Source organism: Embleya sp. NPDC050154 (genome assembly GCF_044460165.1).
Taxonomy (GTDB): Bacteria; Actinomycetota; Actinomycetes; order Streptomycetales; family Streptomycetaceae; genus Embleya.
In genome coordinates, this window is the sequence record NZ_JBITJP010000012.1 from 56,325 (window position 1) to 113,481 (window position 57,157).

Annotated in this window: 49 protein-coding genes and 1 tRNA gene (2 of these 50 only partly in view); 28 read left to right on the plus strand and 22 right to left on the minus strand. The window is 71.6% G+C overall.

Going from position 1 to position 57,157, the window contains the following annotated elements:
- Window positions 1-583, minus strand: partial view of a plasmid pRiA4b ORF-3 family protein gene (locus ACIBSV_RS25025; protein ID WP_395866622.1) — the 5' end (the start) only. Its footprint begins 1,589 nt before the window's first position; 583 of the gene's 2,172 nt are visible here — the first part of the coding sequence; it begins with the start codon at window positions 581-583; the stop codon falls past the left edge of the window.
- A 213-nt stretch (window positions 584-796) separates the two neighbouring features.
- Between ACIBSV_RS25025 and ACIBSV_RS25030 the strand changes: the two genes are divergently transcribed.
- The 4 genes from ACIBSV_RS25030 to ACIBSV_RS25045 all read left to right on the plus strand — a co-directional run bounded on the left by ACIBSV_RS25030 (window position 797) and on the right by ACIBSV_RS25045 (window position 5,800).
- Window positions 797-3,748, plus strand: a complete 2,952-nt coding sequence (locus ACIBSV_RS25030; protein WP_395866624.1) for a DEAD/DEAH box helicase — start codon at window positions 797-799, stop codon at window positions 3,746-3,748.
- 58 nt (window positions 3,749-3,806) lie between these two features.
- Window positions 3,807-5,114 carry an SWIM zinc finger family protein gene (locus ACIBSV_RS25035; RefSeq protein WP_395866626.1) on the plus strand — a complete coding sequence of 436 codons (1,308 nt, stop codon included), beginning with the start codon at window positions 3,807-3,809 and terminating at the stop codon, window positions 5,112-5,114.
- A gap of 154 nt (window positions 5,115-5,268) precedes the next feature.
- Window positions 5,269-5,526, plus strand: coding sequence for a type II toxin-antitoxin system Phd/YefM family antitoxin (locus ACIBSV_RS25040; protein WP_395866628.1), 258 nt, complete (start codon window positions 5,269-5,271; stop codon window positions 5,524-5,526).
- A gap of 13 nt (window positions 5,527-5,539) precedes the next feature.
- Complete coding sequence (locus tag ACIBSV_RS25045) at window positions 5,540-5,800, plus strand: Txe/YoeB family addiction module toxin (RefSeq protein ID WP_395866630.1); 261 nt, start codon at window positions 5,540-5,542, stop codon at window positions 5,798-5,800.
- A 148-nt stretch (window positions 5,801-5,948) separates the two neighbouring features.
- Here ACIBSV_RS25045 and ACIBSV_RS25050 read toward each other — a convergent pair whose 3' ends face one another.
- From ACIBSV_RS25050 to ACIBSV_RS25080, 7 genes are all read right to left on the minus strand, one after another.
- Window positions 5,949-7,325 carry a carotenoid oxygenase family protein gene (locus ACIBSV_RS25050; protein WP_395866632.1) on the minus strand — a complete coding sequence of 459 codons (1,377 nt, stop codon included), beginning with the start codon at window positions 7,323-7,325 and terminating at the stop codon, window positions 5,949-5,951.
- A 109-nt stretch (window positions 7,326-7,434) separates the two neighbouring features.
- Window positions 7,435-8,892, minus strand: a complete 1,458-nt coding sequence (locus ACIBSV_RS25055) for an MFS transporter (protein ID WP_395866634.1) — start codon at window positions 8,890-8,892, stop codon at window positions 7,435-7,437.
- Window positions 8,893-8,999: 107 nt separating this feature from the next.
- Window positions 9,000-9,515 carry an SRPBCC family protein gene (locus ACIBSV_RS25060; protein WP_395866635.1) on the minus strand — a complete coding sequence of 172 codons (516 nt, stop codon included), beginning with the start codon at window positions 9,513-9,515 and terminating at the stop codon, window positions 9,000-9,002.
- Window positions 9,516-9,656: 141 nt separating this feature from the next.
- Window positions 9,657-10,223 carry a TetR/AcrR family transcriptional regulator gene (locus ACIBSV_RS25065; protein WP_395866637.1) on the minus strand — a complete coding sequence of 189 codons (567 nt, stop codon included), beginning with the start codon at window positions 10,221-10,223 and terminating at the stop codon, window positions 9,657-9,659.
- Between the two features lie 50 nt (window positions 10,224-10,273).
- Entirely contained in the window at window positions 10,274-10,681 is a 408-nt protein-coding gene (locus ACIBSV_RS25070; RefSeq protein WP_395866639.1) for a RidA family protein, read from the minus strand.
- A 437-nt stretch (window positions 10,682-11,118) separates the two neighbouring features.
- Window positions 11,119-11,192, minus strand: a tRNA-Pro gene (locus ACIBSV_RS25075).
- Between the two features lie 49 nt (window positions 11,193-11,241).
- Complete coding sequence (locus ACIBSV_RS25080) at window positions 11,242-12,174, minus strand: metallophosphoesterase (RefSeq protein WP_395866641.1); 933 nt, start codon at window positions 12,172-12,174, stop codon at window positions 11,242-11,244.
- Between the two features lie 168 nt (window positions 12,175-12,342).
- On the opposite strand from ACIBSV_RS25080, the gene ACIBSV_RS25085 reads away from it, so the two are divergent.
- Entirely contained in the window at window positions 12,343-12,801 is a 459-nt protein-coding gene (locus tag ACIBSV_RS25085) for a GatB/YqeY domain-containing protein (protein WP_395866643.1), read from the plus strand.
- A gap of 330 nt (window positions 12,802-13,131) precedes the next feature.
- On the opposite strand, the gene ACIBSV_RS25090 is transcribed toward ACIBSV_RS25085, so the two are convergent.
- Window positions 13,132-15,504 (minus strand): transglycosylase domain-containing protein, encoded by a 2,373-nt coding sequence (locus ACIBSV_RS25090; RefSeq protein ID WP_395866645.1) that lies wholly within the window; start codon window positions 15,502-15,504, stop codon window positions 13,132-13,134.
- A gap of 369 nt (window positions 15,505-15,873) precedes the next feature.
- Between ACIBSV_RS25090 and ACIBSV_RS25095 the strand changes: the two genes are divergently transcribed.
- Window positions 15,874-16,188: a WhiB family transcriptional regulator gene (locus tag ACIBSV_RS25095; RefSeq protein ID WP_020554910.1), complete on the plus strand. Its 315-nt coding sequence runs from the start codon at window positions 15,874-15,876 to the stop codon at window positions 16,186-16,188.
- A gap of 221 nt (window positions 16,189-16,409) precedes the next feature.
- Here the strand turns inward: ACIBSV_RS25095 and ACIBSV_RS25100 are convergent, their stop codons facing one another.
- The 4 genes from ACIBSV_RS25100 to ACIBSV_RS25115 form a co-directional block, all read right to left on the minus strand.
- Window positions 16,410-17,615 (minus strand): ArsA family ATPase, encoded by a 1,206-nt coding sequence (locus ACIBSV_RS25100; RefSeq protein ID WP_395866647.1) that lies wholly within the window; start codon window positions 17,613-17,615, stop codon window positions 16,410-16,412.
- The gene (locus ACIBSV_RS25105) at window positions 17,612-18,685 is read right to left on the minus strand and encodes an ArsA-related P-loop ATPase (protein ID WP_395866649.1); all 1,074 of its coding nucleotides are present in this window, start codon (window positions 18,683-18,685) and stop codon (window positions 17,612-17,614) included. The genes ACIBSV_RS25100 and ACIBSV_RS25105 overlap by 4 nt, the downstream gene beginning before the upstream one ends.
- A 148-nt stretch (window positions 18,686-18,833) precedes the next feature.
- Complete coding sequence (kynU, locus tag ACIBSV_RS25110) at window positions 18,834-20,129, minus strand: kynureninase (protein WP_395866651.1); 1,296 nt, start codon at window positions 20,127-20,129, stop codon at window positions 18,834-18,836.
- A gap of 22 nt (window positions 20,130-20,151) precedes the next feature.
- Window positions 20,152-21,027: a tryptophan 2,3-dioxygenase gene (locus ACIBSV_RS25115; RefSeq protein WP_395866653.1), complete on the minus strand. Its 876-nt coding sequence runs from the start codon at window positions 21,025-21,027 to the stop codon at window positions 20,152-20,154.
- 180 nt (window positions 21,028-21,207) lie between these two features.
- Here ACIBSV_RS25115 and ACIBSV_RS25120 point away from each other — a divergent pair, with 180 nt between their 5' ends.
- The 5 genes from ACIBSV_RS25120 (at window position 21,208) to ACIBSV_RS25140 (ending at window position 24,196) form a co-directional block, all read left to right on the plus strand.
- Entirely contained in the window at window positions 21,208-21,660 is a 453-nt protein-coding gene (locus ACIBSV_RS25120; RefSeq protein ID WP_395866655.1) for an Lrp/AsnC family transcriptional regulator, read from the plus strand.
- 11 nt (window positions 21,661-21,671) lie between these two features.
- On the plus strand, window positions 21,672-21,839 hold the full coding sequence (locus ACIBSV_RS25125) for a hypothetical protein (protein ID WP_395866657.1): 168 nt from the start codon (window positions 21,672-21,674) through the stop codon (window positions 21,837-21,839).
- On the plus strand, window positions 21,836-22,303 hold the full coding sequence (locus ACIBSV_RS25130; RefSeq protein ID WP_395866659.1) for a RidA family protein: 468 nt from the start codon (window positions 21,836-21,838) through the stop codon (window positions 22,301-22,303). Before ACIBSV_RS25125 ends, ACIBSV_RS25130 begins: the two co-directional genes overlap by 4 nt.
- Window positions 22,304-22,417: 114 nt before the next feature.
- The gene (locus ACIBSV_RS25135; RefSeq protein WP_395866660.1) at window positions 22,418-23,293 is read left to right on the plus strand and encodes an NUDIX hydrolase; all 876 of its coding nucleotides are present in this window, start codon (window positions 22,418-22,420) and stop codon (window positions 23,291-23,293) included.
- Between the two features lie 78 nt (window positions 23,294-23,371).
- On the plus strand, window positions 23,372-24,196 hold the full coding sequence (locus ACIBSV_RS25140) for an MBL fold metallo-hydrolase (RefSeq protein WP_395866662.1): 825 nt from the start codon (window positions 23,372-23,374) through the stop codon (window positions 24,194-24,196).
- Window positions 24,197-24,251: 55 nt separating this feature from the next.
- On the opposite strand, the gene ACIBSV_RS25145 is transcribed toward ACIBSV_RS25140, so the two are convergent.
- Window positions 24,252-24,926 (minus strand): Crp/Fnr family transcriptional regulator, encoded by a 675-nt coding sequence (locus ACIBSV_RS25145; protein WP_020554920.1) that lies wholly within the window; start codon window positions 24,924-24,926, stop codon window positions 24,252-24,254.
- A gap of 167 nt (window positions 24,927-25,093) precedes the next feature.
- Between ACIBSV_RS25145 and nth the strand changes: the two genes are divergently transcribed.
- The 4 genes from nth to ACIBSV_RS25165 all read left to right on the plus strand — a co-directional run bounded on the left by nth (window position 25,094) and on the right by ACIBSV_RS25165 (window position 28,904).
- The gene (gene nth, locus ACIBSV_RS25150) at window positions 25,094-26,077 is read left to right on the plus strand and encodes an endonuclease III (RefSeq protein WP_395866664.1); all 984 of its coding nucleotides are present in this window, start codon (window positions 25,094-25,096) and stop codon (window positions 26,075-26,077) included.
- Complete coding sequence (locus ACIBSV_RS25155; protein ID WP_395866665.1) at window positions 26,074-26,808, plus strand: NUDIX hydrolase; 735 nt, start codon at window positions 26,074-26,076, stop codon at window positions 26,806-26,808. Before nth ends, ACIBSV_RS25155 begins: the two co-directional genes overlap by 4 nt.
- Before the next feature lie 138 nt (window positions 26,809-26,946).
- Entirely contained in the window at window positions 26,947-28,131 is a 1,185-nt protein-coding gene (locus ACIBSV_RS25160; RefSeq protein WP_395866667.1) for a MarP family serine protease, read from the plus strand.
- Window positions 28,132-28,217: 86 nt separating this feature from the next.
- Window positions 28,218-28,904, plus strand: a complete 687-nt coding sequence (locus ACIBSV_RS25165; protein WP_395866669.1) for a metal-dependent hydrolase — start codon at window positions 28,218-28,220, stop codon at window positions 28,902-28,904.
- A gap of 495 nt (window positions 28,905-29,399) precedes the next feature.
- On the opposite strand, the gene ACIBSV_RS25170 is transcribed toward ACIBSV_RS25165, so the two are convergent.
- From ACIBSV_RS25170 to ACIBSV_RS25190, 5 genes are all read right to left on the minus strand, one after another.
- The gene (locus ACIBSV_RS25170) at window positions 29,400-30,320 is read right to left on the minus strand and encodes an alpha/beta fold hydrolase (protein ID WP_395866671.1); all 921 of its coding nucleotides are present in this window, start codon (window positions 30,318-30,320) and stop codon (window positions 29,400-29,402) included.
- 76 nt (window positions 30,321-30,396) lie between these two features.
- Complete coding sequence (locus ACIBSV_RS25175; RefSeq protein ID WP_395866673.1) at window positions 30,397-30,816, minus strand: phage holin family protein; 420 nt, start codon at window positions 30,814-30,816, stop codon at window positions 30,397-30,399.
- Window positions 30,817-30,926: 110 nt separating this feature from the next.
- Window positions 30,927-32,249, minus strand: coding sequence for a Na+/H+ antiporter NhaA (gene nhaA, locus ACIBSV_RS25180; RefSeq protein ID WP_395866675.1), 1,323 nt, complete (start codon window positions 32,247-32,249; stop codon window positions 30,927-30,929).
- A gap of 310 nt (window positions 32,250-32,559) precedes the next feature.
- Window positions 32,560-33,897, minus strand: coding sequence for a hypothetical protein (locus ACIBSV_RS25185; RefSeq protein WP_395866677.1), 1,338 nt, complete (start codon window positions 33,895-33,897; stop codon window positions 32,560-32,562).
- A gap of 210 nt (window positions 33,898-34,107) precedes the next feature.
- On the minus strand, window positions 34,108-35,094 hold the full coding sequence (locus ACIBSV_RS25190) for a sulfite exporter TauE/SafE family protein (RefSeq protein WP_395866679.1): 987 nt from the start codon (window positions 35,092-35,094) through the stop codon (window positions 34,108-34,110).
- A gap of 258 nt (window positions 35,095-35,352) precedes the next feature.
- Here ACIBSV_RS25190 and ACIBSV_RS25195 point away from each other — a divergent pair, with 258 nt between their 5' ends.
- Complete coding sequence (locus ACIBSV_RS25195; RefSeq protein ID WP_395866681.1) at window positions 35,353-37,701, plus strand: SulP family inorganic anion transporter; 2,349 nt, start codon at window positions 35,353-35,355, stop codon at window positions 37,699-37,701.
- Window positions 37,702-37,849: 148 nt separating this feature from the next.
- Window positions 37,850-39,835: an acetate--CoA ligase gene (gene acs / locus ACIBSV_RS25200; protein ID WP_395866683.1), complete on the plus strand. Its 1,986-nt coding sequence runs from the start codon at window positions 37,850-37,852 to the stop codon at window positions 39,833-39,835.
- 78 nt (window positions 39,836-39,913) lie between these two features.
- Here the strand turns inward: acs and ACIBSV_RS25205 are convergent, their stop codons facing one another.
- Entirely contained in the window at window positions 39,914-40,894 is a 981-nt protein-coding gene (locus tag ACIBSV_RS25205) for an ATP-binding protein (protein ID WP_395866685.1), read from the minus strand.
- Between the two features lie 270 nt (window positions 40,895-41,164).
- On the opposite strand from ACIBSV_RS25205, the gene ACIBSV_RS25210 reads away from it, so the two are divergent.
- A complete protein-coding gene (locus ACIBSV_RS25210; protein ID WP_395866687.1) occupies window positions 41,165-41,971 on the plus strand; it encodes an oxidoreductase in 807 nt (268 codons plus the stop codon).
- A 458-nt stretch (window positions 41,972-42,429) separates the two neighbouring features.
- On the opposite strand, the gene ACIBSV_RS25215 is transcribed toward ACIBSV_RS25210, so the two are convergent.
- Entirely contained in the window at window positions 42,430-43,236 is an 807-nt protein-coding gene (locus ACIBSV_RS25215) for an HAD family hydrolase (RefSeq protein ID WP_395866689.1), read from the minus strand.
- Window positions 43,237-43,926: 690 nt separating this feature from the next.
- Between ACIBSV_RS25215 and ssd the strand changes: the two genes are divergently transcribed.
- From ssd to ACIBSV_RS25250, 7 genes are all read left to right on the plus strand, one after another.
- Entirely contained in the window at window positions 43,927-44,979 is a 1,053-nt protein-coding gene (gene ssd, locus ACIBSV_RS25220; RefSeq protein WP_395867028.1) for a septum site-determining protein Ssd, read from the plus strand.
- On the plus strand, window positions 44,976-46,382 hold the full coding sequence (locus ACIBSV_RS25225; RefSeq protein WP_395866691.1) for a TadA family conjugal transfer-associated ATPase: 1,407 nt from the start codon (window positions 44,976-44,978) through the stop codon (window positions 46,380-46,382). Before ssd ends, ACIBSV_RS25225 begins: the two co-directional genes overlap by 4 nt.
- 926 nt (window positions 46,383-47,308) lie before the next feature.
- Window positions 47,309-48,151 carry a type II secretion system F family protein gene (locus ACIBSV_RS25230; protein WP_395866693.1) on the plus strand — a complete coding sequence of 281 codons (843 nt, stop codon included), beginning with the start codon at window positions 47,309-47,311 and terminating at the stop codon, window positions 48,149-48,151.
- A 688-nt stretch (window positions 48,152-48,839) separates the two neighbouring features.
- Complete coding sequence (locus ACIBSV_RS25235; RefSeq protein WP_395866695.1) at window positions 48,840-49,424, plus strand: type II secretion system F family protein; 585 nt, start codon at window positions 48,840-48,842, stop codon at window positions 49,422-49,424.
- A gap of 46 nt (window positions 49,425-49,470) precedes the next feature.
- On the plus strand, window positions 49,471-49,680 hold the full coding sequence (locus tag ACIBSV_RS25240) for a DUF4244 domain-containing protein (RefSeq protein WP_395866697.1): 210 nt from the start codon (window positions 49,471-49,473) through the stop codon (window positions 49,678-49,680).
- Window positions 49,667-50,071: a TadE family type IV pilus minor pilin gene (locus tag ACIBSV_RS25245; protein ID WP_395866699.1), complete on the plus strand. Its 405-nt coding sequence runs from the start codon at window positions 49,667-49,669 to the stop codon at window positions 50,069-50,071. Before ACIBSV_RS25240 ends, ACIBSV_RS25245 begins: the two co-directional genes overlap by 14 nt.
- The gene (locus ACIBSV_RS25250; RefSeq protein WP_395866701.1) at window positions 50,068-50,442 is read left to right on the plus strand and encodes an Rv3654c family TadE-like protein; all 375 of its coding nucleotides are present in this window, start codon (window positions 50,068-50,070) and stop codon (window positions 50,440-50,442) included. The genes ACIBSV_RS25245 and ACIBSV_RS25250 overlap by 4 nt, the downstream gene beginning before the upstream one ends.
- A 970-nt stretch (window positions 50,443-51,412) precedes the next feature.
- On the opposite strand, the gene ACIBSV_RS25255 is transcribed toward ACIBSV_RS25250, so the two are convergent.
- The gene (locus ACIBSV_RS25255) at window positions 51,413-53,830 is read right to left on the minus strand and encodes a DEAD/DEAH box helicase (RefSeq protein ID WP_395866703.1); all 2,418 of its coding nucleotides are present in this window, start codon (window positions 53,828-53,830) and stop codon (window positions 51,413-51,415) included.
- A 126-nt stretch (window positions 53,831-53,956) separates the two neighbouring features.
- Between ACIBSV_RS25255 and ACIBSV_RS25260 the strand changes: the two genes are divergently transcribed.
- The 3 genes from ACIBSV_RS25260 to ACIBSV_RS25270 form a co-directional block, all read left to right on the plus strand.
- Window positions 53,957-54,298, plus strand: a complete 342-nt coding sequence (locus ACIBSV_RS25260; protein WP_020549531.1) for an STAS domain-containing protein — start codon at window positions 53,957-53,959, stop codon at window positions 54,296-54,298.
- Between the two features lie 74 nt (window positions 54,299-54,372).
- Window positions 54,373-54,840: an ATP-binding protein gene (locus ACIBSV_RS25265; RefSeq protein ID WP_395866705.1), complete on the plus strand. Its 468-nt coding sequence runs from the start codon at window positions 54,373-54,375 to the stop codon at window positions 54,838-54,840.
- Between the two features lie 255 nt (window positions 54,841-55,095).
- Window positions 55,096-57,157 carry the 5' portion of a sodium-translocating pyrophosphatase gene (locus ACIBSV_RS25270; protein ID WP_395866707.1) on the plus strand. The gene runs 293 nt beyond the window's last position, so only the first 2,062 of its 2,355 coding nucleotides appear in the window; it begins with the start codon at window positions 55,096-55,098; the stop codon falls past the right edge of the window.

Consider the following 57,157-nt stretch of genomic DNA (forward strand, 5'->3'; position numbering starts at 1 on the left):
CCAGGGCGGCCAGTTGCCGGTCCAGGGCCGTGCGGTCGAAGGCAGCGGGGTCGAATCCCTCCTCGCGCAGGGATTCGACCCGGTCCGTCCACGGCTCGGGAGTCGGTGCCGGGCGGTTCTCGACGGCGTCGAGTACGCCCTGTAGCGCCCAGGCGCCGCCGGTGTCCTCGGCGGAGGGCATGGCGCGGCGTCCACCGGTGCAGTGGACGCGCCGGCTGCCGGAGGACGCGGGGAGGATCTTCTCCAGGGTGATCAGGTGCCGCCAGTTGTCACCGAAGTCGTAGGTGTACTCCAACCGCCTGCCCACGAAGGGCAGGAGTTCGGCCACGGACGCGGATTCCTCGTCGAAGTCGCGGCTCGGGTCGCGGTCCAACGGTGCGTCGAAGTCGACGAAACCGACGTCTGTGTCGGGTTCGGCGAAGCAGTGCAGGTGGGAGTCGTCCCAGCCGAAGCAGACCTGGACGATGTCGTGCAGGGAGCCGAGCGAGGTGTCGGCGGGCAAGGTGATCCGGCGCCAGATCGGCGGACTGGTGTTTCGCAGTGCGATCTTGAGCTGGTAGGTGGGCACGGGCTCGGCGGTCACGGCGAAGGTTCCCTCGAAGCGGAGGCGGAGGCGGATTCCGGCACCGGAGTGGGGGCTGCGTCGAAAATGCACAGCAGCCGCAAGGCGATGCTGACGGCGTCATCTTCTCGCATTGCGCCGAGTGGGCGTAGTCGCATTTGACACATGCTGTCCACCTGTGTGGATAGCCTTGACCTGCCGAGGGTTCGCGCGGGTTCCGCGCCTAGCTGTGGAGTGGGTGTGGTGGCGAAGATCTACCCGTCGGCGGAGTCCGCGAGCGTACGCACGGCCGAGTCCGGAGGGTCGGCCGCGTCCGGGGCGGCCCCTGCGGACCGGGAGCGACTGCTCGCTCTGCTGTCCGAACTCGCCGCGGGCGAGGCGGTGTTTCTTCCCGCGGACCCGCCCCGGTCGGGCCGGGTGGCCTTCTGGACATCCGGCGGCCGGCCGCCGGATCTCGGGGTGGAAGCCGAGCAACTCACCGTGGTGCGCCCGCGCGGCTCGTCCGTGAGCCGAGCCCGGGTGGGCGCCGTGCTGCTGCCGGTGGAGCAGGCGCTGCCGCTGCTGACCCGCTGCCGGGCGCTCGGTGTGGACGGCGGCGGGCGGGTGTCGGCCGGCACCGCGTTCTGGGGCGCGGCGGCCCTGCACGGTCTGGACCTGGTGGCCCGGGGCCGGGTGCTGCCCGGGGTGTCACCGGAGGGCTTCGACGCGTGGCGGGTCGGCCCGCTGGACGTCGACGACCACGAGCGGCTGGGTGCCCTGGCCGCGGCCATGCCTCCCGAGGCCCGCGCGGTCGCGGTCCCCGGGCTTTCCCCGCTTGCCCTGCCGCCCGCCGAGCCGCTGCTACGGGCCTTCCTGGATGCGGTGGCCGATTCCCTCACGCGGCCTCCCGCTGCCCGCCAGGTGGCCGGCGGAACGGCGTTCGCGGTTCGAGCGCCGCAGTCCGTACCCGGGCAGCGCGCTTGGGCGGCGGAGGTCGCCGCCGGCCGCGACGCCGGTCTGGCGGTGTCGTTGCGGCTGGAACTGGGCCGTGCGGACTCCTTCCGAGCCGTGGTCCAACTACGCAGCCTGAGCGATCCCACCGTGCTCGCCGACGCCGCGGACCTGTGGTCCGGCCGGGCCTTCGCCCCGGAACTGTTCGGCCCACGGGCTCGGGTGGACACCTTGCTGACGCTGCGCCGGGCCGCGCGCGCCTGGCCCCCGGCCGCGCGGCTGCTGGAGGCGGCCGCCCCGACCGGCCTGGAGCTGTCCGACGAGGAGGCCAGGGCCTTGCTCAGTGACGCGGCCGAGAGCCTTGCCGCGGCCGGGGTCGCCGTGCACTGGCCCAAGGAGCTGGTCCGCGAGTTGACCGCCGCCGGGGTCCTGGAACCCGCTCGCCGCAAGGGGACACGGTCCTCGGCCGAGTCTTTCCTGTCCTCCGGCGGGCTGTCGGAGTTCCGCTGGCGGGTGGCGCTCGGCGACCGGGAACTCACCGAGGAGGAGCTGGAACGGCTGGTCCAGGCACACCGGCCGATCGTGCGGCTGCGCGACCAGTGGGTGGTCGTGGACCCGGAGTTGGTCCGCCGCCTGCGCCGGGCCGCGCAGTCCGGGGCACCGTCGCTGACCGCGATCGACGCGCTGGGCGCCGCGCTGACCGGCGACGTCGAGGTGGACGGCGAACGGGTGGCGGTCACCGCGAGCGGTGCGCTGGAGGAGCTGCGGTCCCGGATCGCCGACCCCGAGGCCCGCGCCGCGCGCGAGCCTCAAGGGCCCCCGAAGGCTCTGCTCGCGACCCTGCGTGACTACCAACTGCGCGGCCTGAACTGGCTGCACCGGATGACCTCACTCGGGCTCGGCGGCTGCCTCGCCGACGACATGGGCCTGGGCAAGACCGTCACCCTCATCGCACTCCACCTGCGGCGCCAGGAACGAAAGGCCACCGCAGGCCCCACCCTCGTGGTGTGTCCCGCCTCCCTGCTCGGCAACTGGGAGCGCGAGATCCTCCGCTTCGCACCGGCCACCCCGGTACGCCGCTTCCACGGCCCCGGCCGCGACCTGGACGGGCTTGAGAGGGGAGCCGAGGGCGGCTTCGTCCTGACCACCTACGGCACCATGCGCCGCGACGCCGAACGCCTCGCGGACCACCCCTGGGGTCTGCTCGTCGCCGACGAGGCCCAGCATGTCAAGAACCCGTACGCGCACACCGCTCGAGCGCTGCGCGAGATCCCCTCGCGGGGTCGGGTCGCGCTGACCGGCACCCCGGTGGAGAACAACCTGTCCGAGCTGTGGGCACTGCTCGACTGGACCACCCCCGGCCTGCTCGGCACGCTCACCTCCTTCCGCGAGCGCTATGCCAAGGCCGTCGAGGGCGACCGCGACGAGCAGGCCGCCCGGCGGCTGGCCGCGCTCGTTCGCCCCTTCCTGCTGCGCCGGCGCAAAGCCGACCCGGGCATCGCGCCCGAACTACCACCCAAGACCGAGACCGATCAGCCGGTGTCGCTGACGAAGGAACAGGTCTCGCTGTACGAGGCACTGGTACGCGAGCTCATGGCCGAGATCGAGGGGAAACAGGGCATCACCCGACGCGGTCTGGTGCTGAAACTGCTCACCGGCCTCAAGCAGGTCTGCAACCACCCGGCGCAGTTCCTGAAGGAGCCGGCCGGCGCGAAGCTGCCGGGCCGCTCCGGGAAACTGGAACTCCTGGACGAACTCCTGGACACCGTCCTGGCGGAGGAGGGATCGGCCCTGGTTTTCACCCAGTACGTGGCCATGGGCAGGCTGATCGAGCGTCACCTGGCCGAGCGCGGTGTGGACACGCTCTTCCTGCACGGAGGCACCACGGTCAAGCGCCGTGAGGAGATGGTCGACGCCTTTCAGGCCGGCGAGAAAAAGGTGTTCCTGCTGTCCCTCAAAGCCGCCGGGACCGGCCTGAACCTGACTCGGGCCGGACACGTCATCCACTACGACCGCTGGTGGAACCCGGCGGTGGAGGACCAAGCCACCGACCGCGCCTATCGGATCGGACAGACCCAGCCGGTGCAGGTGCACAAACTGATCGCCGAGGGGACCGTGGAGGACCGGGTCGCGGAGATGCTGCGGCAGAAGCGCGAACTGGCCGACTCGGTGCTGGACTCGGGCGAGGCGGCCTTCAGCGAACTCGGCGACGACGAACTGGCCGAACTGGTCGCGCTGCGAAGGACGGGACGATGACCAGGCGTGCCGGGTCGGACCGGGGAACCAAGCCCGTGACGCCGCGAAGGACGGGACGATGACCAGGCGCACCCCGTCGGACCAGGAAGCCGTCCGCACCTTCGAGGCGTTCCCGTCCACCAAGGGCAGTCGAGCGCCGTTCGCCGAGTCCTGGTGGGGCCGCGAATGGCTGCGCGCGCTGGAGGAGTCCTCCCTGGACTCCGGGCGCCTCCAGCGCGGCCGGACCTATGCGCGCGGCGGTGCGGTGGGCCGGGTCACCATCAGCCGCGGTACGGCCGCCGCCCCGGTGCACGGTAGCCGCCGCACCCCGTATCGCTCCACGATCCGGGTCGAGCGGCTGACGGACCGACAGTGGGACCGACTGCTCGACATGATCGCCGAGCGGGCCGCCAACATCGCCGCTCTCCTCGACGGCGAGATGCCCGCCGGACTCGCCGACGACGCCGTGGCCGCCGGCGTCCCGCTGCTGCCCGGTCCCCGCGACCTCGACCCAGAGTGCAGTTGCCCCGACTGGGGTTACCCCTGCAAACACGCCGCCGCGCTGTGCTACCAGGTCGCCCGACTGCTGGACCGCGACCCCTTCGTGCTGCTGCTCCTGCGGGGGCGCGGCGAGCGGGAACTGATGGACGAACTCGGCCGTCGCAACACCGCGCGAGCGGCGGCCGAAGCCGCGGCGGACGCGGTGGGCGCGGGCCCGGCCGTACCTCCGGCCCGGGCCGGCGACCCGGCCGGTCTCGCCTTCGCCGCCCGAACCGAACTGCCGCCCCTGCCCGCGCCGCCTGCATTGCCCGAACGGCCCGGTCGAGGCCCCGCACTGGTGGACTCGGCGGTCCCGGAGCCCGGTGTGGACCCCGCCGCGCTCGAACTGCTCGCCGCCGACGCCGCGACGCGCGCCCATCACCTGCTGGCCGCAGCCCTCGGCGAGCGGCACGCCGACACGGCCCCACCCCTCCCGCTCACCGAATGGCAGGACGCCGTCCGCCTGGCGGCCGCCCACCCAACGCCGGAGGTCCTCACCCGGATCTCCTCGAACTGCGGCCGTACCCCCGGCGAACTCGCCCTCGCCACCCGCGCGTGGCGGCACGGCGGCACGGCATCCCTGGAAGTGCTGGAAAACCACTGGACGCCACCCGCCACCCGCCTGGAACGCGACCGCGAGGCGCTGCGGGCGAACTGGCCCGACGGCAAACCACCCCGACTCCGCTCCTGGCGCAACCGCTGGACCGTCGAGGGCCGAGCCGCCCAACTCCGCCTGGGCCGGGACGGCCTGTGGTACCCGTACACCAAGGACCGAGGCACCTGGTGCCCCGCCGGCCCACCCGACGCCGACCCCGCCATCGTCCTGACCACCCTCCTCGACCCCTGACGCCGCCCTCGGGCCGCTCAGGGGTCCTGGTCACGGCGGAGTTGCCCGGCGTGCGCGGTCATGCGTCCGGGGCGCCCGGCCGAGGGTGTCGCCCGGAGACTTGCCGCCCCACCAAAGGCGACGTACAGTTTCTTGTACTTAAGGAGGGTGGGCCATGAAGACCATGACGTACTCCGAGTCTCGCGCGCGCTATGCCGAGGTGCTCAACTCCGTCAACGACGACCGCGAAGAGGTTGTCATCACCCGAGCCGGACACGACCCGGTCGTGATCGTCTCCCTGGAGGACTACGAGTCCTTGAAGGAGACCGCCTACCTGTTGCGAAGCCCTGCGAACGCCCGGCGTCTGCTCGCCTCCATCGACGAGTTGGAAAACGGCGGCGGCACCGTACGCGAACTGACGGCCGACGAGTGAGGGTCGGCGGCGTATGAAGATCACGTTCTCTTCCCGCGCCTGGGAGGACTACCTGTGGTGGCAGCTTCAGGACCGGAAGGTCCTGAAGCGCATCAATACGCTCATCGCGGATATCTCCCGAACGGGCAACGAGGGGATCGGCAAACCCGAACCGCTCAAGCACGGGTTCCAGGGCTACTGGTCGCGCCGCATCAACGACGAGCACCGACTGATCTACAAGGCCACCGAGGACACGGTTCTGATCGCGCAGTGCCGCTACCACTACGAGAGCTGACCCGACCCGAGCGGATCAAGCTCATGGACGGCGTACGCGTCCAGGGGTCGTTGCTCGGTGACGACTCGGGGCGAGCTGTTTCGTGTGGTGGGTACGTGCGCGGCCCCGCACTTGGTGTGCGGGGCCGCGGGGGAGTCGGAGGGGCGGGTCAGCGGGCGTCCGGGATCCAGGAGCCGTGGATCATCGCGGGGACCCGGCGGGGGAGGTGGACGGTGGCGACCGGGGGCGCGGTCAGGTCGCGGGCATCGAGGACCAGGAGCCGGGAGCTGTCGGTGTTGAGGTCGCCGACGACGCTGAGGAGGTATCCGTGGTCCTCGGCGGCGGCGTGCGCGGCGGGGACGAAGACGGCCTCGCTGGGGAGTTGGCCGACGCCGATGGGGCGCAGCTGCCGGGCGCCGGTGGCGCGGTCGTACTTGACGAAGGTGTGGTTGCCGACGCCGTCGTCGTCCGGGAAGGCCAGTGCGTACTGGTAGCGGTGCGGGCGGCCGAGCAGGGTCTCGTTGATGGTCGGGAACTCGACGATCAGGTCGTCGGTCTGCTCCTCGCGTGCCACGCCCGCGGCCAGGTCGATCGTCCACCGGCGGCTACGGGAACCGGAGGTGGGCTCGGCACCACGACCCGGTGCGCCGACCCACCAGTTCCAGGAGCGCTGCCAGCCGGTGCGGTCCACGGTCGCGCCCTCGACGATGATGCGGCCCAGTGCGTCCTGGTACGCGTTGGCGAAGTGCATACCGAACCCGGCGCCGACGTCGAACCAGCGGATGTTCGCCGCGCCGCCGGGACCCATCGGCATGACGCCGACGCGGCAGGGCTGCGCGTCGCTCCAGCTGTACGGGATGCCGGAGGCCTCGGTGTGGTCGAAGGTGACCGATCCTTCGAGGAACACGACATGGTGCTCGGTGATCGCGAAATCGTGCTTGAGCGCGGCAGATGCGCCGGGGACGTCCTGGCTGAGCGTCAGGTCGCCCTGCGGGGAGACCACGTAGTGGGTGAGGAACGGCGGGAACGGCGACGATGCGAAGAAGTGCAGTTCGCCGGTGGCCGGGTCCTCCTTGGGGTGCGCGGTCATGAAGGACTTCAGCTTGCCGCCGAAGTCGTAGGCGCCGACGGTGTCCAGCTCGGGGGTGAGCTCGTACGGCAGCGCCGACTCGCACAGGGCGAGCAGCCGGCCGCCGTGCTCGATGACGTGGGTTCCGGCGGTGCTGACGGTGAAGTCCGGGCCGTGCTCGGTCATGTACGGCGCGCCGTCCAGGGCCGGCGTGCGCACCCAGCGGTTGCGGTACCACTCGGCGCGGCCGTCGCGGAGCCGAATGCCGTGGACCATGCCGCTGCCCTTGAACCAGTGGCTGGGGATGACGCCGGGCTTGGGGTTGTGGCCGGCGCGGAGCAGGCTGCCGGTGAGTTCGGGCGGGAGGGTGCCTTCGACGGTCAGGTCGGTGGCGGTGATCTCGTCGGCGACGGGGGCGTAGTGGCCGGTGAGGTAGGGCTTGCGGGCGGCGGGCCGGCCTGCGGCGGTGGTGTTCATGTCGGGTTCCTTCCGGTCTGCGGCTCTCGGGTTTGGGGCTCTCGGCTCTGCGGTTCTCGGGTCTGCGGGTCGGGCGAGGTGCGGGGGCGTGCTTCGGTTGCGGCGGAGTTCAGGGGGTCGGCGTGGTTCGCCGGGTGAGCAGGGGAGTCAGCAGGGCGCCGACGGCGGCGATGCCCGCGGAGACCAGGAAGGCGGTGCGGTAGCCGTCGGTGAGCGCGACCTCGTGGGGGACCGCCGATCCGGCGGCATCGGTGCGCGCGGTGGCGAGGGTGCCGAGTACGGCCAGCCCCAGCGCACCGCCGATCTGCCGTGTGGTGTTGACCAGTCCGCCGGCCGACCCCGCGTCGGCGGTCGGGACTCCGGCGACGGCCGCGCCGGTGAGTTGGACGAAGGCGGCGCCGAGGCCGAGGCCGACGACGACGGTCGGGCCGAGGAGGTCGCCGAGGAAGCCGCCGTCCGCCGATATCCGGGAGAGCCACAGGAAGCCGCCGGCGATGGTGGCCATACCGGCCGCGAGCACGGAGCCCGCTCCGAACCGCCGGGCGAGCCGTGGTGCGACGGCCGCGCCGAGCATGTTGGCCACGGCAAGCGGGAGTTGTGTGAGCCCGGCCCGCAAGGCGGTGTATCCGAGGGCTTGTTGCTGGTAGAGCGGGAGGAAGAAGAACAGGCCCACCCACACGCCGCCCAGCAGCGTCATCACGAGGTTCGCCGGAGCGACCGCGCCGGACCTGAGCAGGCGCGGCGGCAACAGCGGTGCGCTGTGGCGCCGTTCCAGCACCGCGAACAGGCCGAGCAGGGGTACGGCTACGGAGATCGCGGTCAGGACCCGGGGGTCGGTCCAGCCGTTGCGGCCCGCGGTGGTCAGGCCGTAGACGAGGGCGACCAGTCCGAGTGTCACCGTCGCGGTGCCGCCGAGGTCGAAGGAGCGGGTGCCGTGGTCCCCGGCCGGCCGTGTGCCCGGCAGCAGCCGGGAGGAGGCGGCCAGCACGGCGCCGCCGAGCACCGCGACCGCCACGAACACCGCACGCCAGCCGAAGGCTTCGGTGAGCACGCCGCCCAAGAGGACGCCCGCTGCGCCGCCCGCCCCCGATACCGCGCCCCACACGCCGAGCGCCTTGCCGCGCGCCGGTCCCGGTGCGAAGGTCCGCATGACGAGCGCCAGCGCGGCCGGTGCGATCGCGGCGGCGCCCAGCCCTTGGGTGGCCCGGGCCGCGATCAGCAACCACGGTGCGGTGGACGATGCCGCCGCGACCGACGCGGCGGTGAAGACGGCGAGTCCCGCGAGCAGGACTCGGCGCTGTCCCAGCAGATCGGCGAGCCGCCCGCCGGGCAACAGCAGCGCGCCGAAGGCGAGGCCGTACGCGTTGACCACCCACGCCATCCCGTCACCCGACAGGCCGATCCCGTCGCGGACCTGCGGCAGGGCGACGTTCACGATCGACGTGCTCAGCACCACCGCGAACTGCGCTGCCGCGAGGACGGCCAGCACCCGACCGGCCGGGCCGGCGGCCGGGTCCGCTGCGGTGGAGGGCGGGTCCGCCGGTTGGGCGAGGGGTGCCGAGGACATGGGGGACTCCTGTTCCGAGGTCGTCTCGATGTGGCGTCAGTGTGTGATTGATCAATCATTCTTTGCCGTAAAAAAGAACGCCCCGGAGGGCCGCGCACGAGCGCGCGTCAGTCGCAGCGTTCCGCGCGCTGCTTGAGGTTGTTCAGCCAATGGCCGAGCGAGCCGTCGAGCGCCTGCTGCAGGAACTCCTTGTTCGCCTCGACGGGTTCGCCGGTCCAGGACTCCTCGGTGTGGACGCGCACACCTTCCTTGGTCTTGGTGAACGTCCACACGTGGACCGCCGTGATGCCCTGGGCCGGCCCGCCCCACACGATGCGCCGCTTCGGGTCGACCTGCTTGACCGTGGACGTGATGTCCTCCAAGCCCTCGGTCGACCAGACCCACGACGATCCCGGACGCAGCGGCCCCGGCGTCTGCTTGACCACCGAGCTCACGCCGGGCTGCCAGGCGGGCCATGCCTCGACGTCGGTCTGGATCCGCCACACCCGGTCCAGTGGCGCGTGGATGGTGATGTGGTCGCGGGTGATGACCGGGGCGTTTTCGTCGATGCCGATCGAGCCGTGTCCGCCGGGCGAGAAGGCGAGCGGGAGGGCGGTGGCGATGGCGATGGCGGCGGCGAACATGGGGGACTCCTCGGGGGTGGGGTGGATTGAGGTGCGGCGAGGTCGTGACTTGAATGAGTGATCAACCACTCACTATGAGGTCCGGCGAAAGGCGCTCCCGGGCGGTGGTGTGGTGCGACGTGGGGATGTGGCTCGGACGGGTCAGTAGTGCCGGATGCCGGTCGCGAGTGTGCGCGTCCACGGCGCGTCCACCTCGGCGGCGCCGATCGCCGACACCAGGTGGCACAACATCCCGCGGGCGAAGAACTGCTGGACCTGCGCGTCGTCGCCCCCGGAGGCGCCGCGCACGTACTCGACGAGTCGGGCGTACCCGGTGCGCACCACATCGCGCACGGCGGGCTCGGAAGCCGCCGCGGCCTGGGCGTGGATCTGCACCAGGAGCAGGTCGTTGTCGGTGATCAGGCGGGCGTACGCCTCACCCATCGCGGACAGCACCGCCTCGGGCGAACTGCCCTCGGCCGCCGCCGCGCCGCGCTCCAGGCTCTCCCGGACGCGGAGGAAGCAGTACTCGACCACGGCGACGAACAGGCTCTCCTTGTTCGGGAAGAGCCGGAACACGTAGGCCTGCGAGATGCCCGCGGCCTTGCCCACCTCGGTGGTCGTCGTGCCGTAGTACCCCTTCGCCGCGAACGCCCCGATGGCGGTGCGCAGCACCGTCTCGCGGCGTTCGTCGGCGGTGGAGAGTGTTCGGCGTGGTTCCGTATTCATGTGAGTACTCAATCACTCACACCCTGCGGCGTCAACCCCGGCGTGCTGGTTCAGTCGATGACAGCGATCGCCTCGACCTCGACCAGGTGCTCGGGGACGTCCAGCGCCGCGACGCCCAGCAGAGTGCCCGGCGCTACCGGCGTGACGCCCAGCTTCCCGGCCGCCCGCGACAGCCCGTCCAGGAACAGGGGCATCTTGTCGGGCGTCCAGTCGACGACGTAGACGGTCAGCTTCGCCACGTCGTCGAAGGACGCGCCCGCCCCGGCCAGGGCGGTGGCGACGTTGAGGTAGCACTGTTCGACCTGCGCGGCGAGATCGCCCGGGGCGGCCGTGACGCCGTCGGCGTCCCAGGCGACCTGCCCGGCAACGAAGACCAGCTTCGACCCGGTCGCGATCGACACCTGCCGGTACACGTCGATCTCCGGCAGTCCGCCGGGGTTCACCAGGGTGATGGCCATGCTGTTCGCCTCCTCGTCCTGCGGGCCGCAGCCCGTTCCCACCGAATCGAGGCGATCGCTCTCTTTCGGTTACTCGGAAACCGTAGGAGAGTCTGCGCTGACGTGGAAGAACGCACTTTTCGGTGAGAGGGGAACCAGATGGTGACCATGCAGTTCACGGCCCATCGACGAGCCGGATCCGATGTCGCCAACAAATGGGCTCTCCGCCATTGACACAAAGGAGTACCCGGCGGCCGAACCGACCTGGGTCGGGTCCGCGACCCCGGGCGCGAAGAGCAGGAAGTCCGGTTTCTCGAAGAAGAACAGAAAGCCCCGCGACCGCGTCGGCAAGGCGGCGGCCTACTCGGGCCTCGGCGTGCTGGTCCTGGTGGAGCCGTGGCCGCCGCTACGCAAAAAAGAGACCCTTCCGGAATTTCCGGAAGGGTCTCCAATCCGAGTCGGGGTGGCGGGATTTGAACCCACGGCCTCTTCGTCCCGAACGAAGCGCGCTACCAAGCTGCGCCACACCCCGATGCTGCGCGTTCAGCTTAGCGGGTCGGGGGCCTGAGGCGAAATCCGGTTTAGCGGGGGGCCGGGGGGAGGGAGCCGGCGGTGGATTGACGGGGTGTCAGGGTGAGGAGGGTGGCCTCGGGGGGGCAGGCGAAGCGGAAGCGGGCGTAGCGGGAGGTGCCGCAGCCGGCGGAGACGTGGAGGTAGGCCTCGCGGTCGGCGGAGGTGTGTTTGGACAGGCCCTTGGCGCGCTTGCGGTCGAGGTCGCAGTTCGTGGTGAGCGCGCCGTAGAAGGGGACGCAGACCTGGCCGCCGTGGGTGTGGCCGGCGATCACGAGGGGGTAGCCCTCGGCGGTGAAGGCGTCCAGGGCGCGCAGGTACGGGGCGTGCACGACGGCGAGCGAGATGTCCGCTGCCGGGTCGGGGCCGCCGGCCACCTGTTCGTAGCGGTCCCGGTCTATGTGCGGGTCGTCCAGGCCGACCAACTCGATCTCCAGGCCGTCCACCTTGACGCGGCCGCGCGCGTTGTTGAGGTTCTCCCAGCCCGCCGCGTCGAAGCCGTCGCGCAGGTCGGTCCACGGGTTTTCGCGGCCGAGCCGGCGGGTGCCGTCGTCGCGGCGCAGGTAGCCGGTGGGGTCCTTGGGGCGCGGGCCGTAGTAGTCGTTGGAGCCGAATACGTACGCTCCCGGCCGGCCGAGCAGCGGGCCGAGCGCGTCGAGCGTCTCGGGCACCGCGTCCGGGTCGGACAGGTTGTCGCCGGTGTTCAGCACGAAGTCGGGGTGCAGCGCGTCGAGCCGGCGCAGCCACTCCTGCTTGCGGCGCTGGCCGGAGACCATGTGGATGTCGGACACCTGCAGGATCCGTACCGGCCGCGCCCCGCGTGGCAACACCGGCACCTCGACCCGGCGCAGACGGAACGAACGGGCCTCGTAGGCCGCCGCATAGGTGAGGCAGGCGGCCCCGGTGACGGCAACGGCTAGGGGGAAGGCTGAACGCGGTCGCATCCCTCCATGCTGGCAGAGCCGGCCGGTCGTCGGCAGTCTCGATGGCGTTGTGCCGCTCCGCCGACCACAACGCGGCAGGTCGGCACGACGCCCTCGACAGGTCCGCCTCGGGCCGCACCCGGGTAATTGGGTGGGGCACCCACGCCCACGGCTGCGACACTTGACCCCATGAGCCCCTTCAAGAGCCGTTTGCAGAGCGACCTCACCGAGGCCATCCGGTCCCGTGACGAACTGGTCTCCTCGACGCTGCGCCTCACCCTGACCGCGATCACCAACGAGGAGGTCGCGGGCAAGACGGCCCGCGAGCTGTCCGACGACGAGGTCCTCAAGGTCATCGTGCGCGAGGCGAAGAAGCGTCGCGAGGCCGCCGAGGCCTTCGAGAACGGTGGCCGGACCGAGTCCGCCGCCCGCGAGCGCGCCGAGGGCGAGGTCCTCGCGGCCTACCTGCCGGCGCAACTGTCCGACGACGAGCTCAAGGTGATCGTCGCCGACGCCATCGCGGAGACCGGGGCGAGTGGTCCGCAGGCGATGGGTCAGGTCATGAAGGTGGTCCGTCCCAAGGTCGGCGACAAGGCCGAGGGCGGCCGGATCGCCGCCGAGATCAAGAGCCAGCTCGGCACCACCTGACCCGACGCGGCCCCGGCCCACACCGGCCCACCCGGGCCCGATTCCGGCCGACCGCACCCGACACGACGACGATGGCGGTGCCCCCCCAGAAACAGGGGAGCACCGCCATCGTCGTTCACGTGGAGCCGAGGGAGCCGACGGAGCCGAGAGAGCCGACGTGGCCGCGGAGCCCACGGGCCCGCAGAGCCCCGGAGTCACGAACCCGCAGACTCACGAATCCGCAGAGTCACGAACTCAAAGACTCACGAACCCACGGACCCCGCCCGACACCGGATTCACCAAGGAGCCCGGCCGACACCGGCCCCCTCGGTCGTCACCCGTCGGCGCCCCTCACCCGTCGTCACCAAACCCGCCACCCCCGGGCCCGCCCCCGATCGGCGGCCACGAGTGCCCCGGCGGTCGCGTCGACTCCGGCGGCTTGGTGTTGCCGCCTCCGCCACCACTGTTGCCCCCGTTACCCCCGCCGGGCGGCGTGGTGTTGGTCGGCGTGGTCGGCGGAGTCCACGGCGGCCGCGTGTTCGTACCGCCCGTCGGCGGCCGGTTCTGATCCCGCGGCTTGCCGTCGGTCGGCTTCTTGTTCGGGTCCGGCTTCGCCGGGATCGTCCCCGAGGGGGGATCGACGAAGCCGGGCGCTTCCACGCCCTTGAGCGCACCGGACATCGCGGACTTCCAGATCGGTCCGGGGACCTGTCCGCCGTAGACCTTGTCGTGGCGGACGCCGGCGATGGTGATGTCGACCATCTCGACGTCGTCCTTGGCGCCACCGATCCAGACCGCGGTGGACAGGTTCGGCGTGTAGCCGACGAACCAGGCCGCCTTGCGCTCGTTGGTGGTACCGGTCTTGCCCGCGTTGTCCCGGTCCTTCAGGCCGGCCTGGGTGCCGGTGCCGTCCTCGACCACGCCCTTGAGCAGCGCGTTGATCGTGTCCGCCGTCGACTGCTTCATCACCTGCTTGCAACCCGCCTGGGGGACGGGCAGCTTGGTGCCGTCGAGCTTGGCCACCTCGGTGACCGCGATCGGCGAGCAGTAGACCCCACGGCTGGCGAACGCGGCGTACGCGGCGGCCATGTTCATCGGCGCGACCGTGTTGGCGCCCAGCGTCATGCTCGGCACCTGCTCCAGCGCCTTGCCGTTGCCCTGGTGCACACCGAGCTGGTCGGAGAGCGTCGCGATCGGACACAGCCCCACGTCCTTGGACAACAGGACGAAGTACGTGTTGATCGACTTCTCCAGCGCGGTCTGCATGTTCCAGGTGCCGGTCTCGCTGCGGCTCTCGTTCTGCGGCTGGTACTGCGGGTCCCGGGCCGCGTCACCGCAGGTGCGGAACTTCTCTTTCCGCATGTCGATGTCGTAGCCCGTGGAGTACTCCTGGTCGACCTTCATCCCGCTCTCCAGCGCCGCCGCGGCGGTGATCGGCTTGAACGTCGAGCCGGTCTGGAAGCCGTACGTCGAGCCGCCCATGGAGTGGTCGACCGAGTAGTTGAGCGTGGTCTCGTAGTCGCCGAACCCGTACGGCCGACTCTGCGCCATCGCCTTGATTTTGCCGCTGCCCGGCTCGACCATGACGACCGCGTCGGCGACCGGGTCCTTTTGGAGTACGCCCTTGGTTGCGGCGGTGTAGGCCGACTTCTGGGCCTTTCGGTCCAACGTGGTGGTGATCCGCAGACCGCCCTCGCGCCACAACCGGTCGCGGTCGCCCTTGTTCGCGCCGAACGCCGGGTCGTTCTTGACCACCCGTTCGACGTAGTCGCAGAAGAACGCGGCACCGTCGATCTGGTCGGCGGTGATGCAGCCGTTGGGCAGCGGCTGGGTCTTCAGGTTCAGTTCGGTGGCCTTGGCCGCGTCGGCCTCGACCTGCGAGATGACCTTCACCTCGGCCATGCGCTGCAACACTATGTTGCGTCGTTCCCGGGCGGCGTTCGGGTAGCCGATCGGGTCGTACGCCGAGGGCGCCTGCACCACGCCGGCCAGGGTGGCCGCCTCGGTCAGGGTCAGGTCCTTGGCGTGCTTGCTGAAGTAGCGCTGCGACGCGGCCTCGACGCCGTACGCCTGGCGGCCGAAGAAGGTGATGTTGAGATACCTGGTGAGGATCTCGTCCTTGGACAGCCGTTGTTCCAGGCCGATCGCGTACTTCAGTTCCTTGACCTTGCGGGAGACCTCCTGGGCCTGAGCCTTGGCCACCTTGGCCGGGTCGTTGCCGGCCTCCTCCACGAAGATGTTCTTCACGTACTGCTGGGTGAGACTGGAACCGCCCTGCTTGGATCCCGTGCCACCCGACTGCTGATTGCGCATCAGGGCGCGCAGGGTGCCCTTGAGGTCGATCGGACCGTGCTCGTAGAAGCGCGAGTCCTCGATCGCCACGATCGCCTGACGCATGATCGGTGAGATCTGGTCGAAGTTCACCAGGATGCGATACCGGTCGTAGACCATCGCGAGCTGGTTGCCCTCGGAGTCGAGGATGTACGACGGCTGCGACAGGAACGGTTGATCCAGATCACTGGGCAGATCGTCGAAGTTTTCCGACGCCGCCTTCGCGGTCAGGCCGAAGCCTCCCACGAAGGGCAGCGCGATTCCCGCGACCAGGGCGCCGGCGAGGATGCTCGCACCCACGAAGGCGGCGAACCGTCCCACGAAGCCCAACGGGGATCGTGAGCGGGACGAGCCGCGTTTCGGGCGGGCCGAGCCGGAGGAAGTTCGGGCCATGGGCGACAGCCTACGTGTCGAAACACCCTACGCGGTGAAGGGACTTCGCCTAAGCTGGCGGAGCAGCCGGGGGATCCGTGTCAGTAGCCATTTCACTCTTTAGAGTGAATGCGGCCGGATGTCGGATCTCGCTGCCGTGCTCTGTGCCGCGGACGTGCCTCCTTCTGAGTGAAGCCGTGACCGGAAACGCAAGAGCATTCACCCGGACGGGTGGGTCCATATTTGCGCATAGTCCTTCCGGGCCATCGATGACTGCCCGCACAGGGGCTGTTGCGCGTGCCCAGGGTTTCGTACCGTCCTGCTTGGCGTCGGGAATTCCCTTCGCCGCCGTTGGGGGAGCCTCGAAAATCGGGAGAGGACGGCACCAGCATGAGCTGGGTTACCGACTGGAGCACGCAGGCCGCCTGCCGGAGTACCGATCCGGATGAGCTGTTCGTGCAGGGGGCGGCGCAGAACCGCGCCAAGGCAGTGTGCACCGGGTGTCCGGTCCGCACCGAGTGCCTGGCGGACGCGCTGGACAATCGAGTGGAGTTCGGCGTCTGGGGTGGCATGACCGAGCGGGAGCGGCGCGCGCTGCTGCGCCGCCGGCCGATGATCACCTCGTGGCGTCGGCTGCTGGAGACCGCGCGCGAGGAGTACGAGCGCGACATCCACGGAGACGAGGAGTTTCGGGTCGCCGGCTGAGCACGTGTCGACGGCCGAACGCCACCTCGTTCGCACGTGAGAACCCGCCGGGGCCGGGAGTCAGGCCCGGGTCCCGGCGGGTACGGACGAACCCCGTGGCACGGTGGGTCGATACGGACGACAGCCGCGGCGTGGCGCGCGGGTGCGGATGAAACCGGGTGAAACCGATCGACAGCGATCGCGGGTCGCCGAGCGGATTCGGGCTGCCGGCGGACCCGGGCTCAGCCCGTGCCCAGGCTCTCGCCGATCACCCGCAGCCCGTCCAGGTCGTGCACGTCACCGGGCAGCGCCGGAACCTCGGCCACCCGCACCTCGGGGTGGATCGAGGTGAAGCGCGTGCGCATGCGCTCCTCCCGGTCGATCACCCGCAACCGCTCGGCGTGCAGCGTCAGCAGTCCCGCGACCAGGCGCAGGTCGGCGGGCCGCGACGGGTGCTCACCGTCGAGCGGTTCGACCTCCTCGACCTCCTCGGCCTGCGCGAGCTGTTCGGCCTGCTCCGCCTGCTCGGTCAGCGCCTCGGCCGCGGCCACGCTGCGTTCCGCGGACAGCCGACCGGCGCGCGTGGCGTGCACGCGGTTGAGCACGAGGCCGGCCAGCGGCATGCGCTCGGTGCCCAGCCGGTCGACGAAGTACGCGGCCTCGCGCAGCGCGTCCTTCTCCGGCGCGGCGACCACCAGGAACGAGGTGCCGCGCGCCTGGAGCAGTTTGTAGGTCGCGTCGGCCCGCTTGCGGAAGCCGCCGAAGGTGGTGTCCAGCGCGGCCACGAAGGTCTGGATGTCGGTCAGCAGGTGGGTGCCGACCACCTTGCTGAGCGCGCCGGTCATCAGGCCCATGCCCGCGGACAGGAACTTGAGCGCGCCGCGCCCGCCGACCTTGGCGGGAGCGGAGAGTATCCGGATCAGCCGGCCGTCCAGGAACGAGCCCAGGCGCTGGGGGGCGTCGAGGAAGTCGAGCGCGGACCGGCTCGGCGGGGTGTCCACCACGATCAGGTCCCACTCGCCGGTCGCGTGCAACTGGCCCAGCTTCTCCATCGCCATGTACTCCTGCGTACCGGCGAAGCTGGAGGACAACGATTGGTAGAACGGGTTGTCCAGGATCTGCTGCGCGCGCTCGGGGTCGGCGTGTTGTTCGACGATCTCGTCGAACGTGCGCTTCATGTCGAGCATCATCGCGTGCAGGCTGCCGCCCTTGGTCTCGTCGACGTCGACGACCCGGCGCGGCGTGTTGTCCAACTCGGTCAGGCCCATCGACTGGGCGAGCCGGCGTGCGGGGTCGATGGTCAGCACCACCACGTCCCGACCGCGTTCGGCCGCGCGCAGCCCGAGCGCCGCGGCGGTGGTGGTCTTGCCGACGCCGCCGGAGCCGCAGCACACCAGGATGCGGGTGCCCGGGTCGTCGATCAGCTCGTCGATCTCCAGCCTGTTCATGCCATCCCCTGCTCGCGCAGCGCTTCGGCGAGGCGGTACAGACCGCCCAGGTCCATTCCGTCGGCCAGCAGCGGCAGTTCGTACACCGGCAGGTCCAGCCCGCGGACCAGGGCGCGGCCGGTGCTCTCCAACTCGATCCGGCTCGCGTGCTCGTCGGCCTCGGCCAGCAGCGAGGTGACCAGCGGCCGGGTGGGCTTGATGCCGCCCGCGACCAGGCCGGCCTCGAGCAGCTCGGCGGTGAGCCGCTGTCCGGTGTCGCTCTCGTCCTCGGCCTGGAGCGGCGGCCGGGCCATGTTGATCACCACGCCGCCGGTGGGCAGGCCCGAGTCGCGCAGTTCGGTGACGCCGTCCACGGTCTCCTGGACCGGCATCTCCTCCAGCAGGGTGACCAGGTGGACCGCGGTCTGCGGTGAGCGGATCACCCCCATCACCGCCTCGGCCTGGGTGTGGATCGGGCCGAATCTGGCCAGCCCCGCGACCTCGGTGTTGACGTTGAGGAAGCGTGCGATCCGGCCGGTGGGCGGCGCGTCCATGACCACCGCGTCGTAGGCGAACTTCCCCTGCGTGCGGCGCCGGGCCGACTCGCACGCCTTGCCGGTCAGCAGCACGTCGCGCAGCCCCGGCGCGATGGTGGTCGCGAAGTCGATCGCCCCGAGCTTCTTCAGGCCCTTACCGGCCCGACCCAGGTGGTAGAACATGTCGAGATATTCGAGCAGCGCCTCTTCCGGGTCGATCGCGAGCGCGTACACCTCGCCGCCACCCGGGGCGACCGCGATCTTGCGGTCCTCGTAGGGCAGATGCGGGCAGTCGAAGAGCTGCGCGATGCCCTGTCGCCCCTCCACCTCGACCAGCAGCGTGCGCCGCCCGCCCGAGGCCAGCGCCAGTGCCAGCGCGGCGGCCACGGTGGTCTTGCCGGTGCCGCCCTTGCCGCTGACCACGTGCAGGCGCACGCCCTCCCAGTCGGCGTTGCCGTCGGTCGTGCGTGCGCCCGCCGTCGAGGTGCTCACGGCGTCCGTCCAGCGGGTACGGCCGGGGCGGCCGGCGCGACGGTCGTCTCGGGTACGTGGCATGCCCGGATCCCTGCCCTCGAAGGCTTGCGCCATTCGGCCGCAGCCGAGGCGTTACCGGACCCGTGTGACCGCGCACCCAAACTCACGAGTCGAGCCTAACCACCCCGTCCCCGCCCGGTCGGAGGTGATCCCCCTGTGGTGACCCGCGTCACGTCACCGTCGCCCGAACGGCGTAGCGCGCGTCCTTGTACGCCCCCGTCTCCAGGATGTCCCCGAGGACGCGCGCGGCCTCGACCACGTCGGCGTGGCCGATGTAGAGCGGGTTGAACCCGAAGCGCAGCACATCCGGCGGCCGGACGTCGCCGATCACGCCCCGGTCGATCAGCGCCGCCATCACCGCGTGCGGTTCCGGGTGGCGCACCGCGACCTGGCTGCCGCGCCGCGCGTGCTCGAGCGGGGTCAGCGTCTCCAGGCCCAGATCGGTGACGCAGGCGATGAACAGGTCGGTCAGCGCCAGGCCCTTGGCCCGCACGGCCGTCATGGACACGTCGTCGTAGGCGCCGAGCGCGGCTTCGAGCGCGAGCATCGACAACAGCGGCGGGGTGCCTATCCGGGCCCGCTCGATGCCCGGCGCGGGCGCGTATCCCGGCTCCATGCCGAACGGGTTCGCGTGCCCGTGCCAGCCGGTCAGGGCGGGCGCGAAGTCCGCGATGTGCCGCTCGGCCACGTAGACGAACGCCGGCGCGCCGGGGCCGCCGGACAGGTACTTGTAGCCGCAGCCGACGGCGAGGTCGACGTCGTGCGCGTCCAGGTCGATCGGGAACGCGCCGGCGGAGTGGCACAGGTCCCACAGCGCCAACGCGCCGACCGCGTGCGCCGCGGCGGTCAATCCGGGCAGGTCGCGCAGTTCGCCGCTGCGGTAGTCGACGTGGTTGTAGGCGATCACCGCGACCGTGTCGCCGTCCGCGCGCAGCACCTCGGCGAGTTCGCCGACCGGGACCCGGCGCACCTGGGCGCCGAGCAGGCCGGCCATCGAGTCGGCCAGGTAGAGGTCGGTGGGGAAGCTGTCCGGGTCGGCCAGCACCACGGTGCGTCCCGGGCGCAGCCGCAGGGCACCGGCGATCGCGTTGAAGATCTGCACCGACGTCGAGTCGCCGCACACCACCCGACCGGGCGCGGCGCCGATCAGCGCGCCGATCCGGTCGCCGATCCGCGCGGGCGCCCCCCACCAGTCGTTGGCGTTCCAGGAGCGGATCAGGTCGGTGCCCCACTGGCGGTGCACCGCGTCGTTCAGCGCCTCGGGCACCGCGGCGGGCAGCGCGCCCAGCGAGTTGCCGTCGAGGTAGATCACGCCTGCCGGCAGCAGGAACCGCTCGCGCACGTGCGCCAGCGGGTCGGCCGCGTCCAGTTCGGCGGCTTCGGCCACCCGTCCGGCCGCTAGGCGACCGTTGGAGAGTCGGACCGACGCGTCGTCGGCGGCCGTGTTCGGCAAGGAATCGGACATGCTTCACCCATCTTTCGATGAATCAGACCTTCGATGGTTCGACCAAGGTGCGCATGGTCCACAATTCGGGAAAAACGCGCACACGTACGGTCTGCTCCAACCAAGACGCTCCGGCCGAGCCACCCGTGCCCGGCCGGTTTCCCAGCGCTCGCAGTGTGGCGGCCAGATGTCGCTCGCGCCAGCGGGTCCAGCGCTCGGAGATGTCGGTGAGCACCTCGCCGAGCTCGACCAAGTCGACCACGCCGTCCGTGTACACGCCCGCCCACGCGCGTTCGACGTCCTGGGACGGCTCGTACGGCCGACTCGGATCCGCGCCGGGAGTCGGGGTGTGTCGACCCCGGCGGGCGAGCAGGGCGAGCGCGTGGTCGTACAGGCTCGGCGCGCGCAACGAGCGCTCCAGCTCGGCGTGCACCTCCGGACTGCCCGTGTAGGGCCGCAGCACGCCCGCGCGTTTGACGCCGAGCAGGAATTCGAGATGCCGGTACAGGTGCGACTGGAAGCCGGACGCGTCGCCGAGCGCGTCCCGGAAGCCGCCGAACTCGCCGGGGGTGAGCGTCGCGAGCAGGTCCCACGTGGACACCAGCACGTCCAGCTCGCGGATGCTGCGCCGCAGCGTGCCGATCGCGCCGGGCACGTCGTGTGCGTCGAGCCGTTCGCCCGCGATCGTCCATTCGTGCCGCAGCAGCGCGAACAGCAGCTCCATCACCTGGGAGGAGATCAGGAACGACAGCTCGGCGGGCACGTCGGTGCGGGTGCGCTGGAGGGAGAGCAGCCGGTCGAGTTGCACGTAGTCCGCGTACGGCGGCGCCGCGGCGTCCGCGGGGCCTCGACGCGGGCCCGCCATCGGACACGTCGCGCTCGCCGGATCGGCCGGTGGGGTCCGTTCGTCGAACGTCATCGCAGGTCACCTCTCCGGCCGGTCCCGCCGGTGCGCCGGAAGGGCCGGTCGGGGAGTGCCCATATGGAATCGTGCGACCATTCGGTTGGGAATGGGTGTCGAGCATCGGAAGCCCCGGTTCGGTTTACGCTCGCAAAGTGTCGAAGGACATGTGCTCACGATCGTGAACGGAGGGTGCGCATGGACGCGATCGACCGCAGATTGCTCGCCGAATTGCAGCGCGACGCCCGGGTCTCGCTCAACGAGTTGTCCCGGCGGATCAACCTCTCCGCGCCCGCGGTGGCCACCCGGGTGCGCCGGCTCGAACACACCGGCGTGATCACCGGTTATCACGCGCATGTGGATCCGGCCGCGGCCGGCCGCGGTGTGGTGGCGCTGGTCCGGATGAATTGCTACGGCCCCGGCTGCCTGCTGCGCCGGGACGCGGACACCGTGCGCGAGTGGCCCGAGGTGCTCCAGGTGCACCGGGTCACCGGTGACGCGTGCTGCCTGCTCATGGTCGCGGTCGCATCGATGTCCGACTTCCAGATTCTGATCGACCGGCTCGCCGAGCACGGCAAACCCTCCAGCACGATGGTGTTGTCCTCGCCGGTGGCGTGGCGCCCCGTCGAACCGCCCGACGTGTCCGTCTAAAGTCTGCACACATGACGAAGTGGGAATACGTGACGGTCCCCCTGCTGGTGCACGCGACCAAGCAGATCCTGGACAACTGGGGCGACGACGGCTGGGAGCTCGTGCAGGTCGTGCCCGGCCCCAACCCGGAGAGCCTGGTGGCCTACATGAAGCGTGCGAAGCAGGAGGCGGCCAAGTGAGCGAGGTACACCCCGAGCAGCGCCTGACCGAGCTGGGGCTGACCCTGCCCGGCGTGGTGCCGCCGGTGGCCGCGTACGTTCCGGCGATCCGCACCGGCAATTACATCTACACCTCGGGCCAGTTGCCTATGGTCGAGGGCAAGCTGCCCTCGACCGGCAAGGTCGGCGCCGAGGTCACCGCCGAGGAGGCGAAGGAACTCGCCCGCCAGTGCGCGCTCAACGCGCTCGCGGCGGTCAAGGCCGAGCTCGGCGACCTGTCGCTGGTGCGTCGGGTGGTCAAGGTGGTCGGTTTCGTGGCCAGCGCCCCGGACTTCACCGGCCAGCCCGGCGTGATCAACGGCGCCAGCGAACTGCTCGGCGAGGTGTTCGGCGAGTCCGGGCGGCACGCCCGCAGCGCGGTCGGGGTGGCCGTGCTGCCGCTGGACGCCCCGGTCGAGGTGGAGATCCTCGTCGAGGTGGTCTGAGCGGATCGCCCGCTGCGCCATCGTGATGATCGGACCTGGCCCTTTCGGGTCGGGTCCGATCGTTTTCGGGGGCGAGGGATGGAACTTGACTCGGTCAGGCGTACGATCCGGCGCATGGCCGAATCAGGGAGTACGCGAGCCGGGAAGGCCCAGCCGGGCATGCCCGCGTCCTGGGCCGAGCGGGCCCGCGCGATCATCGCCGGCGAGGCGGAACCGGTGGCTCCGCGCCGTGCGGCGACCGTGGTGCTGCTGCGCGAGCGGCCGCACGGCGCCGAGGCGTATCTGCTGCGCCGGCACACCACGATGAAGTTCGCGGCCGGGATGTACGCCTTCCCCGGCGGCGGCGTCGACCCCCGGGACGCGGACCACTCGGTGGCCTGGGCCGGCCCCGAACCCGCCGAGTGGGCCAAGCGGCTGGGCACTGGCGTCGCCGAGGCCCGCGCGATCGTCTGCGCCGCCGTGCGCGAGACCTTCGAGGAATCCGGTGTGCTGCTCGCCGGGCCCGACCCGAGCACCGTCGTCTCGGACACCACCGGCGCGGACTGGGAGGCGGACCGCGCCGCGCTGGTGGCGCGCGAGCAGACGCTGACCGAGTTCCTGGAGCGGCGCGAACTGGTGCTGCGCTCCGACCTGCTGGGCGCGTGGGGGCGCTGGATCACCCCCGAGTTCGAGGACCGCCGCTACGACACGTGGTTCTTCGTCGCCGCCCTGCCCGCCGGCCAGCGCACCCGGGACGTCTCCGGCGAGGCCGACCGGGTCACCTGGGCCCGGCCCGGCGACGCGCTGGCACAACACCGGGCGCAGGAGATGGCGATGTTGCCGCCCACCATCGACACGCTGCACCACCTGGCGGAGCTGGCCGACCCGGCGGCTGCCCTGGCCGCCGCGGCCGACCGGGAGATCACCCCGATCATGGCCCAGGGCCGTTTCGACGGGGATCGCCTCGTGCTCGAATGGCCGGGGGTCGCGGACCCGTTCGGTCTGCGCTGAGGCCCCACCGACGACCCGGAGCCGGTCCGAGGGCATCCACCGGATCGGTCCGGGCCACCGAGGTACAGGATGACCACCATGAACGCACAGCCCCTGCCCGGCAACCCGCGCCCGACCATCGGCGGACCCGCGAGCTCCCGGGTGACCTGTCTGCTCGCACCGAACCCCAGCGCGATGTCGCTGGACGGCACCAACACGTGGATCGTGGCCGAGCCGGGCGCGGACACCGCCGTGGTGATCGACCCCGGCCCCGACGACGAAGGCCATCTGCGCGCGATCGTGGCCGCGGTGGAGGCCGAGGGCCGCCGCGTGGGCCGGATCCTGCTCACCCACGGCCACCCCGACCACTCGGCCGGCGTGGCCGGCCTCAAGGCGCTCACCAACGCCGTCGTGCACTCGGTCGACCCGCAGTGGCGCTACGGCGGCGAGGGCCTGGTGGACGGCCAGGTGATCGACGACGGCGGCCTGGACCTGCGGGTACTGGCCACTCCCGGCCATTCCGGCGACTCGGTGTGCTTCGTGGTGGCCGCGGACCGCTTCGTGATCACCGGCGACACCGTGCTGGGTCGTGGCACCACGGTGGTCGCGCACCCCGACGGCCGACTCGGCGACTACCTGGACTCGCTGCGCCGGCTGCGCGCCCTCGCCGCCGCCGGCGAGGTCACCGCGGTGCTGCCCGCGCACGGCCCGATCCTGGACGACGCGGTCGGCGTGCTCGACTTCTACCTGGCCCACCGGGCGGCCCGGCTGGCCCAGGTGGAGGCCGCGGTCGCGGCGGGCGACAAGACCGCCCAGGACGTCGTCGAACGGGTCTACGCGGACGTGGACCGCGGCCTGTGGTGGGCCGCCGAGATGTCGGTCCGCGCCCAGCTCGAATACCTGACCGAGCGCGCGGACGCCTGAACGCCGCGTGGGGGCCCGCCGACGGCGGACCCCCACGTGTTCGGTGCGCGACGTGCTAGCGCGAGCGGCGCGACAACCGCTCGACGTCCATCAGGACCACCGCACGCGCCTCCAGTCGCAGCCAACCCCGGCTGGCGAAGTCGGCGAGCGCCTTGTTGACCGTCTCCCGCGAGGCGCCGACCAACTGGGCCAGCTCCTCCTGGGTGAGGTCGTGCGCGACGTGGATGCCTTCGTCGGCGGGCACGCCGAACCGGCGGGACAGGTCGAGCAGGGCCTTGGCCACCCGTCCCGGGACGTCGGAGAAGACCAGGTCGCCCAGGCTCTCGTTGGTCCGCCGTAGCCGACGCGCTATCGCCCGCAGCAGTGCCGCGGCGACCTTGGGCCGACCGGTCAGCCAGGGCTGCAGGTCGGAGTGGCCCAGGCCGAGCAGGCGCACGTCGGTGAGCGCGGTCGCGGTCGCCGTACGCGGTCCGGGGTCGAACAGCGACAGCTCGCCGAACATCTCGCCCGGGCCGAGCACCGCGAGCATGTTCTCGCGGCCGTCGTTGGAGCTGCGGTGCAGCTTGATCTTGCCCTCGATCACCACGTACAGGCGGTCACCCGGGTCACCCTCGTGGAAGAGCGAGTCCCCGCGCTCGAGCGCGACCTCCGTCATGGAGGCCCGCAGCTCGGCGGCGTCCTCATCTTCGAGCGCCGCGAACAGCGGAGCCCGCTGCAAAACGTCGTCCACGAGGTTCCTCCTAGGCCGGCCTGGTCGACACCAATGAAAGCCGAGCGGTCAAACAGTGCGATCGGTCACAGTCTGACGCACCGGTACCCGCAATCATCACGCGGGGTGGCCTGGATCACGAACGGGCGGATCCACAGTAACCGGACATGTCGCTCCTGTGATCAAGCATGTGCGGACTGCTCGACCGTACGCCCCGTCCATCTGCGTACTCTGGCCGGGTGTCGAGCAACGTGACGGAGCCCGCGCCGCGCAGGTCGCGGGCGGCCGCGAAGGTCGTGAAAACCGAGTCCCATCTCGCTCTGGTGCGCCGCGCGCGCCGGATCAATCGCGAATTGGGCGAGATATACCCGGGTGCGCACTGCGAACTCGACTACGGCGACGCGTTCCAGCTCCTGGTCGCGGTGGTGTTGTCCGCGCAGACCACCGACCGACGGGTCAACACGGTCACCCCGGCACTGTTCGCCCGCTTTCCCGACGCCGCCGCGGTGGCCGCCGCGGAACCGGCCGAACTGGAGGCGATCATTCAGCCGACCGGGTTCTTCCGGGCCAAGACGCGCTCGGTGCAGGGCCTGGCCCAGGCGCTCCTGGAACGCTACGACGGCGAGGTGCCGGGCAAGCTCGCCGAACTGGTCACGCTGCCCGGCGTGGGTCGCAAGACCGCCAACGTGGTGCTCGGCGAGGTCTTCGACGTGCCCGGCATCACCGTCGACACCCACTTCGGCCGGCTGGCCCGGCGCTTCGGGTGGACCAAGGACGATGATCCGGTCAAGGTCGAGCAGGAGGTCGGCGCGCTGTTTCCGCGCAAGGACCTGACCCTGCTGTCGCACCGGGTGATCTTCCACGGCCGCCGGGTCTGCCACGCCCGCCGCCCGGCGTGCGGGGCGTGCGCCATCGCGCCGCTGTGTCCGGCGTACGGCGAGGGCGAGACGGATCCGATCAAGGCCAGGGCGCTGCTCAAGTACGAGATGGCCGGGCAACCCGGCCAACGGCTCAAGCCGCCGGCCAAGCCGGTGCTCGCCGTGCCGGGCGACGCATCCGAAGACGTATCCGAGACGAAGGCCGCACCGGCCGAGGCCGCACGAACGAAGGCCACCCGAGCGAGGGCCGCACGAGCGAAGGCCGCACCGCGAGACGAGGGGGACGCCGGGTGACCCAGACCGGAACCGGGATCCAGACCTGGGCCGAAGCGGATCTGCCGGAATGGCTGCGTCCGGTCGCGCGCGCCGCCCGGGAGATCCGCCCCGAGCAACTGAGCCGTTTCCTGCCACCGGCCGAGGGCGGTCGGCGCTCCGCCGTGCTGGTGTTGTTCGGCGAGGGGCCCGACGGTCCGGACCTGCTGCTGCTGCAACGCGCCGCGACGCTGCGCTCGCACGCGGGCCAGCCCGCGTTTCCGGGCGGTTCCGTGGACCCGGGCGACGACGGCCCGGAGGGCACCGCGCTGCGCGAGGCGCAGGAGGAGGTCGGGCTCGACCCCTCCGGTGTGCGGGTCTTCGGCCGGCTGCCGGACCTGTACATCCCGGTGAGCGACTTCGTGGTCACGCCCGTGCTCGCGTGGTGGCACCGGGAGAGTGAAGTCGCCCCGGGGGCACCCGAGGAGGTCGCGCGCGTGTTGCGGGTGTCGATCGCCGAGCTCGCCGAACCGGCGAACCGGGCCCGACTGCGCCACCCCGGCGGTCACCTGGGCCCGGCGTTCCTGGTGCACGACCTGGTGGTCTGGGGCTTCACCGCGGGGCTGATCGACCGGGTCCTGCACCACACCGGCTGGGAACGGCCGTGGGACAGCCGCCGCGAGGTCGCCCTCTCGGAGACCGAGAGCCGGTTGGCCCGGCGCGGGTTCGACCGCTACGAGGAGACCGCCTCCGAGCCCGAGGTCCGCGACTGACCGCCGGCCCGCCCGCCGCACCCGGTGCGGGGCGGGCTGACGGTACGTCAACACCGGTCCTGTACGGCTGTGTCACCGGTGTTCGACGAACCGGCACGGCGGCGGACAGCGCGGGCTCGCACATGAGAACGTGAGCCCGTGAATGTCCTGGACCTGTTGCTGCTCGCCGCCGCGGTGGCCTTCGCCATCTCCGGATACCGGCAGGGCTTCATCGTCGGCGTGCTCTCGTTCCTGGGCTTCATCGGCGGCGGTGTGTTCGGCATGTGGCTGGTGCCGTCGCTGCTCAACCGGTTCGAGCCGGGGCTGGGTCCCTCGATCGCGGCGATCTGCGTCGTGCTCGTGCTGGCCACCGCGCTCCAGGCGCTGACCACCGCGGCCGGCAACCGGCTGCGCCGGCAACTCACCTGGCGTCCGGCGCGACTGGTGGACGCGGCCGGGGGCTCGATCGTGAGCGTGTGCGCGCTGCTGATCGTGGTCTGGCTGATCGGCTCCTCGGTCGCGGGCGCCTCGATGCCCACCATCTCGCGCGAGGTGCGTTCCTCGCAGGTGCTCGGCGGCGTGCAGAAGGTGTTGCCGCAGGGCGCCGACACGTGGTTCTCCTCGTTCGGCAACCTGCTCGACCGCAACGGCTTCCCGCAGGTCTTCAGCCCATTCGTTCGCGAGGACATCCCGCAGGTCCCGCCGCCGGACCCGAGGTTGTTGTCGATGCCGGCGGTCCAGGAGACCCGGGACAGCATCGTCAAGATCGTCGGCACCGCGAAGAGTTGCGGCAAGGTGATCGAGGGCTCCGGCTTCGTCTACGCCCCGCAGCGCGTGATGACCAACGCCCACGTAGTAGGTGGCGTCAAGAAGCCGACCGTGCAGATCGGCGGCGAGGGCCGCGAATACCCGGCCGAGGTCGTGCTCTACGACTGGAAGCGCGACATCGCGGTGCTCAAGGTGCCCGGACTCAAGGCCACCCCGCTGCAGTTCGAACCCAAGGTGGAGAGCGGCGCGGACGCGATCGTGGTGGGCTTCCCGGAGAACGGCGCCTTCCACGTCGAACCCGCCCGGGTCCGGGCCCGGATCCAGGCCGGCGGCCCGGACATCTACAAACGCGGCACGGTCAGTCGCGACGTCTACTCGCTGTACGCGAAGGTGCGCCAGGGCAACTCCGGCGGCCCGCTGATCTCACCGAACGGCAAGGTCGCCGGGGTGATCTTCGCCAAGTCGCTCGACGACGAGTCCACCGGGTACGCGCTCACCGTCGAGGAGGTGCGCGCGGACGCCGAGGCGGGCGCGGTCGGCGACCGTCCCGTGGACACCCAGAGTTGCGCCATGTGACGCATGTCCGCCGGGTTCTCGGGCAGACGTTCGGGCACAGCCGCGACGAGCGGCGAGGGCGGGGCGAGGCGGGGTGGGGTGGGGGAATGCTCGGGCATTCGCACGCGGTCAGCGGGGCACTGGTGTTCGCGGCGACGGCACCGACGCTGCCCCAACACCTGTGGCACAACCACCTGTCCCCGTCCGAGATCGTGATCGGTACGTTCCTGACCGCCGGCGCGGCGCTGCTGCCCGACCTCGATCACCACAACGGCACGATCGCCAACTTCCTGGGACCGCTCTCGCGGGCGCTGTGCGCGGGCGTGGCCAAAGTGTCCGGCGGGCACCGACACGCGACCCACTCGATCGCCTTCGTCGTCCTGGCCGGACTGCTGACCTGGCAGGGGGTCGAGCACTTGGGGCGGCCGTTCACCCTCACCATGGTCTTCCTGCTGCTCGCGCTCGCGCTGCGCGCGCTGAACCTGTGTCCGCCGGGCAAGGGCGTCGCCTCCTGGATCACCATCGTCGCGCTCGCCGGCGGCGGCACGGCGGTGGTCGACCACTGGATGCCGGCGGCCCCCGACTGGTTGCCGATGGTGATCGTGCTGGGCTGTATCGCGCACCTGCTCGGCGACTTCCTCACCAAGCAGGGGATACCGCTGTTCTGGCCGCTGGGCACCCGCTTCGAGGTGGCCGTGGTCAGCCGGACCGGAAATCGCGTGGAGACGCTCGTCCTGGTGCCGGTGATGATGCTCGCCACCGTCGCGCTCTTGTGGTTCAGCACGTTCGCCTGAGCGGCGAAAAGCGGCATCGAGCGCTGCGCGGAGCCCGTGCGCGAAGCGGAACCCGTACGCGAGACAGGGGATGATGCGACGCGACCCGGTCCCGGGTCGCGTCGACACGTCAACGCAGGAAGCGCAGGCGCAGACTCAACCAACGCGCTCGTCGGCGCAATATCCCCATCAGCCCCGGCAAATGATCCCCCCGGTCGGCAACCGCGCCGGCCGGCGCCCCTCGCGTGTGCTCGAACCCGTGAGTGCCAGTGGTGCCGATCTCAACCATGAGGGTCTCTGCCGTCTCCGACCGGGTGTCCCCGGCCCCCGCCGCCATGCTCGGAGCGTTGTACGTCCGGCTCATACGGTGGCGCCTACCCGGGTCACCGACGGCGTAATCGCGCCGCCTCGGCGGTCCGAAAATCATTTCCGGACACGTCGGAGGCGATCTGTACGGAAGTGTCGGATATCCCCGTCAAGATCGTACAAGAAAGGCCCGGAAGCGCTGTCGGAACTTCAGCGCTCGGGTTCCGGGTCCTTCAACCAACCCAGGAGTTCCTCGGTGAACACGGACGGTTGTTCCTCGTGCGGGAAGTGCCCCACGCCCTCGATCAGTCGCCAGCGGTAGGGCGCCTCCACGTAGCGCCCGGAGCCGGCCGCCGTGCGCGGCAGGATCACCGGGTCGAGCGCGCCGTGCAGATGCAGCGTGGGCACCTCGACGGGGGACTTCATCCGGGCCGAGTACTGGATGCCGTCCGGGCGCGGGATGGACCGGATCAGCCAGCGGTAGTGTTCCGCCGCGCAGTGCGCCGTGCCGGGCACCAACATCGCCTGGCGGTAGCGCGCGATCGACTCGTCGGCCGGCCGGCCCGGCGCCGACCACGCGCTCAACATGTCGCCCACCATCGCCGCGCCGTCGCGGACCAACTGCCGCTCGGGCACCCACGGTCGCTGGAAGCCGAAGATGTGCGAACTCGCGGCCATCTGGTGCCGGTCGGTCAACAGCGCGCCGCGCAGTTGCCGGGGATGCGGCATGGACACCGCGACCAACCGGCGCACCACCTTGGGCCGCAACACGGCCGCGGTCCAGCCCAGGTAGGCGCCCAGGTCGTGGCCGACCACGATCGCGTCCGGCTCGCCGAGCGAGCGGATCACCCCGGTCACGTCCAGGGCCAGGGTGATCGGGTCGTAGCCGCGCGGGGTGCGGTCACTGCCGCCGTACCCGCGCAGGTCCATCGCGACCGCGCGGTAGCCGGCCCGGGCCAGCACCGGCATCTGATGCCGCCAGGCCCACCAGAACTCCGGGAAACCGTGCAGCAACAGCACGACCGGCCCCTCGCCCATCTCGGCGATGTGGAACCGCGCGCCGTTGGCGGCGATGTCGCGGTGTGTCCAGGGCCCGTCCACGTTGACCACGGTGCTCTCGGGAACCGTCATGCGGAGCAGCGTCGCACACTCGCCATCGCACCCCGGTTTCCGCCGCCGGTTTGGCCGGCCCGGGCGCGTTGCCGGATCAACCGACGTTCTTGAGCGTGGTGACCGTGTCCCGGGTGGTGGTGATCGTGCGCTCCGGCGCGCGGACGTTCTTGAACGACTTGATGCCGTAGAACGCGAGCCCGCCCGCGAGCAGGAGGTAGAAGCCGCCGACGATCAGGAAGCTCCACGCCACGCCGAGACCGAGGGCGTGGATTCCGTACACGATCGCGAAGCTCAGGAAGATGAACGCGAACACGCCGATGAAGGCAGCCGCGCCGAACGCGCCGCCGCCCTTCGCGACGTTGACCACGCTGACCTTGACCTCGCTCTTGGCGAGCGCGATCTCGCTGCGCACCAGCGTGGACATGTCGCGGCTGGCCGACGAGAACAGCTCGCCGAGGGATCGCTGTGCGTCGACGGGCACGTCCTGGGCCGGGGACCTGTCGGTGCCTGCCATGGTCACTCCTTGTACCTGTATGGATAATCCGACCCCGATCATGCCCTGCTGCGGCGATACGTATCCAGCGGGGCGCGTCGTACGAGTGTTTCGGATGGGAAACGAAGTATTCAGGAGTAGCCGAGCTTCTCGTCGCGGAGTCGATCCGCGTCCGCTTGATAGACGTCCGGAATGCCGTCGCCGTCGTCGTCGCGATTCTCCTCGGCGCACAACCGGGCGTAGGTGTTGTTCCTTATCCGCAGCACCACCGACGCCGCGACGGCCGCGAGCACCGAACCCACCAGCACCGCGGCCTTGGCCTGTTCGGTCAGCGTCGGGTCGTCGGTGAAGGCCAGTTCGCTGATCAACAGGGACACCGTGAAGCCGATGCCGGCGAGCATGGACATGCCGAACACGTCCGACCACGCGAGGTCGTCGCTGAGTTGGGCCCGGGTGAACCGGGCGACCAGCCAGGTGCCCGCGAAGATCCCGACCACCTTGCCCGCGACCAGGCCGATCATGATGCCGAGCGTGGGCCGCTGGGTGAACACGTCGCCGAGCACCGAACCGGAGACCGCGACGCCCGCGGACAGCAGCGCGAAGATCGGCACCGCCACGCCCGCGGAGACCGGCCGCACCAGGTGCTCGACGTGCTCGGCCGGCGAGGTTCGCTCGTCCGGGTCCGGGACCACGCGCATCAACAGGCCCATCGCGACACCCGCGACCGTGGCGTGTACGCCGCTCTCGTGCATCAGCGCCCAGGTCACCAGGGCGAGGGGTACGTACCACCACCAGCCGCGCACCCGGAAGCGCTGGAGCAGCGCGAACACCACGAGCAGGGCGAAGGCCCCGGCCAGCGCGAGGAAGTCGACCGAGTCGGTGAAGAAGATCGCGATGATCAGGATCGCGCCGAGGTCGTCGACCACCGCGAGGGTGAGCAGGAACGAACGCAGCGCGGAGGGCAGGCTGGTGCCGATCACCGCGAGTACGGCCAGCGCGAACGCGATGTCGGTCGCGGTGGGGATGGCCCAGCCGTCGGGCGATCCGCCGCCCGCGTTGACCGCGAAGTAGAACAGCGCGGGAGTGAGCATCCCGCACGCGGCGGCCACCACCGGCAGCACGGCCTGGGCCGGATTGCGCAGGTCGCCGACCACCAGTTCGCGCTTGAGTTCGATGCCCGCCACGAAGAAGAACACCGCGAGCAGGCCGTCCGCGGCCCACGTGCCCAGCGACAGGTCCAGGTTGAGCGCGCTCGGACCGATGCGGAAATCGCGCAGATCGTGGTAGGCCCCGCTCCACCCGGTGTTCGCCCAGATCACCGCGATCACCGCCGCGATCAGCAACAGCGCGCCGCCGACGGTCTCGGTGCGTAGCGCGTCCGCGATGAAGTTCCGTTCGGCCAACGTGGACGGACGCCGAAAGAACTTGGTGCGTGGTGCGGACTCGGCAGCCACGGGACCTCCAGGTCGGCTGTGGTTCGCAGGCGCATACCGCCCTGCGAAAACGACAAAACAGCGCCGACCAGACTTCCCGGCATGCCTCCAAGAGGAGACCCCTGACGCGGGACGGCGGAACCCGAACCGACCCGATCCCCGTCAGTGTATCGACAAGATGCGCACCACGAGGGAACCGAACCGCGCACGGCCGCGTCGGCGCCCCTCGGCTCGCCGATGCCCCCGTCGACCCGCGCCGCCCACGCAAAGGCCCCGTACCGAAGGGGATTTCGATACGGGGCCGGAGCCGGACGCGGATTCGGCCGGTCGCTCAGTCCTGGCGACGAGGCAGCACCGCGGAGTCCGAGGCGGCGAGCGGGCGAAGCGCGGCGGGCTTGTTCTGGCCCCCGGCGGAGGCGGTGATGATCGTGCTCCAGTCGGTCACGTTCTGGCCGACGCCCAGACCCTGCAGCTTGGTGATCACCGCGGGGTCCTGGCCTTCGAGCCAGTCGGTCAACTGACGGAAGGTCACACAGCGCACGTCGGACTTGGTGCAGATCGACTTCACCGTGTCCCGGACGGCATTCATATAGATGCCGCCGTTCCAGTCCTCGAAGTGGTTGCCGATGAACAAAGGCGCGCGATTGGTGGTATAGGCGCGCTGGAATCCGTTCATGTAGAACTCGTGGGCCTCTTTCTCCCACGCGTCCTTCTTGGACGGGTCGTACTTACCGTGCAGCGCTTCCTGCTCGTACATGATGTTGTAGTCCATGGAGAGCTGCGACTTGCTCGGGTTCCCCGGCCACGGCAGCGACTGGAGCGGGAAGTCCCAGATGCCGGTCTCCTTGCCGCGCTTGGGCCACACCTGAAGACCACCGGCGGAACTCGCGTCGTAGCGGAAGCCCATTTCCTTGCCGGCCCGCATCAGATTCGTCTGGCCCTCCAGGCACGGTGCCCGGCCGCCGATGAGTTCCTTGCCGAGCGAGTAGTCGAACGGCAGCGGCGGCAGATCGGCGAACCCGGTGTTCGTCTTCCAGTTCTGGACGAACTTGACCGCCTGTTCGGTCTCGTTCTTCCAGTCCGCCGGGGCCCAGGACTTGCCACTCGTGGAACTGTTGCAGAAGTGGCCGTTGAAGTGCGTGCCGATCTCGTTGCCCTTGAGCCAGACCTCGCGCATCTGGACGATCGTGTTGCGGATCGTCTCGTCGGACATGAACGCGATGTCCGATGCGCCGGCCGCGTGCTTCGGTCCGGTGTACATGGCCCGCTTCGCCTTCGGGAGCATGTAGATGCCGCTCAGGAAGTACGTCATCTGCGCCTTGTTCGCCTCGGACAGCTTCAAGAATTCCGAGACCAGCTTGTTGCCGTCCTCGGCCGCGCCGTCCCAGGAGAACACGACGAACTGCGGCGGTTTCTCACCCGGCTTGAGCTTTTCCACCTTCGGCTGGTTCGGCTGCGGACCGGTGTCGGCGGTCGAGCCGTCGCCGATCGGCCGGACCGGACCTCTCGGTTTGTCCGATTCCTTGCCCGGAGCGCTCGGATTTCCGTTGCCAGAGGTCTTTGCAGAGGAGTTGCCGGAATCTTTCCCGTCCTTTGCGAAAACCACGAAACCGATAGCGGCCAGGACTGCGACAACGACGAGCACCGCAGCGCCGCGGACAGTTCGCACAGTTCACCTCTTCCCATGGACATGCCGGACCGAGCTGTATTCCCTATCGATACATACGCACGCCGGGGTCACCCGGTTGCGTGCGTGCCCGGACCGCTTTCCCCGCGTACCCGAGTCGGGACGCGTCGGATCGCACGGGGCGCGTGAGTGCGGACACATCACCGTACGGGGCGGAAGGGCCCCAAAGCGATCCGCCGTCACCCGGGACGGTCAGGGGTCGGCCCGGAACTCGATCCGTCCGCTGTACATGCCCATCGAGCAGGTCCAGGTGAGGGTGCCGGCGTGCGGCGTGCCCAGGTCGATCCCGGTCTCGCCGGACGTCGGCAGGACGCGCTGCACGTTGCGGGCGGGCAGGACGAAGCCCCGGGTGCAGCCGGTGGTGCGGTCGGTACGCAGCACCAACACGGTGCGTACGCCGGCCCGGGCGAGCGCGCGGGCCGGGTGGTAGCCCTCGTTCCCGACCCGCACGGTGACCCGCTGCACGCCATCGGCCCCGGTGCTCGCCGCCGCGTGGTCCACCGTGCCCACCGCGGCCGGCGTCCACCAGCCGCCCAGGCGCAGTCCGGAGGCGATCGTCCAGGCGGCCACCGCGAGCACCAACAGGCCCACGGCGGCCGTCGGTCGGCCGCGCAGGAGCCGTCCCGACGCGCCGACCAGCAGGCCGAGCGCGGCGAACAGCGGGAAGGTGCCGAGCACGAAGCCGGTCAGCACGGCGGCCCCGCCGAGGGCGTTCCCGGCGGTCACGGCGACCAGTTCGACGCTCAGCGTCACTCCGCACGGGACCAGCACCGTGGCCGCGCCCAAGAGCAGCGGACCGCGACCGGCGCCGCGCGGCGAGGGGCGCGGCAGCAGTCGGCCGACGCCGGGCACGCCGAGCATGGACAACCCGAAGAGCACCATCAGCGCGCCCGCCAGGAGCAGCAGAATCGCACGGGTGCCCGGCGCCGGTTGCACCGCGCCGCCGAGCAGGCCGAGCAGTGCGCCGAGGATGGTGTGCGCGAGCAGCTTCGCGCCGAGGAACGCGGTCAGTGCGCGGGGGAGCAGGCCGCGCGGCGGCGTGCTCGCGCAGTCGCCGGCCGGGTTCTCGCACGGGCGCACGGCCCCGGCCAGCAGGCCGCCCTGGACCGCCGCGCAGGACGCGCCACCCGCGACGATCCCCGCACCGAGCCCGGTCGCGAACAGCGTGAGCACCTGCACGGCACCACCCCCACTCCGGGGAGATTACGTGCCATCACGCACAGTGTGGAAGATCTCCGGCGCGAAACACTCGTTTCACCCATGCGGGTGCATATTTTACGTTCCGAAAAGGATAGCCTTACTGTGACGATGTAAACACTTAGAGTTAACTTGGCCTACCGGGCCCGGAACTCTCTCGTTCGACCCGCGCGCCGCCATCCCTGCGGCAGCCATGCCCGCCATGACATGACTGACATGACTGACCCGGAGGACACGGACATGCCCGTTGCCCCTACCACCACACCCGCGCCGGTCTCCCGGACCGCCACGCTGCGCGCGGACCTCGGCGCCTCACTCGTGGTTTTCCTCGTCGCCGTACCGCTCTCGCTCGGTATCGCGCTCGCCGCCGGCGCCCCCCTCGGCGCCGGCATCATCTCCGCCGTGATCGGCGGCATCGTGGTCGGCCTGCTCGGAGGCGCGCCCCTCCAGGTGAGCGGCCCCACCGCCGGCGTCATGGTGATCGTGGCCGGTCTCGTGCAGACCTACGGCTGGCGGGTCACCTGTCTCGTCACCGTCGGCGCCGGCCTGGTGCAGATCCTGCTCGGCCTGCTCCGGGTGGCCAGGGCCACCCTCGCGCTGTCGCCGGCCGTCGTGCACGGCGTCGTCGCGGGCATCGGCGTGGTGATCGCGCTGGCCCAGTTGCACGTGGTCCTGGGCGGCGCGCCACAGCGCTCGGCCTGGGAGAACCTGCGCGAACTGCCCACCCAGGTCGGCAATCTGCGCGCCCCCGCGGTCGCGGTGGGAGTGATCACCGTGGTCCTGCTGCTCGGTTGGCCGCTGTTGTCCCGGCTGCCCGGGCGGTGGGCGGCGCCGGCCAAGGTGCCCGCGCCGCTGATCGCGGTCTCGCTCGCCACGGCGGTCGCGAGCGTGACCCACCTGAACGTGGCCAGGGTGGACCTGTCCTCGGTCACCTTCACCACCCCGGTGTTGCCGCCGTCGGGCGCCTGGAGCGCGATCGCGGTCGGCGTGGTCAGCGTGGCCCTGGTCTCCGGCATGGAGTCGCTGCTGTCGGCCGCCGCGGTCGACCGGCTGCACAACGGGCCCCGGGCCAACCTCGATCGCGAACTGATCGGCCAAGGCGTGGGCAACGTGGCCTCCGGCGCGATCGGCGGCTATCCGGTCACCGGTGTCGCGATCCGCTCGGTGACCAACGTGCGCGCGGGCGCGGTCTCTCGGTTCTCGACCATCCTGCACGGCGTGTGGGTGATGGTGTTCGTGGTCCTGCTCGGCGCGCTCGTCGAGCGCATCCCGCTCGCGGTGCTGGCCGCGCTGGTGATGGTGGTCGGCATCCAGATGGTCAGCCTCGCGCACATCCGACACGTGCACCGGCACCGCGAGTTCCCCGCCTACGCGGCGACGATCGCGGGGGTGGTCCTGGCCGGTGTGCTCCAGGGCGTGCTGCTGGGCGTGGTGGTCGCGGTGCTCACCGCGCTGTACCGGCTCAGCCGCAGCACCGTGCGGGTCCAGCCCGACGACGGTGTGCTGCACGTCGAGGTGCACGGGTCGCTGACCTTCCTGTCGGTGCCGCGGCTGTCCCGAGTGCTGGGCAAGTTGCCGCCGGGCGAGCACGTCGTGCTGGACATGACGGTGGACTACCTCGACCAGGCCGCGTTCGAGGCGGTGCACTCGTGGCGGGCGGGCTACCTCGCGCGTGGCGGGCGGGTGGACATCGAGGAGATCCACGACGGGTGCTACGAGCGGGCCGCGGGCGGTTCCCCGGGGCCCAGGCGCTCGCGGCTGACCCCGTCGCCGCGCTGGTTCGCGCCGTGGTGGCACTGGCAGCGCGCGTGCCCGCGCGAGGACGGCACCGCGTCCCAGGCGCTGGTGGCCGGCGCGCGCGAGTTCCAGCAGCGCACCGCGCCGCTCGTGCAGCCGTTCCTGGAGCGGCTAGCGTTGGAGGGGCAAAAGCCCGCGCAACTGTTCATCACCTGCGCCGACTCGCGGATCGTGCCGAACCTGATCACCGCGAGCGGCCCCGGCGACCTGTTCACCGTGCGCAACGTGGGCAACCTGGTGCCGTGCGGCGAAGCCGGGCACGCCGACCCGAACACGGCCGACGCTTCGGTGGGCGCGGCGATCGAGTACGCGGTGGCCGTGCTCGGTGTGCGCAGCATCACGGTGTGCGGGCACTCCGGGTGCGGCGCGATGAACGCGCTGCTGGACAAGGTCGGCGACGCGGCCGAGGCCGGGTCGGGGCACGGCACCACGCCGCATCTGGATCGCTGGTTGCGCAACGGCGACGCGTCGCTGGCGCGCTTCACGGCCGGCCCCGCGCCGACCCTGACCGGCCACCTGGTGCCGCCGGTGGAGCAACTGTGCCTGACCAACGTGGTCCAGCAATTGGACAACCTGCTCGACCACGCGGTGGTCGCCCGGGCCGTGTCCGAGGGCCGACTGCGGCTGTTCGGGCTGTACTTCGACATCGCCTCCGCGCAGATGTATCTCTACGACGGCGTGCGCGGCGACTTCGGCCCGGTGGACGCGGAGCGGGCCGAATCCGGGGTGCTCCCGGAGGGTGTCACCCTGGGCGCCGAAGATCACACTTTTCCGGTGCTCAACGCGGGGTAGCCACCCCGTACGATCGCGCGGTCGGCCACGATGCGCCGTGAGCCGACAAGTGGTCTAAACCAATCGTGGTCCTCCTCTTGCCGGCTCGGGCCGGTCCCTGATGAGCTACGGCCAAAGGAACCGACCGCAGCGGCACGGAGGAGTACGCGTGAGCAACGCAGACCGGAACACCGGGGACAAGGCCGGAGAGGCACTGTCGAACCTGCTGCGCGAGGAGCGACGCTTCGCGCCCCCGCCGGCGCTCGCGGCAGACGCCAACGTCAAGGCCGAGGCGTACGAGCGCGCGGCCGCGGACCGGCTCGGCTTCTGGGCCGAGCAGGCCCGGCGGCTGGACTGGGCGGTGGAGCCGCAGGAGACGCTGGACTGGTCGACGCCGCCGTTCGCCAAGTGGTTCGCCGACGGCAAGCTCAACGTCGCCTACAACTGCGTCGACCGGCACGTCGAGGCGGGCAACGGCGACCGGGTGGCGATCCACTTCGAGGGCGAGCCGGGCGACACCCGCACGCTGACCTACGCCGACCTCAAGCGCGAGGTGTCCAAGGCGGCCAACGCGCTGACCTCGCTGGGCGTGGAGGCGGGCGACCGGGTCGCGATCTACCTGCCGATGATCCCCGAGGCGGTGATCTCGATGCTCGCGTGTGCGCGCATCGGCGCCCCGCACTCGGTCGTCTTCGGCGGCTTCTCGGCGGACGCGGTGTCCTCACGTGTCAACGACAACGACGCGCGCGTCGTGATCACCGCCGACGGCGGCTACCGGCGCGGCAAGCCCTCCGCGCTCAAGCCGGCCATCGACGAGGCGCTGCAGTCCTGCCCGGACGTGCGCAACGTGCTGGTGGTGCGCCGTACCGGCGGCGACGTCGCCTGGACCGAGGGCCGCGACCTCTGGTGGCACGACCTGGTCGACGCGCAGTCCGAGGAGCACGAGCCGCAGGCGTTCGACGCCGAGCACCCGCTGTTCATCCTGTACACGTCCGGCACCACGGGGAAGCCGAAGGGCATCCTGCACACCTCCGGCGGCTACCTGACCCAGGCGAGCTACACGCACAACGCGGTGTTCGACCTCAAGCCCGAGACCGACGTGTACTGGTGCACGGCCGACATCGGCTGGGTCACCGGGCACTCGTACATCACCTACGGCCCGCTCTCCAACGGCACCACCCAGGTCATGTACGAGGGCACGCCGGACTCGCCGCACCAGGGCCGCTGGTGGGAGATCGTGCAGAAGTACGGGGTCACCATCCTGTACACCGCGCCCACCGCGATCCGCACCTGCATGAAGTGGGGCGACGACATCCCGGCCCGGTTCGACCTGTCCTCGCTGCGCATCCTGGGCAGTGTCGGCGAGCCGATCAACCCCGAGGCGTGGATCTGGTACCGCGAGCACATCGGCGCCGGGAAGACCCCGATCGTCGACACGTGGTGGCAGACCGAGACCGGCGCGATCATGATCAGCCCGCTGCCGGGCGTGACCGAGACCAAGCCGGGTTCCGCGCAGCGCGCGCTGCCGGGCATCTCGGCCAAGGTGGTCGACGACACCGCGACCGAGGTCGGCAACGGCGGCGGGGGCTACCTGGTCCTGGACCAGCCGTGGCCGTCGATGCTGCGCACCATCTGGGGTGACGACCAGCGGTTCAAGGACACTTACTGGTCCCGCTTCGATGGGCTGTACTTTGCCGGCGACGGTGCCAAGAAGGACGAGGACGGCGACGTCTGGCTGCTCGGCCGGGTGGACGACGTGATGCTCGTGTCCGGCCACAACATCTCCACCACCGAGGTCGAGTCGGCGCTGGTCTCGCACCCCAAGGTCGCCGAGTCGGCCGTGGTCGGCGCGACCGACGCGACCACCGGGCAGTCGATCGTGGCGTTCGTGATCCTGCGCGGCAGCGCGTCCGAGTCCGAGGACCTCGTCGGCGAACTGCGCGAGCACGTCGGCAAGGTGCTCGGCCCGATCGCCAAGCCCAAGCGCATCCTGCCGGTCGCCGAACTGCCCAAGACGCGCTCCGGCAAGATCATGCGCCGCCTGCTGCGCGACATCGCGGAGGGCCGCACGCTCGGCGATGTGACCACGCTGACCGACGCGTCGGTGATGGACCTGATCACGTCGCAGTTGCCCTCGGCGGCGGCCGAGGACTGACCCCGGGGCCGGCCGCCGGCCGGGACTTGATCGAGGCGGGGCGGCCCGTTCCTTCGGGAGCGGGCCGCCCCGCCGCGTTCACACCGCGGCGGAGATCGCCTGCGGGCCGAGCACGAACGCCGAGTCGACCTGCTCGGCGAGGTCGGCGCCGGTCTTCGCGTTCGCCCAGCTCCGCGCGTTCCTGAGGTGGAACTCGACCATCTGCGCGGTGTATCGCTCCCAGTCGCGGCGCTCGAACGCGGCGTCGCAGGCGCGGGTCAACTCCTCCAGCGCGGCGCGATTGGCCGGCTCCAGGGTCTCGAAGCCGGGCGCGCGGCCCTTCTCCAGGGCGCGCACGAAGTCGGACTGCACGGTCCAGGTGAGCAGGTCCGCGCCGACGTGCTCGCGCAGGAACTCGACGTCCTCGGGCCCCTGGACCTTGTTGCCGACCACCGCGAGCGAGACGCCCCAGTCGCGCGCGTAGTCGCGGTACTGCCGGTAGACGCCGACACCCCGGCGGGTCGGTTCGGCGACCAGGAAGGTGATGTCGAAGCGGGTGAACAGCCCGGAGGCGAACGAGTCGGATCCGGCGGTCATGTCCACCACCAGGTATTCGTCGGCGTCGTCGACGAGGTGGTTGAGGTAGAGCTCGACCGCGCCGACCTTCGAGTGGTAGCACGCGACGCCCAGGTCGGACTCCTCGAACGGCCCGGTCGCCATCAGCCGCAGCCCGGGTAGGCCCGGCACCTCGCGCGCGCACGCCGCGTGGATCGGGTTGTCGTCGGCGAGCCGGATCAGCCGCGAACCGCGGCCCGGTGGCGTGGTCTTGACCATCTCGGCGACCGATGCGATCCGCGGGTTGTCCCCGCGCAGCCATTCCTTGATCGCGGGCAGTTCGGCGCCCATCGCGGGCAGCGTCGCGGCGGCCTGTTCGTCCAGGCCCAGGGCCACGCCCAGGTGCTGGTTGATGTCCGCGTCCACCGCGACGACCGGCCGGCCGGTCGTCGCGAGGTGTCGGATGAACAGGGACGACAACGTGGTCTTGCCGCTGCCGCCCTTGCCGACGAAGGCGATCTTCACGGATGGGCCCTCCGATGATGGGTTCGACCGATGGAACCGATCGACGGGTTCGACCCGACGACGGGGTCGGTCCGGGTGGTTCGACGATCCGGGTTCGACGACCTGGGTTCGACGATCTGGGTTTGACAATCGTTTTCGAATACGATCATCCGTCGCTCACCGTGTCCGCGTCAAGTCGCTCGGTGATCGTGTGGTGGTGGGCGTGCGGCCGTCGCGTGTCGTGCGGACCGGGGTCGCGGGTGGTTTCCCGTGCGGCGTAATCTCGCCCGGGTGAGCACCGCAACCGATCCCCTCGCCGCCCTGGCCGCGCTGCCCGGCGTCCCGGAGGCCGTCGAGGACACCCGCAAGGCCGTCGACCGGCTGCTCGGCCACCGCACGATGCGCCGCCGCAGCATGGACATCAGCGCCGAGTCCGCGCTTCGAGGCGCGCGCGCGAGTGCCGCGCTCGAAGGGGTCGACTGGTCGCTCGAGGAGATCCGCCGCCGTACCGACTTCTCGTCCTCGCTCGACGACGGCGGCGCGGTGATCGCCGGCGCGTTGCGGCTGTCCGCCGAGATCGGCTCGTTGCTGGGCACGTGGGGGCACAGTCCGCTCCAGGTGCTGGCGCGCCTGCACGTGGTCGCCGCCGCCGACGCGGTGCCCGCGGAGGCGCTCGGCCGACCGCGCCGCGACGGCGAACTGCCCGGCCCGCTGCCCTCCGCGGAGGAGGTGGCCGCCCGCCTGGACGGACTGTCCCGGCTGCTGCTCGCGCCCTCCTCGGCGCCCGCGGTCGTGGTCGCCGCCGTCACCCACGCGGAGATCCTCACCCTCGCGCCGTTCACCTGGGGCAACGGCCTGGTCGCGCGGGCCGCGCAGCGGATCGTGCTGGTCACCCGCGGCCTGGACCCCAAGGGCGCGGCGGTGCCCGAGGTCGGCCACCTGGAACTGGGCGTGGACGCCTACGCGGCGGCGCTGCGCGCGTACGAGAGCGGCACCGCCGAAGGTGTGTCGACCTGGATCCGGCACTGCGCGGAGGCGATGACGCTGGGCGCGCGGGAGAGCGTGGCGGTCTGCGAAGCGGTGATGCGCGGGATCTGACCGCGATCCCGCGGGCGGTCGTGGCGCCTGCCGCGATCGGGCCGCGCCGTGCGTGCTCGGCGCGGTTTCCGACCGTGGACGCACGAGACGGCGGCGCCCGCGAGGACGCCGCCGTTTTGTCACTCCCACCGGGGTACCAAGCGTGTACCCGTTATGACGATCGGCCCCGGCATGCGCATCCACGGGGGGAAGAACATGCAGGTCATCCGACGCGTTCGGCCCCTACGAGGGTCGGTCGCACGTGGGTTCCCGGCGGTCGTGCTCGGCCTGCTCGGGCCGTCCGCCGAAGCGGGGGCCGTACGGGCCGTTGGTCCCTTTTCTAGTGGGTTGCCGGGGGGAGTGGAACCCCTGGGCCAAGATCTTTACTTTTGGCCTTTGTCGGATTTGCTCCCCGATCGTCGTGCTCCCGGCCCGCTTCGCCCGTGCCGGCGATCCGGGTTTCGGCCGGTCGCCCGGGGTCAGCGGCGCTTCCTGGCCAGGTACCACACGAAGCCGGCCGCCGTGGCGCCCGCGCCGATCGCGGTCGCGGCGAGTACGGGGCGCGAGGGCACCGAGAGGGTGGGCACCCGCTGGCGCAGTGCGACGGGTCGGCTGAAGACCAGCACGGGCCATCCCCGACCGGTCGCCTCGCGGCGCAGGCCACGATCGGGATTGACCGCGTACGGGTGGCCGACCTCCAGGAGCATCGGCAGGTCGGTGATCGAATCGCTGTACGCGTAGCAGGAGGTCAGGTCGTAGCCCTCGGTTCGGGCCAACTCCTTGACCGCCGCGGCCTTGTTGGGCCCATACGCGTAGAAGTCGATCTCGCCGGAGTAGCGGCCGTCCTCGACCACCATGCGCGTGGCCACCACCCGGTCCGCGCCCAGCATGTCGCCGATCGGCTCGACCACTTCGGCTCCGGAGGAGCTGACGATGACCACGTCGCGGCCCGCGGCGTGGTGTTCCTCGATCAGGGACGCGGCCTCGTCGTAGATGATCGGGTCGATCATGTCGTGCAAAGTCTCCGCGACGATCTCGCGTACCTGCTGGACGTCCCAGCCGCGGCAGAGGGCGGAGAGATATTCGCGCATGCGCTCCATCTGGTCGTGATCCGCGCCGCCGACGAGGAACACGAACTGCGCGTAGGCACTCTTGAGGACGGAGCGGCGATTGATGAGACCGCCGTGGTAGAAGGATCTGCTGAACGCCAGCGCACTGGACCTGGCGATGATGGTCTTGTCGAGGTCGAAGAAGGCTGCTGTCCGCTTCGGAGCCTGGGTTTCCACAGTTCACGAGGATAAGGGCAGCCATTCGGCGTAAACTCCACGTCGTGGGTTTGCTAGAGAACCCCCTCGGGTACATCCTGGAAGTCACGGATCGTTCGCGACCGTGCTAACCCGGTCCGACTCCTCCCCCCCCGAGTCGGCCGTGGAGACGACCCCCGCTCTCCCCCCCGGCGGGGGTCGTCGCTTGTCCGGGGGGCTTTTTTGCGCCCATACGAGGGTGTGGGTCGGGCTTTGTCCGACTAACCGCCGAGGTGCGCGATTGTCGGTGTGCCGTCGGGTCGGCGGGCGGGATTGTCGACGCGGTGCCCGGCGGCCCGGCTCGGATTGAATCCGCGATTCCGCGTCGATCGGTGTCGGTCTGCGTCGATCTTGCCCCGGTGTGGGGCGCGGACTTTTTCGGAACTGCCGTTCTCCGCTGTTTCGGGGGGATTCCCGGTCGATTTTTCGGTGGTCTACGCGCGATCAGACACGGAAGACATGTCCGGAACGGCTGAAGCGTCCCTCTCCCGAGTGAATCCGCAATCCACAACCACGGGCTTGTCCACAGGTACGAACCACCCGCTCGGCCGAGCGCGCGCCGGCGGCGACGGTGGGGTCAGTTCTCGGGAGGCTCGGTTCGGACGGACCTCCCCGACCCCTGGAGGTTCCGTGGCAGCGCTCTCCCCGCCTCGGCCGGCCCGCCCGCTCCTGGTGACCGGCGATCCCGTCCTGCTCGACGAACTGTTGCGGCTGTGTGCCGCGGCCGGGATCGAACCGGAGGTACAACCGGACGCGGGCGCGGCGCGGGCCGCGTGGCGGGGCGCGCCGCTGGTGATCGTCGGCGACGACGTGACCCCGGGTCTGGCCCGGTGCGGATACCCGCGCCGGGAGGACGTGGTGCTGATCGGCGCCGACCTGGACGACGGCGACGTGTGGCGGCGGGCCCTGGACGCGGGCGCGGACCACGTGGTGTTCCTGCCCGACGCCGAGGCCTGGATCGTCGATCGATTGGGCGACGTGGCCGAGGGCACCGGACCGGACGCGTACACGATCGCGGTGCTCGGTGGTTGCGGCGGCAGCGGGGCCAGCACGCTGGCCTGCGCGCTCGCGGTGACCGCGGTGCGTACGGGGCTGACCACCGCGCTGGTGGACGTGGACCCGCTGGGCGGCGGTCTGGACGTGCTGCTCGGCGGCGAGGACGAGCGCGGCCTGCGCTGGCCGGATCTGGCGAGCGCGCGCGGGCGGATCGACGGCGGCGCGTTGTCCGACGCACTGGTGCACCTGCACGGACTGACCGTGCTCTCGTGGGATCGCGACCGACCACCGGGAATCCTGCCGGACACGATGCGCTCGGTGGTGCGGGCGGTGCGCAGACGCCACGACGTCGCCGTGCTCGACGTGCCGCGGCACACCGACTCGATGGGGGCGGAGGCGCTGCGCCAGTGCGACACCGGGCTGTTGGTGGTGCCGGCCGAGGTGCGCGCGCTGGCCGCGGCGGCGCAGGTGTCCACGCGGGTCGGGCCGATGGTGCGCGATCTGCGTGCGGTGGTGCGGCAGCCGAGCGCGTCGGGGCTGACCTCGGAGGCGGTCGCGCGCGGCCTCGGCCTGCCGCTCGCGGGCGAGTTGCGGCCGGAGGCGGGGCTTTCGGCGGCGGCCGAGCGAGGCGATCCGCCGGGCCTGCGGGCGCGCGGACCGCTGGCCAGGTTCTGTCGCGACTACCTCGCGGGCGACCCGGCCGGCCTGATGCGCGGGGAGGCGGCGTGAGCGCGCGCGAGGTGCCGCCGATGCCGCCGTTCCCGCCGCCGACGCCGCTTCCGGGGCCGCAGGGCACCGGGCGGGCGAGGCCGGCGGCTCGGGTGCCGCAACCGCCGCCGTGGCCGGTGCCGACTCCGGCGGGCGGCGGGACCGGGGTGTTCTCGGCGCCGCAGTTGCGGGCGGTGCCGCCGCCGGCACCGCCCGCCGCGGTGGGGACACCGCCGTCGGCGGCGACGGTGGTCGCGGTGCCGCCGCCGGAGCCGGAGTTGGTGGAGGCGGTGCGGTCGCGGTTGGCCGCCGGCGGGCACGAGCCGACCCCCGGGGCGGTGGCCGCGGCACTTCGTGCCGAGGGGCGGGTGCTGGGCGAGGCGGCGTTGCCGGAGTTGGTCCGGGCGCTGCGGTCGGAGATCGCCGGTGCCGGACCGCTGGACGCGCTGTTGCGCGATCCCGAGGTGACCGACGTGTTGGTCAACGCGCCCGACGAGGTGTGGATCGACCGGGGGGCGGGGCCGCAGCGCACGGCGGTGACCTTTGCCGACGACGCGGCGGTGCGGCGGCTCGCGCAGCGGTTGGCGAGCGGTGCCGGGCGGCGGTTGGACGACGCCTCGCCCTATGTGGACGCGACGTTGGCCGACGGGATCCGGCTGCACGCGGTGCTGCGTCCGGTCGCCGTGCGCGGGACGTGTTTGTCGCTGCGGGTGCCGCGGCGGACCTCGCTCGGCCTGGCCGACCTGGTGCGGGCCGGTTCGTTGTCGCCGGCGGCGGCCGAACTGTTGTGCGCGGTGGTCTCGGCGCGGGCCGCGTTCCTGGTCTCCGGCGGCACCGGGTCGGGCAAGACCACGCTGCTCGGGGCGCTGCTCGGGTGCGCGCATCCGGCCGAACGGCTGTTGCTCGCCGAGGACTCGGCCGAGCTGACGCCGCGTCATCCACATGTCGTGCGGCTCCAGTCGCGGCCGGCCAACGTCGAGGGCGCGGGCGAGGTGACGCTGCGGGACCTGGTCCGCCAGGCACTGCGGATGCGACCGGACCGGCTCGTGGTCGGAGAGGTGCGCGGCGCCGAGGTGGTCGAACTGCTCGCGGCGCTGAACACGGGCCACGAGGGCGGCTGCGGCACGGTGCACGCGAACTCGGCGGCGGACGTGCCCGCGCGGCTGGAGGCACTCGGGGCGCTGGCCGGCCTGGGCCGGGAAGCGTTGCACAGCCAACTGGCCGCCGCGCTCGACCTGGTGGTGCATGTGGTGCGCGAGCGCGACGGTCTGCGCCGGGTGGCCGAGATCCACGTCCTCGAACGGGACGCGGCGGGATGGGTCCGCCCGATCCCGGCAGCCTGCTTCGAACGCGGCGGAGGCCACCGAGCCGGCCCGGGCCACCAGCGCTTGACCGCACTGCTGACGGGGTGGTGGCGGGGATGAGGGCGGCGGGGGCGGTTCGGGGGGCGGGCAGCCGGCGATCGGCTGCGTTGCCGGGGGTGGTGGCGGCGAGGGGGCGCGGTTCTTGGCGGGTGGTGCGGGTCGGTCGCGGGGCGGGCCGCGGACGATTGGTGCGCCGCCGGCTGGATGCGGTGGCGGCGAGGGGCGGGCGCGGCAAGGCCGGGGCGGGGCTCTTGACGGGGCGGCGGGGCGGTGGGGCTCGGTTCGGGTCGGGGCGGCTTGCCGACGAGTGGCGCTGGTGGGCGGTGGGTGACGGCGGCGTCGGGTCCGGGGTCGGCCGGCGGGCGGTGGGGCTTGAATCGGGTTGGCCCGGGCCACCAACGGTTGGTTCCGGCGGCGGGCCCGGGGCCGGTCGGTTCGGAGGTGGTGGGGCTCCGTTCGGGGTGGCTCGCCGGTCGTTGACTCCGGCGGTTGGTGGGTGATGGGCCTTGGAATGCGGGGGATCGGGCTCGGTGGTGGTTCTGAAGCCGGCCGGCCCGGTGGGTGCTCTCGGTTCGGGGCGGCTTGCCGACGGGTGGCCTGGGTGGGCGGTTCGGCCGTGGTGGTGAGGGCGGGCCGGCTGGGGGTGGTGGGGCTTGGTGGGTCGGTTTGCGGGCGCTTGGTGGTCGGCGGGTTCGGGGTGCGTCGGGTGAGCGGGTTCCGGTTCGGCGGCGGGCTTGGTGGCGGGTCTGAGGCCGGCCGACCCGGCGGTGGGTCTCGGTTTGGGGCGGCTTGCCGACGGGTGGCTCCGGGGGGTGGTAGGTGATGGCGGCCGTTGGGTGTGGTGCGTGGGTTCGGGCTCGGTGCGGCGTTTTGAGGGGGTGGGGTGCGGCGGGGGCGGTGTGGGCGCTTGGCGGGGCGGGTGTCGGAGGGCGAGATGGGTCGGTGGTGGGTGGCCGCCGGGCCGGCTGTGTGTGGGGGTGGAGTGAGTGATTGCGGCGGTGTTGGCCGTGTTCGGGGTTGCGGGGCTGGTGTGGTTGTCGATGACTCGGGCGGGGCCGGGTCGGTTGCGCGCGGTGCTGGGGTCGCTCGACGGCGAGCGGGTGGGGCGGTCGGTGGGCGGCACGGTGGTGGCCCGGCGGCATCGGGTGCCGTTGGCGGTACTCGCGGGCGGGAGCGGTGCGGCTTTGGCGCTGGGATCGCCGGTGCCCGCGCTGCTGGCCCTGCCGGGTGCGTGGGTGCTGCGCCGGCGGCGGGCGCGGGCCGTGGCGGACCGGGAGGCGGCTGCGGTGCGCGGCGGGGTCGTCGGGCTGTGCGCGGCGCTCGCGGGGGAGTTGCGGGCGGGACGCACACCTACAGAGGCGTTGGCGGCGGCCGCGCACGCGGTGGACGGGCCGGTCCTGGCGGTGGTGGGCGAGGCGATCGGGTCGGCCCGGGTCGGTGGCGACGTGCCGGACGCGTTGGACCGGGCGTCGGTCCGACCCGGGGCGGCCGGATTACGACGGATCGCCGCGTGCTGGCGGATCGCGATCGGTCGGGGCGCCGGGTTCGCCCCGGCGCTGGAGCGGATCGCGGCCACGCTGCGGGCCGAGGAGGACGCGCACGAGGAACTGATCGCCGAACTCGCCGGGGCCCGCTCGACCGCGCACGTGCTGGCCGCGTTGCCGGTTTTCGGCCTCTTCCTGGGCAGCGGTCTGGGCGCCCGGCCACTGGACGTGCTGCTCCGCACGCCGACCGGAGTCGGGTGCCTGTGCGGGGGCTTGGCCCTGGTGGCCGCCGGCTTGGAGTGGACGGACCGCCTGGTGACCGGGGCGATGCCGAGGTCGGCATGACCGACGTCGGGCCCGTACGGGATGTCGAGGCCGCTCGGATGTGGCCGCTGCGAGAGGTGGATGGATGCCGGGGCGCCGGGAGTGGCGTGGCGGCGGTGCGGGATGGCGCGGGTTTTCGCGGTTCCTGACGTGGGGCCGGAGCCGGCCGGCTCCGGGTAGCCGCTGCGCGGGTGGGGTGGCCGCCGGGGTGGGTGGGCGGGCGTGGTGGTGGTTCGGGATGCCGCGAGTGCCTGTTGCGGCGGTCCGGAGGCGGGTGGCTTTGAGGGCTCGCTGCCGGGCAGGGCGGTGCCGGGGTTGGCGTGACCGGCGTGGTGAGGGTGTGGGACGGCGCGAGGGAGTCGTGGGTGCGTGTCGCGGTGGCTCGGAAGTGGGCTTTGGGGTGGTGGGTGTGGTGAGGGATGGCAGCTCCCTGGAGGTGAGCTCAGGGAGCAGGTGGTGGGCGGGTGCTGGTGGCGTCGTAGGGGCCGGTGGCTGCTGTGGGGGTGGGGTGTGTGCGGGAGGTCGAGGGGCCTTTCGGGGGCGGGCTCGGGGGTGATTGGAGGTTGGAGCGGTGGGTGGGGACCTGAGTGGGGTGGCCGTGGTGGTGGCGGTGTTCGCGGCGGCGGGTGGGGCCGGGGGTGCCGTGCGAGGGAGGGGGGTTCGGGGGCGGCGGCCGTATGGGTGGGGGAGCGAATCGGCGCGACGGCGGGTGGCGGCGTTGCTGGGTGGGGCGGCCGTCTTCGTGGTGTTCGGGGGGTGGGTCGGGGGTGGTGTGGGCGTCGTCGTGGCCGTGCTGCTCGATCGGCGATTGGGGCGGCTGGAGTCGCGGTCCGGGCGAGTGCTGCGGGAGCGGCTGCGAGCCGATCTGCCGTCCGCCGCCGACTTGTTCGCGGCGTGTCTGGTGGCCGGGAGTTCGCCGGTGGAGGCCGCCGAGGCGGTCGCGCACGCGGTCGGTGGGCCGCTCGCCGGCCGATTGCGGCCGATCGTTGCTTCGTTGCGGTTGGGCGGCGAGCCGAGTCGGTGCTGGCTCGGGTTGACCGACGATCCCGTGCTCGCGCCGCTGGGACGGACTCTCGCGCGCGCCGCGACAGGTGGCGCACCGGCCGCGGCCCTGGTGGCTCGGATGGCCGACGAGCAACGCGCCGAGCACCGGCGTGCCGCCAGTGCGGCCGCTCGCCGGGTGGGGGTGCGGGCCACCGTTCCGCTCGGGCTGTGCTTTCTGCCGGCTTTTCTGCTGATCGGGGTGGTCCCGATCGTGATCGGGCTGACGACAACGTTGCTGCGGCCGTTCTGATCGATCGATTTATTCATTCATATACGCATCAATAAGGGGGAATGTCATGCGAATTCTTATGCCGATTCTCGGTCCGGCCGCGCGTCGGATGTGGCTGCGGTTGCGCGACGACGCCGGGATGACCACGGCCGAGTACGCGGTGGGCACGGTCGCCGCGGTGGCCTTCGGGGCCGTGTTGTTCAAGATCGTGACCAGCCCCGGGGTCGCTACGGCGCTCACCGGCGTGATCACCAAGGCGCTCGATGTCTCGTTCTGACGCGGGGTCGCGGGTCGCCGTCGCCGTTCGCCGAGTGCGCGAGGAGGACGGCTTCGTGACCGCGGAGACCGCCGTCGTGCTGCCGGTGCTGGTGCTGCTGACGGCCGTGCTGGTGTCCGGACTCGGTGCCGCCGCCGCGCAGATCCGCTGTGTGGACGCGGCGCAGGCGGGGGCGAGGGCACTGGCCCGAGGCGAGCCGATGGCGGTCGCGCAAACCCGGGCTCGGGCTGCCGGGCCGGCTGGGGCACGGACGGAGGTGTCCGGCGGGGAGGGGCTGGTGCGATTCCGGGTGGCGGCCGAGGTCGGCGTGCCGGGGGCTGCCTGGGCCGGGGTGAGGTTCCACGTGGAACATGTGGCGGTGGCGGCTGCGGAGGACGAGGTGCCGCCGTGAGCCCACGCGCGTCGACGCAGGAGGGCTCGGCGACGCTGTGGGTGATCGCGCTCGCGCTGGTGCCGATGTGTGTGGCCGCGTTCGTGTTCGTCTTCGCCGGAGCGGTCGCGGCCCGACATCGCGCGGGCGCCGCGGCCGACCTGGCCGCCCTCGCGGCGGCCGGTCGAGCCGCGGCCGGCGCCGATGCCGACGAGGCGTGCGCGCTGGCCCGCCGAGTGGCCCGCGCCCAGCACACCGAACTGACCCGCTGTCGGCTCACCGCCGGGTTCGCGGAGGTCGACGTGACGGCCCCCGCCCCGGCGGCACGCACAGCCCGAGCAACCGCCCGCGCGGGCCCCTCGGACCAGCCCGACACCCACGCACACCGCTGACGCGGCCCGACCCGATCCCCGATTGCAGCCATCCGCCCGGCTCACATCGTCCGTACCGATCGCGCGTCCACGCCATCCGACCCGTCAGCCCGCTCACCCATCCCACATCGCTCACGCCCGCCACCCCACCCGAACCCGCCGCGCCGTCTGCGGGTCCGTACCCGTTGCGGCCGCCGGCCGGTCGCGCCGTGCGTGCCTCCACCGGGCCGTCCGCGTCATTCGTCCGGACTACCCGCGCCTGCCGGGCCGCCCTCGTCGCCCGCGCAGGTCGCGCCCCTTCGTGGCGGCTCAGCTGCTTGCGCCTTGCGCGAACGCCGGGCCGTCGACCCCATCCGCGCAAGCCGCGCTCGTTCGTGGCGGCCGAGCCGTTTGCGCCGCGGCCGCCGAGCGCGCGCCGTCCGCGCCGTCCGGGCAGGTCGCGCCCATCGCGACAGCAAGGCCGCCGCTTGCGTTGTGCGCGCCCGCCGGGCCGCCCATGTCACCCGTGCGGGCTGCCCGTTCCCGCCGGCCGTCGGCGCCACCGCGCGGGTCGTGTCTGTCGCGGCAGCCGGGCCGTCGGCCGGCACCGGGCTGTCTGCGCAGGTCACCCTGCCCACGTCACCCGGGCAAGCCGCCCGACTCCGCCGCGCCGTCCGCGGCCGTCCGCGCAGGTCGTGCTCGTCGTTCCGCCCATGTCACCCGTGCGGGCTGCCCGTTCCCGCCGGCCGTCGGCGCACCGCGCGGGTCGTGCCTGTCGCCGGGCCGTCGGCCGGCACCGCGCTGCCCGCGCAGGCCACCCTGCCCACGTCACCCGGGCAAGCCGCCCGACCCCGCCGCGCCGCCCACGGCCGTCCGCGCAGGTCCTGCTCGTCGTCCCGTCCATGCCACCCGCGCGGGTCGCCTGAACCCGGCGGGTTGCCCTCGCCGGTCGCGTAGGTCGCGTCCGTCGCCCTGTCCGTGCCATCCGAGCCTGTGCCCTACCTGTGCCGCCTCAGCCGGCTGCCCCGTCTGCGTCTTCCGAGCCGCCCGGCCCGCCCGAGCTTCCCGAGCCCGCCGCACCGCCCGCGCCCGCCACCCCGTTGGTTCCCAGTAGGGCGTCCAACAGGGCGACTGCGCCCGGCTTGTCCAACGGCTGGTTGCCGTTGCCGCATTTGGGGGATTGCACGCAGCTTGGGCAGCCGTGGTCGCATTCGCAGGACGCGATCGCCTCGCGGGTCGCGGTCAGCCATGCGGTGGCGGTCACATACGCGCGTTCGGCGAAGCCCGCGCCGCCGGGGTGGCCGTCGTAGACGAATACGGTCGGCAGCCGTGTGTCGGGGTGCAGCGAGGTGGACACGCCGCCGATGTCCCAACGGTCGCAGGTGGCGAACAGCGGCAGCAGACCGATCGAGGCGTGTTCGGCCGCGTGTGCCGCGCCGGGCAGGTCGTTCGGGTCGATGCCCGCCGCGGCGACCTGCTCGGGCGTGACCGTCCACCACACCGCGCGGGTGCGCAGGCTGCGTTCGGGCAGGTCCAGCTTGTGCTCGCCCAGCACCTCGCCGGTGATGATCCGCTTGCGCTGGAAGGAGACCACCCGGCCGGTGACCTCGACCGAGCCGAAGTGCAGCCGGGCCGCGCCCCACTCCTGGCTGCGCGCGGTCTCCAGGATCCGGATCTCGGTGACCTCGCGCGCGCTGGTGGTCCAGTCCGGATTCGCCGCGCGCACCAGCGCCACGCCCTCGCCCAGGTCGAGTTCGCGGACCAGGAAGGTGTCGCCCTGATGCAGGTGCACCGCGCCGGGGTGGACGGCCGAATGCGCCGCCGGCGCGTCGACCGTGCCGAGCAGTCGGCCGGTGTCCTGTTCGACCACCCGCACCGCCGGCCCGCCCGCGCCGCGGATGTCGGTCAGATCCGTGGCCCGCTCCCGGCTCGTCCAGTACCACCCGGTGGACCGCCGGCGCAGCAGCCCGCGCCGCTCCAGGCCCGGGAGCAGCTCGGCGGCCACCGGCCCGAACAGCTCCAGGTCCTCCTCGGTCAGCGCGAACTCTGCCGCGGCCGCGCACAAGTGCGGGGCCAGCACGTACGGGTTGTCCGGATCCAGCACGGTCGCCTCGACCGGCCGGTCGAACAGGGCCTCGGGGTGGTGCACCAGGAAGGTGTCCAGCGGATCGTCGCGCGCGACCAGGACGGCCAGCGCCTCCCGCCCGGCCCGCCCCGCCCGACCGGCCTGCTGCCACAGCGAGGCCCGGGTGCCGGGGTAGCCCGCGATCAGCACCGCGTCCAGACCGGAGATGTCCACGCCCAGTTCGAGCGCCGTGGTCGCGGCCACCCCCAGCAGGCTGCCGTCGTGCAACGCGCGCTCGATCGCTCGGCGCTCCTGCGGCAGGTAGCCGGCGCGATAGGTGGCCACCCGATCCGCCAGCGCCTCGTCGACCCGGGCGAGGTGGTCGCGCGCGATCACCCGCACCACCTCGGCGCCGCGCCGCGAGCGCACGAAGGCGACCGTGCGCACGCCGTCGAGCACCAGGTCGGTGAGCAACTCGGCGGTCTCCGCGGTCGCGGTACGCCGGACGGGTGCACCGTGTTCCCCCTCGTGGCCGGTCAGTGGCGGCTCCCACAGGGCGAACACCAGTTCACCGTGCGGCGAGCCGTCCTCGGTCACCTCGACCACGGGCGCGCCGATCAGCCGTTCGGCGGCGTGCGCCGGATCGGACACGGTCGCCGACGCCAGGATGAACACGGGGTCCGAGCCGTACCGGCGACACACCCGGCGCAACCGGCGGATCAATTGGGCCACGTGCGAGCCGAAGACGCCGCGATACGTGTGGCATTCGTCGATCACCACATAGCGCAACGAGCGCAGGAAGGCGGCCCACGAACGGTGTCCGGGCAGCAACGCACGGTGCAACATGTCCGGATTCGTCAGGACGTACGACGCGTGCGCACGGACCCACTGGCGGATCTCCACGGGGGTGTCGCCGTCGTAGGTGGCGACCCGGACACGCCCGAGCGCGGGGTTCGCGGCGCGCAACTCCTCGACCGCGCGCGCCTGATCCGAGGCCAGCGCCTTGGTCGGGGAGAGGTAGAGTGCGGTCGCACCGCGCCCGCTGGGCGCGTCCGCGCCCTCGACCAGGGTCGTGAGGACCGGCAACAGATAGGCGAGGGACTTGCCCGAGGCGGTGCCGGTGGCGATCACGACCGAGCGGCCCTGTGCCGCAACAGAGGCGGCGCGGGCCTGATGCTCCCACGGCAGTTCGATACCCGCCGCGCGAAACGCGTCGCCCACTTCCGGCCGAACCCAGTCGGGCCAGGCCGAGGTAACGCCTTCGCGAGCGGGTATGCGCCGGACGTGCGTCACTCGATCGGGTCGATCCCGACTCGCCAAAAGGCGGCCGAGAAGACCTTCCGGGGGGCGTGTACTGGGCTGCATCGGGCACCAGTGTTACATCCAATGTCGCGGGATTCATCGTCCCCTAGTGCCCATAAGTGGTTGAATGCCTTGGCGGCTGCCGATCCATGGGGGGCGACCGCTCAAGAGCAAGGTGCTGGAGGATCCGTGGACTTGTCCCTGTCGACCCGAACCGAGGGCGGTCGTACGATCGTCGAGGTGGGCGGCGAGATCGATGTATACACCGCACCCAAGCTGCGCGAGCAACTGGTGGAACTCGTCAACGAAGGCCAGTTCCACCTGATCGTCGACATGGAAGCCGTCGACTTCCTGGACTCGACCGGGCTCGGTGTGCTGGTGGGTGGCCTGAAGCGGGTGCGTGCCCACGAAGGGTCGCTGCAGTTGGTGTGCACTCAGGAGCGCATCCTGAAGATCTTCCGCATCACCGGCCTGACCAAGGTCTTCCCGATTCATCCGTCGGTGGCCGTGGCCATCGCCTCGTCCGACTGACCGACGTGCGTCCTGACCGGACGCACACCGCACCCGCGCCGGCCCGGGCGGGTGCTCGCACGGCTGGGGGAACCATGGCCATCGTCGAGCTGCGCTTCAGCGCGCTGCCCGAACACGTCCGCACGGCGCGGCTCGTCGCCGCCGCCGTGGCGCGGCGCGCGGGGGTTGCTGAGACGGTGCTCGACGAGGTGCGCCTCGCCGTCGGCGAGGCGTGTTCCCGCGCCGTCGGGATGCACCAGGACCGGGTGGACGACGACCGCCCGGTCACGGTCACCCTGGACGACGGCGACGGCCGCTTCTGTATCGAGGTCAACGACGGCGTGCCACAGCTGGCGTTGACCGAGGCGGGCCTCGCGGAGGGTGCCGGGCTGATGCCCGACCTGTCCACGAACGGCCGCGGTCTCGATCTGATCGAGAACGAGATGGGCCTCGCCGTGATCCTCGGCCTGGTCGACGATCTCGACGTGCGGACCGGCGCCGAGGGCGGCGTGATCCGCATGTCGTGGCCCTCCGGCGCGAAGTCCGCCGAGACCGTGGGCTGACCGAGAGCCCCACCCCGCACCACCTCATCGCCCCCGGGACGCCCGGGGGCGATTTCGGCGTTCTCGTGTATCCCCTTTTCCGGGTCGTAAAACCTGATTCCGGATCGATAGGCCATTTTTGGGAATCGCGCCCGGATTTCATCGGTAATTTGATCTGATCATGGCGATTCCCATGGTCTGATCTTGATCATTTGCATACACTCCTTTCGCATTGAGAAGTCCCGATCTGAAAGTGCTCCTAGCCAAGGAGGACGAATGTCCGGGATCCACCCCTCCGAACTCACCGTCGCCGCGGACGTCTCCGTCACCGGCGGCAACCTCACCTACGTCGTCATCGTCGCGGTGATCGCCCTCGGTGCCCTGGGCGTCGCCGCCGGACTCGTGCGTCAAGTGCTCGCGGCAGACGAGGGCACCGAATCCATGCGCCGGATCGCCGGTGCCATCCAAGAGGGCGCGGCCGCCTACCTGGCCCGTCAGTTCCGCACGCTCGCGGTGTTCGCGGTGGGCGTTTTCTTCCTGCTCATGCTGTTGCCCGCGGACGACTGGAACGAGCGGATCGGCCGCTCGATCTTCTTCCTGGTGGGCGCGGTCTTCTCGGCCGTCACCGGGTACGTGGGCATGTGGCTCGCCGTGCGCAGCAACGTGCGGGTTGCCGCCGCCGCCCGCTCCGGCAACGCCGGCCGGGACGCCGCGACGCGGATCGCCTTCCGCACCGGCGGCGTCGCGGGCATGTTCACGGTCGGCCTGGGCCTGTTCGGGGCGGCCCTCGTGGTGATCCTCTACCGCGAGAACGCCCCCAAGGTGCTCGAGGGCTTCGGCTTCGGCGCCGCGCTGCTCGCGATGTTCATGCGCGTGGGCGGCGGCATCTTCACCAAGGCCGCCGACGTCGGCGCGGACCTGGTCGGCAAGGTCGAACAGGGCATCCCCGAGGACGACCCGCGCAACGCCGCGACGATCGCCGACAACGTCGGGGACAACGTGGGCGACTGCGCGGGCATGGCCGCGGACCTGTTCGAGTCGTACGCGGTCACCCTGGTCGCCGCGCTGATCCTGGGCAAGGCCGCCTTCGGCGACGCGGGCCTGGTCTTCCCGTTGATCGTGCCCGCGATCGGCGTGCTGACCGCGATCGTGGGCATCTACACGGTCGCGCCGCGGCAGGGCGACCGCAGCGGCATGACCGCGATCAACCGGGGCTTCTTCGTCTCGGCGGTCATCTCGCTGATCCTGGTCGCGGGCGCGGCGTTCCTGTACCTGCCGAGCAAGTTCTCGGACCTGGACGGGCTCACCGATCAGGAGATCCTCGCGCACGACGCCGACCCGCGCGTGTTCGCGCTGGTGGCGGTGCTGATCGGGATCGTGCTCGCGGCGGTCATCCAACAGTTGACCGGCTACTTCACCGAGACCAGCCGGCGACCGGTGCGCGACGTCACCAAGACCTCGCTGACCGGCCCGGCCACGGTGATCCTGTCCGGCATCGCGCTGGGCCTGGAGTCCGCGGTGTACGCCGCGGTGCTGATCTCGGTGGCGGTGCTGGGCGCGTACCTGCTCGGCGCCGGGATCATCATGCTCGCGCTGTTCGCGGTCGCGCTCGCGGGTACCGGGCTGTTGACCACGGTCGGCGTGATCGTGGCCATGGACACCTTCGGACCGGTTTCCGACAACGCGCAGGGCATCGCCGAGATGTCCGGCGACGTCGAGGGCGAGGGCGCCCAGGTGCTCACCGAGCTCGACGCGGTGGGCAACACGACCAAGGCGATCACCAAGGGCATCGCCATCGCGACCGCCGTGCTCGCGGCGACCGCGCTGTACGGGTCCTATCGCGACGCCGTGCGCACGGCCGTGGACGAGGCGGGCGGACTGGCCGACGCCTCCAAGCTCACCTCGTTCTCGTTCGCCACCGACATCACCCAGCCGAACAACCTGGTCGGGCTGATCCTGGGCGCGGCCGTGGTGTTCCTGTTCAGCGGCCTGGCGATCAACGCGGTCTCCCGGGCGGCGGGCGCGGTGGTGTTCGAGGTGCGCAACCAGTTCCGCACCCGGCCCGGGATCATGGACGGCACCGAACTGCCCGAATACGGCCGGGTGGTGGACATCTGCACCCGCGACTCGCTGCGCGAGTTGGCCACTCCCGGGCTGCTCGCGGTGATGGCTCCGATCGCGGTCGGCTTCACCCTGGGCATCGGCCCGCTCGCGGCGTTCCTCGCCGGTGCGATCGGCACCGGCACGCTGATGGCGGTGTTCCTGGCCAACTCCGGCGGCGCGTGGGACAACGCCAAGAAGATGGTCGAGGACGGCAGTTACGGCGGCAAGGGCTCGG

What these genes read in the sequence shown, in the direction of transcription:
- ACIBSV_RS25035 (WP_395866626.1), top strand. Translation starts at nt 3,807, where the DNA reads ATGACCAGGCGCACCCCGTCGGACCAGGAAGCCGTCCGCACCTTCGAG.
- ACIBSV_RS25135 (WP_395866660.1), top strand. Translation starts at nt 22,418, where the DNA reads ATGGCCGAATCAGGGAGTACGCGAGCCGGGAAGGCCCAGCCGGGCATG.
- kynU (WP_395866651.1), bottom strand. Translation starts at nt 20,129, where the DNA reads ATGTCCGATTCCTTGCCGAACACGGCCGCCGACGACGCGTCGGTCCGA.
- ACIBSV_RS25265 (WP_395866705.1), top strand. Translation starts at nt 54,373, where the DNA reads ATGGCCATCGTCGAGCTGCGCTTCAGCGCGCTGCCCGAACACGTCCGC.
- ACIBSV_RS25195 (WP_395866681.1), top strand. Translation starts at nt 35,353, where the DNA reads ATGCCCGTTGCCCCTACCACCACACCCGCGCCGGTCTCCCGGACCGCC.
- ACIBSV_RS25120 (WP_395866655.1), top strand. Translation starts at nt 21,208, where the DNA reads ATGGACGCGATCGACCGCAGATTGCTCGCCGAATTGCAGCGCGACGCC.
- ACIBSV_RS25170 (WP_395866671.1), bottom strand. Translation starts at nt 30,320, where the DNA reads ATGACGGTTCCCGAGAGCACCGTGGTCAACGTGGACGGGCCCTGGACA.
- ACIBSV_RS25060 (WP_395866635.1), bottom strand. Translation starts at nt 9,515, where the DNA reads ATGTTCGCCGCCGCCATCGCCATCGCCACCGCCCTCCCGCTCGCCTTC.
- nth (WP_395866664.1), top strand. Translation starts at nt 25,094, where the DNA reads ATGTGCGGACTGCTCGACCGTACGCCCCGTCCATCTGCGTACTCTGGC.
- ACIBSV_RS25085 (WP_395866643.1), top strand. Translation starts at nt 12,343, where the DNA reads ATGAGCCCCTTCAAGAGCCGTTTGCAGAGCGACCTCACCGAGGCCATC.
- ACIBSV_RS25115 (WP_395866653.1), bottom strand. Translation starts at nt 21,027, where the DNA reads ATGACGTTCGACGAACGGACCCCACCGGCCGATCCGGCGAGCGCGACG.
- ACIBSV_RS25070 (WP_395866639.1), bottom strand. Translation starts at nt 10,681, where the DNA reads ATGGCCATCACCCTGGTGAACCCCGGCGGACTGCCGGAGATCGACGTG.
- ACIBSV_RS25050 (WP_395866632.1), bottom strand. Translation starts at nt 7,325, where the DNA reads ATGAACACCACCGCCGCAGGCCGGCCCGCCGCCCGCAAGCCCTACCTC.
- ACIBSV_RS25140 (WP_395866662.1), top strand. Translation starts at nt 23,372, where the DNA reads ATGAACGCACAGCCCCTGCCCGGCAACCCGCGCCCGACCATCGGCGGA.
- ACIBSV_RS25080 (WP_395866641.1), bottom strand. Translation starts at nt 12,174, where the DNA reads ATGCGACCGCGTTCAGCCTTCCCCCTAGCCGTTGCCGTCACCGGGGCC.
- ACIBSV_RS25240 (WP_395866697.1), top strand. Translation starts at nt 49,471, where the DNA reads ATGCGAATTCTTATGCCGATTCTCGGTCCGGCCGCGCGTCGGATGTGG.
- ACIBSV_RS25045 (WP_395866630.1), top strand. Translation starts at nt 5,540, where the DNA reads ATGAAGATCACGTTCTCTTCCCGCGCCTGGGAGGACTACCTGTGGTGG.
- ACIBSV_RS25105 (WP_395866649.1), bottom strand. Translation starts at nt 18,685, where the DNA reads ATGCCACGTACCCGAGACGACCGTCGCGCCGGCCGCCCCGGCCGTACC.
- ACIBSV_RS25100 (WP_395866647.1), bottom strand. Translation starts at nt 17,615, where the DNA reads ATGAACAGGCTGGAGATCGACGAGCTGATCGACGACCCGGGCACCCGC.
- ACIBSV_RS25255 (WP_395866703.1), bottom strand. Translation starts at nt 53,830, where the DNA reads ATGCAGCCCAGTACACGCCCCCCGGAAGGTCTTCTCGGCCGCCTTTTG.
- ACIBSV_RS25165 (WP_395866669.1), top strand. Translation starts at nt 28,218, where the DNA reads ATGCTCGGGCATTCGCACGCGGTCAGCGGGGCACTGGTGTTCGCGGCG.
- ACIBSV_RS25055 (WP_395866634.1), bottom strand. Translation starts at nt 8,892, where the DNA reads ATGTCCTCGGCACCCCTCGCCCAACCGGCGGACCCGCCCTCCACCGCA.
- ACIBSV_RS25040 (WP_395866628.1), top strand. Translation starts at nt 5,269, where the DNA reads ATGAAGACCATGACGTACTCCGAGTCTCGCGCGCGCTATGCCGAGGTG.
- ACIBSV_RS25175 (WP_395866673.1), bottom strand. Translation starts at nt 30,816, where the DNA reads ATGGCAGGCACCGACAGGTCCCCGGCCCAGGACGTGCCCGTCGACGCA.
- ACIBSV_RS25065 (WP_395866637.1), bottom strand. Translation starts at nt 10,223, where the DNA reads ATGAATACGGAACCACGCCGAACACTCTCCACCGCCGACGAACGCCGC.
- ACIBSV_RS25125 (WP_395866657.1), top strand. Translation starts at nt 21,672, where the DNA reads ATGACGAAGTGGGAATACGTGACGGTCCCCCTGCTGGTGCACGCGACC.
- ACIBSV_RS25090 (WP_395866645.1), bottom strand. Translation starts at nt 15,504, where the DNA reads ATGGCCCGAACTTCCTCCGGCTCGGCCCGCCCGAAACGCGGCTCGTCC.
- ACIBSV_RS25095 (WP_020554910.1), top strand. Translation starts at nt 15,874, where the DNA reads ATGAGCTGGGTTACCGACTGGAGCACGCAGGCCGCCTGCCGGAGTACC.
- ACIBSV_RS25245 (WP_395866699.1), top strand. Translation starts at nt 49,667, where the DNA reads ATGTCTCGTTCTGACGCGGGGTCGCGGGTCGCCGTCGCCGTTCGCCGA.